This is a genomic window from Thermoactinomyces intermedius, from assembly GCF_013912365.1.
Lineage (GTDB): Bacteria > Bacillota > Bacilli > Thermoactinomycetales > Thermoactinomycetaceae > Thermoactinomyces > Thermoactinomyces intermedius.
The window spans coordinates 1-56,170 of the sequence record NZ_JACETT010000021.1 but is presented as its reverse complement, the minus strand read 5'-3'; the positions used below and the strand labels follow the sequence as shown (position 1 = coordinate 56,170).

The window sequence follows — 56,170 nt, the reverse complement described above, 5'->3', positions numbered from 1 at the left end:
CTTTTTCATCCCACAATACGGAAATGACATCAAAACGAAGCGGCAAATGGTGCAGACGGTGCCGGCTCAAATACAGCACAGCCAAACGTCGCAGTTTTTGTTGTTTTCGGAAATCGACCGATTCAAGCCCGTAACCAAATTTGGCACTCCAGGTCGTCCGGACTTCCACAATCACCAGTTGCCCGTCTTTCATCGCAATGATATCCAGTTCCCCCATCCGGGTTGCCCAATTCCGGTCCCGGATGACATACCCTTTTTGCAACAGAAACCGGGCCGCCAGCTCTTCCCCCAGCCGGCCGACCTGTTTTCTTTTGTCTTTTCTCATCGGGATTCTCCTTGCAACAAAAGACGGGAGGCGTTTTTCAAACGCGAGCGGACCGGTGCAAAGCTTTTCCGGTGAATGGGCGAAGGGCCGAATTCTTCCAGTGCCTTGAGATGTTCCGGCGTTCCGTATCCCATATGATGATCAAAGCCGTAATGCGGATACTTTTCGGCCATTTGCATCATCCACTCGTCACGCACCGTTTTGGCAATGACAGATGCGGCAGCAATTGAATGGCTTTTGGCATCTCCTTTGATGATCGCTTGTTGCGGGATAGCGAGATCCGGAATGGTCACCGCGTCGGCCAACACCATTTCCGGTGTCACCGGCAATTGTTCGATGGCTTTTCGCATCGCATGGTACGTGGCTTGCAAAATATTGTGCCGGTCAATATAAAGCTCATCCGCCATTCCCACACCGACGGCGATTGCTTCGGACTCAATGCGCTCCTTCAGGCGCTGCCGGTTTTGCGGCGTCATTTGTTTGGAATCATTTAACCCCTCCACGGGAAACGATTCCGGCAGGATCACCGCCGCCGCCACCACGGGACCGGCCAGAGGCCCCCGCCCGGCTTCATCCACCCCCGCAATCAGCCGGATTCCTTGTTGGCGGTATTTTTTTTCGTAATACCACATTTTTTCCAAGCGTTCTTCTTCTTTTTTTCTTCGTTCCTGTTTTTTGATATATCGGGCCGCCAACTTTTGCACCCCCGCCCGCGAATCGTTTTGAAGTTCCGCCAATTCCTGCGGGCTCAGCCTCTCTTTCTTCTCCAACCATTTCTTAATTTCCGCGATCGTCCCCTGCATATCCCATCTCCTCTTTTCCGATCCAATCCTCCGGAAATTCAAAAGAAATCCGTCCCAAACGGCCGGCTCTCAACTCATGCAACAACAGCTCGGCCACTTTTTCGTAATCAATCTCTCCGCCCCGCAACAAACAACCCCGTTTTTTCCCGATCTCCTCCATCAACGCGACTCCGTCTTGTTCCGTTTGCTCCAGTTTGTACCGTTTTTTCAACCGATCCGGATACCGCTCTTTTAAATAATTTAATACATACAAAGCCACTTCATCGATCGGCAAAATCGTTTCTTTGATGGCGCCGCTGGCTGCCAGACGCAAGCCGGTGACGGGATCGTCAAATTTGGGCCACAAAATCCCGGGGGTATCCAACAGTTCCATGGTTTTTCCGACCCGGATCCACTGCTGTGCTTTGGTCACCCCGGGCCGGTCACCGGTTTCGGCAACGGAACGTTTGGCCAGGCGGTTGATCAACGATGATTTTCCCACATTGGGAATTCCGGTCACCATCGCTCGAAATTTGCGGGACTGAATCCCTTTTTTCTCTCTTTGTTGGAACAGCGGGGCCAGGATTTTTTCACACGCCGGAATAATCTGTTGGACCCCTTTCCCTGTTTGTGCATCAACCGGAAGCACCGGCATCCGACGGGCTTGAAAATATTTCATCCAAGCCTGATTCGCCCGTTCATCCGCCAAATCGCATTTGGTCAATAAAATGAGACGGGGCTTGTCTTTCAGAATTTCATCCATCATGGGATTTCGACTGGATAACGGCAAACGCGCATCCAACAATTCAAACACGATGTCGACCAACTTCAGTTTCTCTTCAACCTGCCGGCGCGCCTTTGCCATATGTCCCGGGAACCACTGAATGGTCATATGTACGTCACACCTCTTCTATCCTGTTGCCAACAGGGGGATTTTTCCAATCGGTGTCAAATGGAAAAGGAGCTTTCAAAAAGGCTCCTTCAATTGAAAAAATCACAACCATTTCATTTCAAAAACGGGCCAATAAATAAACTCCGCCCTTCCCACCAGCTGAGACATCGAAACCGCTCCGATCACCCGGCTGTCCGTACTGTTCAACCGGTTATCCCCCAGAACAAAAACCTTGCCTTGCGGCACTTGCACCTCATCAAAATCCATGGTGCGCATATCGTCGGAAAGATAAGGTTCATCCACGATCTTCCCGTTTATCAGGATTTTGTTGTTTTTGGCTTCGACCGTCTCCCCCGGCAAAGCGATCACCCGTTTGATGAAATCTTTGTCTTTACTTTCGTGAAAAACAACGATTTCTCCTCGTTCAGGCTCTCTCAATTTGTAAATCAGTTTGTTGACCAAAACCAGATCTCCGGTATACATCGTTTCTTCCATCGACGGACCGGATACGGCAAAAGGTTCAAACACAAAAATACGAATCAACACTGCCAGAAAAATGGCGATCACAAAAGCACGAACCCAATCCAGCACTTTTCCGCCTTTCCCGTTTTCCTGATTGATTTTCTCTGTACGAGGGACGTATGAGGTCATCGGATTTCCCCCAATTGGCTCGTCAATGTGAGAAAAGGGCTTGATCCTCAAGCCCTTTTTCTACTGTCTTATTATTTTTGATGAAGTTCTTTAATACGAGCGGCTTTTCCGCGGCGTTCACGCAAGTAGAACAATTTGGCGCGACGAACTTTACCACGGCGAACCACTTCGATTTTTTCAATGCGCGGTGAATGCAACGGGAAGGTACGTTCCACACCGATCCCGTAAGAAATTTTGCGAACGGTGAACGTTTCGGAAATGCCTCCGCCGCGACGTTGAATCACAACGCCCTCAAACACCTGAATCCGTTCCCGTTGTCCTTCTTTTACGCGCACGTGAACACGGAGGGTGTCCCCTGCACGGAATTGAGGAATATCTTTACGAAGTTGTTCTTCGGTAATTTCACGAATGATTGGACGCATCTCATCCAAACCTCCTTTCATCAGCCTCTCCGTCCAATGCCGTCGAACGACCAGAACGGGGATATTTTACCACAGCCACTAATTGAATACAATTTCACCATCCTAATCCGACAGCTTTTTTAAAAAGCAGCGATCCTCTTCGGTTAATGGCACTTTTTCCAGAAGATCGGGCCTTCTTTGCCAAGTTCGAAGCAATGACTGCTCGCGCCGCCATTTTTCAATCTTGGCATGGTGCCCGGACAGCAGCACCTCAGGCACTTTGAGACCGCGGAATTCCGCCGGCCTCGTGTATTGGGGATACTCCAGCAACCCGGTGGAAAAAGAATCGGTCATTGCGGAAGTTTCATTCCCCAGCACGCCAGGCACCAGACGACTGATGCTGTCCATTAAAATCATCGCCGGTAATTCTCCGCCGGTCAGAACATAATCGCCGATGGAAATTTCCTCGGTGGCCAGATGCTCCCGGATTCGCTCGTCAAATCCTTCATAATGACCGCAAAGGATGATCAACCGGGAGTGCTGCGCCAATTCCTCGGCTTTTTTCTGCGTGTAGGTTTCACCTTGCGGTGACATCAACAGGATGGGGGGACGTGGTGAGCCTTGTGTCAGATCATCGACGGCACGAAACAGCGGTTCCGGCTTTAAGACCATGCCGCCACCGCCACCATACGGCGTGTCATCCACCGTCCGATGCCGGTCTGTTGCATATTCACGAAAATTAACCAGATTCGCTGAGATCAAACCTTTTTCACGAGCCCTTGCAATCATGCTGGTTTGCAAAAAGCCTTCAAACATCTCGGGAAAAAGGGTGAGAACATCGAAATGAATGTGTGCCAAGGTTACGCCAGTCCTTCCATCCACTCAATCGTGATGCGTTTTTCCTCGAGATCGACGTCTTTGACAATCTCGGAAATATAAGGAATCAAAATATCCTTTTTCTGATCGGGCGGCTGAATCACCCAAACATCATTGGCCGGAAGCGGCAAGATTTCTTTGACCCGGCCCAGTTCTTGTCCATCGGTCGTGACAGCCGTCAGGCCGACAATCTGGTGGAAATAATATTCTCCACTTTCTTCATCGACAGGCACCTGATCTTCTTTGCGGACCACCAATCGTCCTCCTTTGAAAGGTTCGGCTTGGTTGATATTGTCCCATTCGCGGAACTTGACCAAATAGACGGATTGATGGATACGGCTTTTTTCCACCGTCAGCACCATCGGCTCCCCTTCTTGCGGAGGAAGGAGGATCAGCCGGCTGCCGGGAGCAAAACGGACTTCCGGAAAATCCGTGTTGGATTGGACACGAACTTCCCCGCGAATGCCATGTGTTCCGACAATCCGGCCCACATTTAAGTATTCATGATTTCCACCCATACCCGTTTCTTCTCCTTCCAAGCAGCAGCTTTGACCATGGAACGGATCGCCTGCACAACCCGCCCCTGTTTGCCGATAACCTTTCCCAAATCCTCTTTGGAGACGGACAATCGGTAGATGATGACATCATCTTTCTCCACTTCATCCACCCGGATTTCTTCCGGATGGTCAACCAGTGGCGCCGCCATGTATTCAATCAGTTCTTTCATCTTGGTCCTCCTGTCGGATCAAGACCGTTTCATTATTTGCCATGTTTTTGTTCGTGAACTTTTTTCAGGATCCCTTCTCTTTTGAACAGGTTGCGAACCGTGTCGGAAGGTTGCGCACCTTTGGCCAACCAAGAGAGGGCTTTTTCTTCGTCGATTTTCACCGTGGCCGGTTCCGTGATCGGATTGTAGTATCCGATTTCGTCGATGGAACGTCCGTCACGGGGAGCGCGGGAATCAGCCACGACCACACGATAAAATGGTGCTTTTTTGGCTCCCATTCTTCTCAAACGAATTTTCACTGCCATCACTTTTCACCTCCTCATCAAAGTCAAGGATCTATATCACATAAAGGGGAAAGGAAAACCTCTGCGTTTTCTCTTTTTCCCGCCTTTTGCCATTTGGGAGAAATGCTTCATCATCTTCTTCATGTCATTAAATTGCTTCAACAGGCGATTCACATCTTGCACCGTGGTGCCGCTGCCTTGTGCAATCCGTTTGCGCCGGCTGGCATTGATGATTTCCGGATGGGATTTTTCCTGCGGAGTCATGGAACGGATGATCGCTTCGACTTTCACCAGCTGTTTTTCGTCCACTTGAACGTTTTTCAAGCCTTTCATCGCCCCCGCTCCCGGCAACATGGAAAGCATGTCCTCAAGCGGGCCCATCTTGCGCACTTGTTGCAATTGATCCAAAAAATCATCAAAAGTAAAAGACAAGGTGCGCATTTTCCGTTCCATCTCTTTGGCTTTTTCCTCATCCAACGCGGACTGGGCTTTTTCAATCAACGTCAGCACGTCGCCCATTCCCAGAATGCGGGATGCCATCCGGTCCGGGAAGAACGGTTCAAGCGAATCCGTTTTTTCTCCCGTTCCGACAAATTTGATCGGGCAATCAGTCACCGCTTTGACGGACAAAGCCGCCCCTCCGCGGGTGTCGCCATCCAGCTTCGTCAAAACCACACCCGTCAGCCCGAGTTGCTGATGAAAGTGTTCCGCCACATTGACCGCATCCTGCCCGGTCATCGCATCCACCACCAGCAGGATTTCATGCGGCGAAATTTTTTCGCGGATCTGCTTCAACTCGTCCATCATCTCATCATCGATGTGCAAGCGTCCCGCCGTATCGATGATGACATAGTCAAAGCCTTCTTCCTTGGCCTTTTGGACGCCTTTCTCCGCGATCACCACGGGGCTTTCCTGATCTCCCATGGAGAAAACGGGCGTGTCCAAACTTTCCCCCAACACTTCCAGTTGTTTGATCGCCGCCGGCCGGTACACATCTCCCGCCACCAGGAGGGCACGGCGATTTTGCTTTTTGAGATAGCGGGCCAATTTGCCGGAAGTGGTCGTTTTACCGGCACCCTGCAATCCAACCATCATGATGATCGTCGGTGACTTCTGGGCTTGATGCAGTTTGCTTTGTTCTCCCCCCATCAGCCGGGTCAACTCTTCATTCACCACTTTGATCACTTGCTGGCCGGGGGTTAAACTTTTCATCACTTCTTGTCCGACCGCCCGCTCTTTCACGCGGTCGATGAACTGTTTCACAACTTTGAAGTTCACATCCGCTTCGAGCAATGCCAAGCGGACTTCCCGCATCGCTTCTTTTACATCCGCTTCAGTCACTTTCCCCTTGCCACGCAACTTCCGCATGACGGATTGCAGTCTTTCCGATAAACCTTCAAACGCCATGATGGCCCCCTCCTCACATGGCTGATTAATCGAGCTTCTCCAACTCCCGGATCAACGGCCCGATCGCTTTTGCTGCTTCTGGCATTTGATCTAACCGGCTCTTGATCGTTTCGATCAATTGTTGCCGTTTCAGGTGACTTTTCACCAATCCCAAACTTTCTTCCAAATCAAGCATGGTGGATTGGGCTCGTTTAATCGCCTCATAGACTGCCTGTCGGGAGACTCCCTGATGCTCGGCGATTTCACCCAATGACCAGTCTTCCACGTAATATAGCTCAAGCAACGAACGTTGTTTTTCCGTCAACAACGTGCCGTAAAAATCATAAAGCAAATTCATTTGGGTAGTTTGATCCAACACGGGAGTTCCCCCCCCAAACGCCGTCAAGGCAATAACCTTTACGGTTGTATAATATATCGGAGACCCAAAGCAATGTCAAGGATTTTTCCTTGAAAGCAAAAATTTTTCAGCTTTCGGAAGTTTCCTCTTCCATCATGTCCTGCAGCAAGGCATGCAAAAATTGTTCCGCGTCAAATTCCTGCAAGTCATCCGCTTGTTCCCCCAGCCCGACCAATTTCACGGGCAATCCCAGCTCATGGTCAATGGCAATCACGATTCCGCCTTTGGCCGTGCCGTCCAGTTTGGTCAGGACGATTCCGGAAACATTGACTGCTTGCCGGAATTGTTTCGCTTGCACCAATGCATTCTGTCCGGTGGTGGCATCCAGCACCAATAAAACCTCATGCGGCGCTCCGGGCACCTCCCGGGTCACCACGCGGTGGACTTTTTTCAACTCTTCCATCAAATTCACTTTGTTTTGCAGCCGGCCGGCCGTGTCACAAAGCAATACATCCGCTTTGCGGGACTTGGCCGCCTGAATGCCGTCATAAATGACCGCCGCCGGATCGGAACCGGCTTGATGTTTGATCACATCCACCCCGGCGCGACGGCCCCAGGTTTCCAACTGTTCAATGGCCCCGGCGCGAAAGGTGTCTCCCGCGGCCAACACCACTTTCTTTCCTTCATTTTTAAGCCGGTGTGCCAGTTTTCCGATCGTGGTGGTTTTTCCGACGCCGTTGACCCCCACGAACAAAAAAACCGTCAGACCGTCTTCATTAAACCGCAATCCCTGTTCCTCTTCATCCTTCGTGAGAATCTCGGCGATCAATTCCGACAACAGCGGTTTTAATTCCACGGGGTCTTTGATTTTCCGCTCTTTCACCTCATCGCGCAGACGCTCCACCAAGTACATCGTGGTTTGGACCCCCACATCGGCGCCAATGAGAATTTCCTCCAATTCTTCATACAAATCCTCGTCAATTTTGCTGCGTCCGCTGAACAGGTTGGAGATGGCTCCGACAAATTGATCCCTGCTCGTGCTCAATCCGGTCACAAACTTCTGGGTGACCGTCTCCGTTTTTTTGGACACGCGATCCTTTAATTTCCGGAAAAAACTCATGTTGTTCCTCCCATCTCTTGCATTATTCCTTTGTGGCGGCAACTTCCACTTTATCATCATACTCTTCCAGCTTCACCGATACCAGTTTGGATACGCCCGATTCCTGCATGGTAATTCCATACAGCACATCGGCACCTTCCATGGTATGCTTGCGATGGGTGATAATGATAAACTGCGTTTCCCCCGAAAATTCCTGCATATATTGCGTGTATCGCGTCAGATTGGCTTCATCCAAAGCCGCGTCCACTTCATCCAGTACGCAAAACGGAACCGGCTTGATCCGGAGCACCGCAAACAAAAGCGCCAACGCCGCAAGGGCTCTTTCCCCGCCGGAGAGCAGATTCAGGTTTTGCAACTTCTTCCCGGGCGGCTGTGCAATAATGTCAATGCCGGTCTCCAAGAGATTGTCCGGCTCGCTGAGTTTCAAATCCGCCCGGCCGCCGCCAAACATTTTCACAAACACATCTTGAAACTCGATGCGGATCAGTTCAAAGCTTTCTTCAAACCGCCGGCCCATTTCTTCGACCAACTGATGGATAATCTCAAAAAGTTTTTCTTTGGCTTCCAGCAAGTCGGTTTCCTGCGATTTCAGAAAGTCGTAACGCTCTTTCAACCGTTCATACTCTTCAATCGCACCCAGGTTGACATCGCCGAGGGCGGCGATTTTTCCTTTCAGCGAACGGACTTCCTTTTCCGCCTGTTTGGGTTCTTCCGGGACGGGATACTGTTGCTTGGCCCGTTCGAAACTGATCTCATATTCTTCCGCCAGCTTGTTCAACAAGTGATTCAATTCCACATCCAGGCGGTTGCCGCGCACTTCCAATTCATGCAGGTCTTGCTCCTGTTTCCGGTGCGATTGTTGCATCTGGCGGACCTCTTTTTCTTGGTTTTCCCGCATGAGCAACATCTGTTCACGCCGCTTGCGGATTTCATTCAATTGCGTCTGGACTTGCTCTTTGTTTGTTTTGAGATGCCGGATTGTTTCTTCCAACCGGTCCATCTGAACCTGGTTATTCTCCTGGTGGTTTTCGAGCGCTTCCAGTTCGCTCGCGGCCGCTTCTTTTTGCCCGGTGACCCGCTTGATTTCTTCCCGCGTGCGGCGCAAGTTTTGCTCCAGATTTGTGATTTCCTGGCTGACTTGTGCCACCTGGATGCGCAATTCCGTGATTTTTTCGCTGACTTCTTCCCGGGTATGGGCCTGCTCTTTCGCTTTTTCCTGCGACTCTTTCAACAGTTGCTCAAGGGCTTCCTGCTCTTTTTGCAGCGTGGCGATTTCCCGCTCGATGTTTTCCAACTGCGCACGGTAAGCTTCTTTTTGTTTTTTCACCTGCCCGATCTCAGCCAGGATTTCTTCTTTTTTCTGCGCCACATTTTGCCGGGCCAACGACCACTCGCGTTCCCTGCCGCGCAATTCCTGTTCTCTCAGTCTCCGCTCTTCTCCTTGTTTGCGGACCTGTTCCCATTTGTCTTCCAATTCCTGTTTGCGGCGGTTGATCTCATCCAAAGTCTGTTGTACCTGGCGCACCTTGGTTTCCGCATCTTTCAACCGGGTCTCCAATTCTTCCAATTGGCGGTTTCGGCCCAAAAGATTGGTTTTGCTTTGTTTGCGGCTTCCTCCCGTCATCGATCCCCCGGGATTGACCACATCTCCGTCCAGGGTCACCACCCGGTAGCGGTAAGACAAAATCCGCGCCAGTTGATTGGCCTGTTCCAGGGTTCGTGTCACAACCACTCTGCCCAACAAATAAGAAAACAATGTTTGGTAACGCGGATCATACTGAATCAGGTCGGACCCGACGCCCACAAAACCGTCCACCCGGCGGCAGCTGTCCAATTCCCATGATTCCATGTTCCGGGGCTTGATGACAGAAAGCGGCAAAAACGTGGCCCGTCCCAATCTTCTTTCTTTTAAATAGCGGATTCCGCCACGTCCGGTGGCTTCATCTTCCACGACGATATGCTGCAAAGCACTTCCCAAAGCAGTCTCCAACGCCGCTTCATATTCCTCCGGCACCTGAAGGAGTTCGGCCACCGCCCCGTGAACCCCCTTCAAGGAAGGAACGCCCCGGTCACGGGCACGCAAAACTTCTTTCACCCCTTGCATAAACCCTTGATGCTCCGCTTCCACTTCCCGCATCCATTCCAACTGGGAGCGGAGGCGGTTAAACACCTGCTCGGCCTGGCGCAATTCCCCGGTCCACTTTTTCTCTTCTTCTTCCAGCCGTTCGCGTTCTTCCGCAAGGGTGCGCACTTCATCCGCCGCCTGTTTCAATGCCTGTTCCACTTCACGGATCGAAGCGGCCAATTGTTCCGATTGCTTTTTGTGTTCTTTTTCCTCTTTCTCCAATTGCTTTTTCGCCTCACCGAGCGACCGGGCCCGTTCTTCCAACTGTTTGAGGTGATCTTTCGTATATTGCTTTTCACTGGAGAGAGCCACTAATTTTTTCTCATGGGCCTGCCACTTCTCATTTAATGATTTCAGCTGCTCGCCCTCATCGCCGGTGACTCCCGTCAGGCGCAATTTAAATACCGCAAGCTCTTTTTCTTTTTCCTTTAATTCTTGTTTTTTCCGCTCCAGTTCACCGGCTGCCTGCTCTTCTTCGCTTTTTAACCGCTTTAATTCTTCCTTCAACAGGGAAATCCGCTCAATTAATTGTTGTCTGTTTTCTTTGCGATTTTTCACCCGCTCCAATTGCACTTCTTTTTGTCCTTCCGCTTTTTCCAGCTCTTCGCTGATGGTAATCAAACGGGTTTGAATCTGCTCCCACAAGGTTTCCACTTCATGCAGCGATTGTTTTAATTCTTCCAAAGCAGTTTCTTTTTTTGTGACTTCGGCCGCCAGGGAAACCTGTGTATTTTTCAATTCTTTCGCTCGCGTCGTCACATTTTCCCATTCATCGTGCAACGATTCAATTTTATGTACATATAAGCCGATCTCCACATTTTTCAAGGTTTCTTTCAATTCTTTAAATCTTTGGGCTTTATCGGCCTGTTCTTTTAAAGGCTCCACCTGGCTTTCAATTTCATGGATCAAATCATGGATGCGCGCCAGGTTTTGTTCGGTATCCTCCAGTTTTTTTTCGGCTTCTTTTTTCCTCGTTTTGTATTTGACAATCCCGGCCGCCTCTTCAAAAATAATGCGGCGGTCTTCGGATTTTGAGCTTAAAATTTCATCGATCTTGCCTTGCCCGATCATGGAGTAGGCATCTTTTCCGATCCCGGTGTCCATGAACAACTCATGGATGTCTTTCAACCGGCAAGGTTGTTTATTCAAGAGATACTCGCTTTCCCCTGAACGGTATACCCTCCGGGTGATGGTCACTTCGGAATAATCCAGGGGCAGGCGGTGATCCGAATTATCAAACGTCATCGAGACTTCACAAAAACCGGCCGGTTTGCGGGTGTCGCTGCCGGCGAAAATCACATCCTGCATTTTATTGCCGCGCAGGGATTTGGCGCTTTGCTCCCCCAAAACCCAGCGGATGCTGTCGGTCACATTGCTTTTTCCGCTGCCGTTCGGCCCGACCACGGCGGTGATCCCGGGAACAAACTCCAAATCCGTCCGGTCGGCAAAAGATTTAAAACCATTCATCTCCAGTCGTTTTAAATACACAAACAGCCCTCCTCTCCCCAAAAAATAATGCTCTTCTCATGTCCGTGAAGAAAGAGCATAATCCTTACAAAGCGGATGAACTGATATATTTTAGCACAAAAAAGCGGGAGGGATTGATTTTTTTCATATTGATCACAGATTCATCAACATCCGTCCGTCAATAAACCCGGCTTCCCAAAGGAGCATCGTGATCGATGCCGAGGAGTGTGACTCCGCCTTGGACCGAATCGACTCCGAGCACCAACACTTCCGATTGAAAATCGGCGATCTGCTTGGGCGGCAAATTGGTGACCGCGACCACTTTCCGGCCCTCCAGTTCCTTCGGCTGATAATGTTTTGTCACTTGGGCACTGCTTTTTTTCACTCCGAGCTTATCGCCAAAATCGATCCATAATTGATAAGCGGGCTTTTTGGCTTTTGGAAAAGGAGCAACCCTGACAATTTGCCCGATCCTTATTTCCACTTTTTGAAAGTCCTGATACGAACAAAAATCCATGATCCTGCCTCTCCTTTCAGACTTATTACTTGATTATCCGGTATAACCTTTATTTCCTCCAAACAAAAAAGCCACCTCCCGGTCCATGGCGAAGCGGCTTTTTTCCCGAAATATCGAATTGGGCTCATCCACCGGCCGGGCCGCGTTGTTGCAAGCGCGGACAATTTTGGCAACAAACCTGATCTTCACTGGCCAGATAATACAAACAACAAGTTTTTCGGACTCCTGCCTGAGCCCCGGCATAGTAACGGCCAATGGGTTGAACTTTTTCGCGAAACAGTCCGGCCTCCGCCCCGGAAAGCAAATAATGAAAATCATCTTGGGCCAGGGACGGATTCACCCGGTCATCTTCTTTTAATTTGGCTTCATACAACCAATAAATATATCCGGCAAGGTTTTCCCACAAAATCGACAAAGGAATGCCGGTCAAACGGTGCAATTGTTGCCAAAGAGGAGCAATATGATGAGTAAATAATGATGTCAATAATTGCTCACGCAAAAACTTCCGGTTTTTCTCCCCCATCGGCTGTGCTTTCCAATCGCGCAATTGCAATTGCATGTTCAATTGCTGATGTTGCCAGGTGGTTTGAATCCGCACATTATCCGGCGAAAAATCCAATCGTTCATTTAACGCGCTCATCGCATACAAGGCAGGAACCACAACCGTGAAACTGTAATGTTTGGCAAATTGAGAAGCCACAACGGTCAAGGAATTCACCTTCATCCGTTCCGAACACTCTTGCAACAAACGAAGGCAAACTTCTTGTTTCAACAGTTCCCGCCCGGAAAGCAACATGAAAGAGGCATCATTTTCTTCCTGAAAGACAATATGAAATTGCGTCGGTAAGATATCCACTGCATAACTGACAGGGGGCATGTTGAAAACCCCTTTCCATTTGCTGAAAATGATATTTATTATCAATTATAATGGATGGCAACGGAAAGGTCTATCCCCTTTTCAGTTCAGTTCATCCCGGGGCTCCTCTTTTTTCGTTTTTTGGTCACCGGCTGACTTTTCCAAGGCTTCCCGGATCCCTTCCAGTGCTTTCACCCCTCTGTACAACAAAAACAAAGCAAAAATCCCCCCGGACACAGGGAGAATGATGGCCATGATTGAAAAAATTTGAAAAAAAACGGGCGCAATCACTTCCATGTTTCTCCCCCCTCGCTTTCAAAACAAAAACCACCGTAATGTATATTTGCGGTGGTTCATACACTTAAGTTCTCCATCTTGCCAGCGCCTCTGAAGCCGCGCGTTGTTCCGCTTCTTTTTTGGACCGGCCCGTTCCTTTCCCGATGGGTTTTTGGTCCAAACACACCTCGACGACAAAATGGCGGTCATGCGCCGGACCTCTTGTCTCCACAATGCGGTATTCCAAAGTTCCCAGCCGTCCTTGCTGAACGACTTCCTGCAATTGACTTTTGGCATCCAGCATGTTTTTCAGCCAATCACTATTCACTTTTGGAAACACAACGCGCTCCAAAAATTTTTTCACCTGCTCCAGCCCGCTGTCCAGGAAAAGCGCTCCGATAAACGCTTCGAAGACGTCGGCCAGAAGAGATGGCCGTGAACGTCCTCCGGTCATCTCTTCTCCTTTTCCCAAGCGGACATGTTCGCCAAATCCCAACTCTTTGGCAAAGGAAGCCAGGGAAGCTTCACACACGACACGGGCCCTCGTGCGTGTCAAGTCTCCTTCACTCATTTTGGGATACCGTTGAAACAAATACTCCGAAACCGCCAATTCCAAAACGGCATCCCCCAAAAATTCCAACCGCTCATTATCCGGATGCACGCCGGTCGCCTTTTTCTCATGTGCAAATGAAGTGTGGGTGAACGCTTGCTGGAATAGTTTTCGGTTATGAAACTTTAATCCGGTGACTTGCTCCAATCGTGCCAGATCCATTCCGTTTCACCCCTTTTCCTTATGCCTCCTGATATTCTTTCAAGGCAATGGTCGCATTATGCCCCCCGAATCCGAGCGAATTGGACAGGGCCACACGCACCCGCATTTTCCGCGCTTCATTCGGAACATAATCCAAATCACAATCCGGATCCGGATTTTCCAGGTTGATGGTCGGCGGAACAATGCCTTCTTTGATGGCGAGTGCCGTTGCAATGGTTTCAATGCCGCCGGCTGCCCCCAGCAAATGGCCGGTCATGGATTTGGTTGAGCTGATGGCCAAACGTTTGGCATGTTCGCCAAAAGCGCCTTTGATGGCGATGGTTTCAAATTTGTCATTGTAATCGGTGGATGTGCCGTGTGCATTGATGTAGTCCACATCTTCCGGCTTCAGTCCGGCGTCTTTGACAGCCATCAGCATGCTGCGTTTTGCCCCGTCCCCGTCCGGATCGGGACTTGTCAAGTGATAAGCATCCGCAGTCATACCATATCCGGCGACTTCCGCAATGATGTTGGCCCCGCGTTTTTGCGCATGTTCCAAGGTTTCCAGAACCAACACCCCGGCGCCTTCCCCCATGACAAATCCGTCACGGTCCCTGTCAAACGGGCGGCTGGCTTTCTCCGGAGCTTCATTGTTGGTGGACAATGCCCCCATCGCTGAGAAACCGGCAACGGCCATCGGCAAAATGGTGGCTTCGGTTCCACCCGCGATCATGACGTCTGCATCACCACGTTGCAAAATTTTAAACGCATCGCCGACACAGTGCGTTCCGGTGGCACATGCCGAAATGGCCGCACTGTTGGGTCCCTTGGCCCCGATCTGAATGGAAACGATGCCGGATGCCATATTGGCAATCATCATGGGAACGAAGAAAGGACTGACCCGTCGCGGTCCCCGTTTCATCATGACTTTGTGCTGTTCCTCCAACGTTTCCAATCCGCCGATTCCCGAGCCGATGTAAGTGCCGACCCGTTCTTTTTCCACTTTGTCCATGTCCAGCCCGGCATGCTCAAGCGCCATTTTTGATGCGGCCACGGCAAATTGGACAAAGCGGTCCATTCTTTTGGCATCTTTTTTATTCATAAAATCCAATGGATTAAAATCTTTCACTTCCGCAGCAATCTTGACTGCAAAATCCGAAGTGTCAAACCGCGTGATCGTACTTACTCCGGATTTTCCCTGAATTAAATGATTCCAAAAGGTATCAATATCATTGCCCAGAGGAGAAATGACTCCAAGACCAGTGATGACAACCCGGTTCATCTGGTCCACCGCCTTTCCTCATTCATACGATTAGGTGTGTAAAGTCCCGCATGATACGGGACTTTAAAATAAGTACAAAAAATGCTTATTGTTGGTTTTTTTCGATGTATTCCACCACATCTCCGACAGTGGCGATTTTTTCAGCCTCTTCATCGGAGATCTCCATGTCAAACTCATCTTCGAGTTCCATGATGAGATCCACCACATCGAGAGAGTCTGCACCGAGATCTTCTTTGATGTTTGCTTCCAACGTTACTTCACTCGGTTCAACGCTCAAGTTTTCCACAATGATTTTTTTCACTCGTTCCAACGTTGTTTCTGCCATTTCTTTCACCTCCCTTTCGTATTATACGCATTTGGTTGTGGACAAGCAATCAACGGATTACATGGCCATGCCGCCATCGACCTGAATGGTTTGGCCGGTGATGTAAGCGGCAGCATCGGAAGCCAAAAACTTGACGACTTCCGCCACATCTTCCGGTTTGCCAAACCGGCCCAGCGGAATGGCGGATAACATCTGTTCCTTGATCGTGTCATCCAACTTGCTGGTCATGTCGGTATCGATGTAACCCGGTGCCACGGCATTCACGGTGATCCCGCGGCCGGCCAGTTCTTTTGCAATCGTTTTGGTCATTCCGATCACTCCGGATTTAGCCGCGACGTAATTGGCTTGTCCCGGATTGCCGACAATGCCGACAATGGAACTGATGTTGATGATCCGGCCGCTCCGCTTCTTCATCATGGTGCGGGCAACGGCTTTGGTGCACAGGAAGACCCCTTTCAGGTTGGTGTCAATCACCTGTTCCCAGTCTTCTTCTTTCATGCGCATCAATAAGTTGTCCCGCGTGATGCCGGCATTGTTCACCAAAATATCCACTTTCCCCAAAGTGGATTCCGCTTCTTTAAAAGCGCGTTCCACTTGGTCCGCTTTGGAAACATCGACTTGAACCGCCACGGCATTGCGCCCTTTTTCTTTGATGGCCGCCACCGTTTCTTCCGCAGCCTGATGGTTTCCCGCGTAAAAGACGGCCACGTCGCAACCGGCATCGGCCAGAGACAGCGCAACGGCTCGTCCGATCCCGCGCGAACCGCCCGTCACAAATGCAATTTTCCCTGTCAACATCCGCAGTCTCTCCTTCCCTATTTGAGAGATTGTAAGGTTTCCACCGCTTGTTTTAACGATTCCGGATCCTGAACGGAGAGGGTCTTGACTTTCCGGTCCACTTTTTTGATCAGCCCGGACAATACGTTTCCGGCCCCGATCTCGACAAAGACGGTGACCCCTTCTTCCAGCATGTATCGCACACTGTCTTCCCACAAAACCGGGGAAGCCACTTGTTGCACCAACAGTTGCTGAATCGCTTCGGAATCCGCCACTCCTTGTGCCGTGGCATTGGCCACGACCGGCACGTCTGCCTCACGGATCGGAACTGATGCCAGATGGTCCGCCAAACGGTCTGCGGCCGGTTGCATCAACGAAGAGTGGAACGGCCCGCTGACCGAAAGCGGAATCACACGGCGCGCCCCGGCTTCCAACGCTTTTTCCCCCGCCTCTTTGACCGCCGCTTGGTGACCGGAAATCACGATCTGATTCGGCGAGTTGAAATTGGCCGGTTCCACCACGTGTCCTTGGTGCGACACCTCTTTGCAGATTTCCACCAGTTTGTCGCGATCCAGGTTCATTACGGCAGACATTGCCCCCTCACCGGCCGGAACCGCTTCTTCCATGTAGGTTCCGCGTTTATGTACAGTGAGAACAGCATCCGCAAAAGAAAGGGAGCCTGCAGCCACCAATGCGGAATATTCCCCCAAGCTATGCCCGGCTACAAAATCCGGTTTTCGATCTAACTGCTCATCCAGCACTTTCCACAAGGCGATGCTTGTCGTCAGGATGGCAGGTTGTGTGTTTTTCGTCAAGCGAAGCTGTTCTTCCGGCCCTTCAAAGCAAAGTTGCGACAAGGCATACCCTAAGGTTTTGTCCGCATCGGCAAACACTTGTTTTGCGGTCTCCGTGGCCTTGTAAATTTCTAATCCCATGCCGGTTTTTTGCGAACCTTGGCCCGGAAAAACAAAGGCGATTTTGCTCACTCGGATTCCTCCCTCTTCTTTAATCCAACGCCCATTTCAAAACGGTTGCCCCCCAGGTCAGGCCGCCGCCAAAACCGCAGAGAACCATCGTATCCCCTTTTTTAATCTGTCCGCGTTCCACCGCTTCATCAAGAGCAACCGGAATCGAAGCGGACGACATGTTCCCGTAGCGGTCCAGGTTCACAACCACTTTGTCTTCAGTGAGGCCCAGCCGTTTCACCGCGGAATCGATAATGCGGATATTCGCCTGGTGAGGAACAAGAAAATCGATGTCTTCTTTTGACAAACCTGCTTTGGCCAGTGCTTCTTCGGTGGCATTTCCCATCACGCGCACCGCAAATTTAAACACTTCCCGCCCGGACATGTGCACATAATGAAGGCGCTCCTGGATGGTTTTCTCAGAAGCCGGAAGACGAGATCCTCCCGCCGGCAAATTCAACAAGTTGCCGCCCGAACCGTCTCCTCCTAATTCGAAAGACAAGAAGCCATATCCTTCTTCCACCGGACCGAGCACAGCGGCTCCGGCACCATCGCCGAACAACACACAAGTGTTCCGGTCGGTCCAGTCGACGATGCGCGACAGGCATTCCACCCCGATCACCAGCACATATTTGTATACGCCGGTTGCAATGAACTGTGCGCCTGTGGATATTCCGTAAATAAAACCGGTGCATGCGGCCGACAAATCAAACGTGGCTGCTTTTTTGGCACCGAGCCGGTCTTGGACCAGGCAAGCCGTCGCCGGAAAATTCATATCCGGTGTCACGGTCGTGACAATGATCATGTCAAGCTCCTCGGCACGGATCCCGGCTTTTTTCAATGCTTTTTCCGCCGCTTTGACGGATAAATCGGAAGAAGCTTCATCCAGAGCCGCAATCCTGCGCTCACGAATGCCTGTCCGGCTTACGATCCATTCATCATTCGTATCCACCATTTTCTCCAAATCGGCATTGGTTAACACTTTTTCCGGCAAATAGGATCCCGTTCCCAATATACCCACTGACCTCATTTTCCAGCTCCTCTCTTCTAAGACAATTCCTCTTCCATCCTCGAAATCACATCGTGTTGCAGAAACCGGCGTGTTTGCCGGATGGCATTATAAAAGGCTCTGGCATCGGAAGAACCGTGCGCTTTGATCACGGGCCCCTTAAGCCCCAAAAGCGGAGCTCCTCCATGCTCCTTGTAATCCATCGCTTGGGCAAACTTTTTCAAGCGCGGTTTCAACAAGGCGGCCATGGACTTTGTCATCCAATTGGCCGTGAGTTCCTGTTTCAAACGGCCAAAAACCGCTTTGGCCACCCCTTCGGTGTTTTTCAGAAGCACATTTCCGGTAAAACCGTCGCAGACGAGCACTTCACAAGGCCCTTCCAAAATGTCGCGGGCTTCCACATTTCCCACAAACCGGGCTGCCAAATCTTTTTCGATCAACGCATAGGCTTCCCGGGTAAGTTCTGTTCCTTTCCCCTCTTCGGTCCCGATATTGAGCAACCCGACACGCGGAGACTCAAAACCCAACACCTTTTCGGCATAAATGCTTCCCATCGTCGCATACTGCCTCAAATGCTCCGGTTTGGCCTCCGGGTTTGCGCCGACATCCAACACGAGAATCCCTTTCCCGTTGAGGGTCGGAAAAACGGGAGCCAGTGCGGGGCGGTCGACTCCTTTCAGCCGGCCGACGTGAAAAAAACCCGCCGCCATCAGCGCACCGGTGTTTCCTCCGCTGATAAACGCATCGGCCTCTTTCTTTCTGACCATCTGGCAACCCACAACGATGGAAGAATCTTTTTTCCGCCGAACGGCTTGGGTCGGTTTGTCTTCCGGTTCGATTTTTTCCGTCACCGGCCGGAACTCAACGCCGTCCAAGGCCAATTGATCTTCCATGTCCTTCAGGCCGATTAAAATGATCTTTAAATCCGGCCATTTTTCTTTCGCCTGTCTGATCCCTTCCACCACTGCGTCCGGAGCATGATCTCCTCCATGTGCATCAATTGCTATCCGCATCAAAGCTCCTCCTTAACAAGCTCCTTATCTTCCAGGCAATACACATCAAATGTGCCTTGAAAAACGGTTTCGCCGTTTACTTTTGTCAGCACGTCCACCTGCAACCGGGAAGATAATTTTTTGACGACCTTGGCTTTGGCAATGCATTTTTCCCCCAGATAAACCGGTCTGACAAAACGGATTCCCGCCGCCCCGGTCAGGGCGACTTCCGCGTTGGCAACGGCGATGGCCAGCGAATTGGCTTGAGCAAACAGAATATGCCCCCGCGCAATGTGATTGCGTGCAAAAACATACTCCTTTTTTATTTCAAGGATGGAAACTCCGCTATGGTCGAGCTGCAAATCCACCACGTCACCGATCACTTCATCCAGCGACAAGGACCGGACATGATCCAAATGGTCCTCAGCCATGTGCTTGATACGTTCGCGCAATTCCGGGATCCCCAGCTCCCACCGGTCCAAACGGATGGTTTGGATACTCACGCCAAACCGTTTGGCACATTCTTCATCCGTCAGGAACGGTTCGTCTTCAAAAGCCCGTATCACTTGCTGTTGCCGTTCTTTTTTGGATAATCGCATAACGGAGTCACCACCTTTCCCGTTTTTATGATCAGTTATTAATACCTGGTACTAAATCAGTATATAAAAAAAAGCTTCATTTGACAACAAAAAAACAAGAGACTGGCGAAAAAAGCGCCAGTCCTGTTCTCCGGAGCCCGTGAATCAGTCGTTCACAACTCCTTCCACTTCAGAGCCTTTATAATATCCACACTCTTTGCATACGCGGTGGGATAATTTGGGTGCTCCGCATTGCGGGCAATTTACCATACCCGGTACAGAAAGTTTGTAATGAGTACGACGTTTGCGTTTACGAGTTTTGGATGTACGCCGAAAAGGTACTGCCATTTGTTTCACCCCCTCTAAGAATGTAACACAAGCCCGGGAAGTTTCCTATACTGTTACGCATCATTTTGAAACCAGTCTCCCAGAACCGCCAGCCGGGGGTCGATTTTCTCAACCCGGCACCGGCACGATTCGGTGTTCCGGTTTTTTCCGCATTCCGGACACAGCCCTTTGCAATCTTCCCGGCACACAGGAATATAAGGAAATTGGAGCAACAAGGCTTCCCGAATAAACGGAGTCAAATCCAGTTTATTTTCATCGGCCAAATGAATTTCCTGCTCCTCGGATTCCACGGCCCGGTGCGGATCATCTGTAAAGTGTTCTTCAAAGGTCGCTTTGATTTCCTGCTTGAATTCACTCAAACATTTGGCGCAAGAAAACACAGCGGTGGTTGACAATTCCCCTTTTGCGACGAAGAAATGAGGATCAACCATTTCCACACGGGCTTTCACGTCAACCGGCGCTAATTGTTCAAGTCCGGATACTTCTTCATCCAATGTCAAGTGGATCGTATCCTCTACAAACAACAGCCCATCTTTTGCCTGGTTTAATTGGTGCAGAGAAATCTGCATAATTCCACTCCTTGTGTAAAAACAGGGTTATTATAAGATATCGAACCAATCTCTGTCAATGTTTTTGACTTGGCAACCGTTTCAAATACGCCACGGCCTCGTTTAAAGAACGGACCGGGATCACTTTCATCGAATATCTCTTTGCTTTCACCGTCGCTTTGGCCAACTTTTCATTTTGGTCTGCAGGGGTTTTGTCTGCGGGGCAAAAAAAGAATTCCGCCCCTTTTTCAGCCGCCGCCGCGATTTTATACTCAATGCCCCCGATTTGGCCGACTTGCCCGTCGGGTGAAATGGTTCCGGTGCCCGCGATCCGGTAACCACGGGTCAAATCATCCGGCATCAACCGGTTTAACACCTCCAGGGAAAACATCAACCCCGCTGAAGGGCCTCCGATTTTTGCACTGTCAATCCGGACAGCAGGGTCGGTTTCAATTTCGGTTTTTAAAACGGGAACAATGCCGAGGCCGGCTTTTTCTTTTCCATTTGTTTCCGGCAGGGAAGTCAATCGGACCATGAGATCCCGGGGGGTTTGTTGGCGGATAACACGAACACGGACCGTCTCCCCGGCTTTTTTCCGGCTGAGATAACCGGTCAACTGTTCCACCGACCGGACGGGTTGATGATCGATTTGCGTAATCAGGTCCCCTTCCTCAAGCCCGACGGACCCGTTGATCAAACGCAAAACTTCGATTCCCCGCACCCGGACCGTGACCGGTTTCCCGGCATACCGGTAAGCGGCGATCACGGCATGATTTTGTGACATTTGCATGCTTTCCGCTTGCCTGCGTTCATAATCTTCGTCCGACTCGTCTTCGGCCAGCACTTTCTCTTCGGGAATCAAATCCACATTCCCGGACAGGAAACTGTACAGATAATCAACCAGGACCCCTTCCTTCATCGAGACCGTCGTCAGATAAAATTCCCCCTGCTCATCAGGCGGATGCCCCTTTATGTTCACCAACGGGCTCACATCTTCGGCCGATCCCGGCGAAATCGTGTAATACGGGATGGGAATCAGAAACAGGGCACCGATAACCGCCACCAGTCCGATGAAGGCAATGACACGGATCCGGTCCCGTTTAGTCCATGGATTCATTCAATGCTTTCTCTCCTTGCCAGCAATGGATTTGTTCTTTTAGTTTGTCGATTTGGGCTCTGGCTTCTTCTTCCCCCCGCCGGATGCATTCTTCCACTCTGGAAAACGATGTCACTTGGATGTCCCCCACATCCGGATGGATCAAAAAGTCGGCGGTTGACCGTTTTTGGCCAGTGATTTGTTTTTCCATGATAATTAAAGTTTGTGTAATTACATCGAAAATATTTCGGATCTCAGCTTGCGGCGCCCTCGGAATGACATCCACGGCAATCACGAAATCGGCCCCCAGTTTTCTCACCACCGAAACGGGCAGGCGGTCCGCCACCCCACCGTCGACCAGCACCTGATCTCCCCGGATCACCGGCTCAAAAATGCCCGGAATGGATATGCTGGCCCGAACCGCTTGGTCGACAGGCCCTTCGGTGAATACAACCGGTTCCCCTGTAACGAGATCGGTGGCCACAATCGCCGTCGGAATCTGCAATTCTTCCAATGTTTTATGATGTGCGAGCAGACGGATCAACGCTTTCACCTTTTCCCCCGGGACAAACCCCTTTCGCGGAACCGTAAAATCAAGCCAATATTTTCTTTTTAAGGAACAAGCAAGCTTTTCGCACAGGTTGAGGTCCAGACCGTTGGCCAACAAAACGGCCATGATGCTTCCCATGCTGCTCCCGGCCACACAGTCGACGGGAATACCCTCTTCTTTCAGGACTTTCAAAACGCCCAAATGGGCAAACCCCCTGGCCCCTCCCGAACTCAAAGCCAATCCGATTTTGGGTCTGGTCATCCCTTTCCCACCTTTCTTTCTCATCTGCATTTCCGAAACATTTGGACAAAGCGGTCTAATCCGCCACCCCGTTGCGTAGACATAGTATTGATGCAGCTACTGTGAGGAGAGAATGCATATGAATCCAGCCCTTCTCCGAAGTCAATTCAAAACCGTTTTGCTGGCATCCGTCGCTTTATTCATCGCGGTGATCCTGGTGATGTACCCGGAGCAAGCCGTTAAATCATCATTAAGAGGATTACATATTTGGTGGGATGTTGTTTTTCCTGCATTGTTGCCGTTTTTTATCACGGCGGAGATGATGATGGGCTTCGGAGTGGTCCATTTTCTCGGAGTATTGTTGGAACCTTTGATGCGCCCCATCTTCCGTGTTCCGGGCGCCGGTGCATTTGTCATGGCCGTGGGCTTGATTTCCGGGAACCCCATGGGCGCCAAACTGACCGCCCGTTTAAGGGAACAAAATCTGGTTTCCAAAGAAGAAGGGGAGCGTTTGATATCCTTTACCAGCACCGCCGGACCTTTGTTTATTTTCGGAGCGGTGGCTGTCGGTTTTTTTGAAAATAAATCCGTCGGCTTGATCCTGGCCGTTGCCCACTATATCAGCGCATTTATCGTCGGATTTTCCATGCGCTTTTATGAAAAACAAGCCACGCCGACCCCACCCCCCGGCATCAAAAAAGGGTTTATTTTGACCCGTGCCATGGCGGCCATGCACCGCGCCCGGATTCAAGACGGCCGGACACTGGGGCAACTCATCGGACAATCCGTCACATCTGCCATTCAAACCTTGCTTTTAATCGGCGGGTTTATCATGATGTTTTCCGTGTTGACCCATCTGATCAACTATGTGGGAGTCACGGCACCGCTACTAAAAGGCATCTCCAATCTGTTGACCTTTTTTTCATTTCCGCCGGAACTGTCCGAATCCATTTTAGCCGGATTGTTTGAAATTACCGTCGGTTCGCAAGTTGCCAGTTCCGTCGACCCGTCCGTCCCGATGCTTTATAAATTGGCCATTGTCAGCTTGATCATCGGGTGGAACGGCCTTTCCATCCATGCCCAAATCGCCAGCATGATCAGTCGGACAGACATCCGGTATTATCCTTATTTTGCCGCCAAAATCCTGCACGGGTTTCTGGCGGCGCTCATTACCATACTCATTTTTCCGTTTTTCAAGCATTCTCTGCAAAATGACACAACCATTCTATCCGTCTTTCACCCGGTCACTTCCCCGGGCGCGTTTTCCGTCTGGGGAATCTTGCAAGGTTTTGCGGCCACCGTCACCCTGATTTGGTTTTTGGCGCTGGTTTATCAGGAAACAAAAGCCGTCACCGAATCCTTCCGTTACAACAAAACCCGCTGATCCTGATTTCAGCGGGCAAAATTTTCACTGAATTTTTTTCGGAGCGCTTTTTCCACGGTCCCGGGAACCAAATCTTTGACATCCGCCCCGTATCGGGCCACTTCTTTGACCATCGACGAGCTGATAAAGGAATGTTCATTGCTTGTCATCAAAAAAAAGGTTTCAACCTTATCATTCAATTTTCGGTTGATGGAAGCAATCTGCAACTCATACTCAAAATCGGAAATCGCCCGAAGGCCGCGTAAGATGGCATGGGGATTTCTTTTTTTCAAGTAATCGACCAACAAGCCGTTAAAACTGTCCACTTCGACATTGGAAAGATGCCGGGTGGCCTCCCGGATCATTTCCGTTCTTTCTTCTACTGAAAATAATGGATCTTTCGAAGAATTAACCAAGACAGCCACGATAATTTTGTCAAACACTTTTTTTCCGCGCTCAATGATATCCAAATGGCCATACGTAATCGGGTCAAAACTCCCCGGATAGACTGCCACTTTCACTCGGCTCACCCCATTCGTATAAAGAAATCGATGTATCCCGGTAATTTAGCAAGCGATAACGTCGAAAAGCCCCAATTTCTTCCGGGGGAACACATTCCGCCTCGTGTTCGGCAACAATCAAGCCTTCCTCTTTTAACAACCCGTGCTTGGAAATCTTTTCAATCGTGGGAGCCAGTAAATTTTTTTTATAAGGAGGATCCAAGAAAATATAATCAAATTGCAAACGGCGCTTTTTTAAAAGCGGCAACGCCCGTTGGACGTCATTCCGGTAGACCTCCACGAAATCGCTTAATTTGGAAGCACCGGCATTCATCCGGATTACATCACAGCTTGTCCGTGAAGAATCGATGAAAACGGCTTTGTCCAATCCCCTGCTCAACGCTTCCAGCCCCAATGCGCCGGTACCCGCAAACAAATCCAGAGCCATGCCGCCGTCAAAAAAAGGACCGATCACTTGAAACAAGGATTCTTTGACACGATCTGCCGTCGGGCGAACATGCTTGCCGGGAACCATTTTCAAGCGGGTTCCTTTGGCTTTTCCAGCAATGATTCGCATCGTTTTTTACACCTGACTTTATGAATAGATTATGAATGCATTACGTTTCTTATCCTACCATAAAGAACCGGCAAAAGAAAATCTGTAAAAAACATTCAAAGAAGAGGTATGAACGCCGGAAAAATGGAAATCATAAAGGATGACAGCATCTGCTGCGATGCTGTCAACCGCGGAGAAGACTTACGTTTCCCCAATAAGCTCTTCCTCCGGTTTCTCCTCTCCCATTGAAGACTTACGCATGAGTGCGTAAGAAACATGGGGCTCGCTATTGAGGCGAGCCATTTTTTTTGCATGAAAACCATTCTATCTTTCTTCTTCAAAGTCTTTGCGTTCTGCCGGCTCATCGGCTTCCGGTTGCAGGAACAAATCCCCGAACAACCAGTCCTCTTCCCATTCATTGACGGCCACCGGAGCTTCTTCCGGCTTGGCATCATCCCAATTTTCCTCGACCTTCAGATTTTCAATCTTGTCAGAAGGGGCTTGCACCTTGCGAATCGCTTTTTTCTTTGCCCGGTTTCTTTTGGCCATCCTTCTCCTCCTTTCCACTCGGATTTCTCTATACGATATGACAACACCCCAACGTCCGTCTGATTGAATGGCCCATGCTTTTTTACAAATAACGGCGGATCATGTTGGCTTCAAACGGAGTGATGACCCCTTCCATCACCATCGCATCCACAAAACGGTTGGATAATTCATGCCAACGCGGCGAACGTTGCAAACGGTCGATTTCCCGGGGGGTGAAGATCTGCCAGGGCAATTCCCGGGCAAAAGCCCAAAGTCCCATCCTGCCGTAAGTTCTGCGAATTTGCTTGGACTGATTGATCAAGGATTTAATTTTTTTGGGAGAAACGGCATTTCTGCCGACTGTCCGGTTAATCTCCTCCGCCAGCTCCACATAAAAAGCGTCACGCTGATTCATAAAACACTCCTCCTGCCGTAATATCCACCACCTTTGCCCGTCGGCGGATCGGTTTCGAACAATATATCTTATGTCTTTCACAAGAAAAAGTTTGTGATAAAAAAACAAACCGGCCATCCATGACCGGTTTCAGACCCGTTTCAGTCAAAATTGACTTCTGTCAGGTTTTGTGCACACAGATATTCATATAAAGGTTTGGTTTCTTCCGAGGTCGCAAAATCATCGCGGCTGACATATTCCGCCGCATCGGCGCGGGCATATTCCAAAACGGTGAAATCCTGGTTTAAATCCGCCACTTTAAAATCTGGAAGCCCGCTTTGCTTCACTCCCAAAAAGTCGCCGGGCCCCCTCAGCATCAAATCGCGGCGGGAAATCTCAAATCCATCCGTGGTTTCGGTCATGATCCGCATCCGCTCATTGCCGGTTTCCGATTTGGGGTTGGCCACCAGAATACAGGTGGAAGCCCCGCCGCCCCGGCCCACACGGCCGCGCAACTGATGCAACTGAGCCAGTCCGAACCGGTCGGCATCATAAATCACCATGACGGTGGCATTGGGGACATTGACCCCGACTTCCACCACGGTGGTGGATACAAGAACCTGCACATCATTTTCGGCAAACAAACGCATCACTTCTTCTTTTTCCGCCGGCGGCATGCGCCCGTGCAACAATCCGACCCGAAGGGGTGCCAGCTCGGTCACAAGCTGTTCAAACACTTCTTGCGCATTTTCCAGGTCCAGTTTTTCTGATTCTTCGATCAGCGGGCAAATCACATAAGCTTGCCGTCCGCTTTGGCATTCTTTCCGGATAAAATTCACGATGCGCGGCCACAATTCTTTTTTCACCCAATATGTGTCGACCGGTTGCCGTCCTTTCGGCATTTCATCGATCGTGGACACATCCATTTCGCCAAACACCGTGATCGACAGCGTCCGTGGGATGGGCGTCGCCGTCATGTGCAACACATCCGGCACTTCCCCTTTTTCCCTGAACATCGCCCGCTGTTTCACCCCGAAACGGTGTTGCTCGTCGGTAATGACCAAGCCCAATTTCCGAAATTCCACCACTTCCTGAATCAAAGCGTGGGTTCCCACAACCACATCCGCCAGCCCCATCTTGATTTGACCCTGCGCCTCTCTTTTTTCCCGTGCCGTCATGCTTCCCGTCAGCGTGATTACATTTAACCCCCAAGGAGACAATAACCCCTGCAATGAAGAAGCATGTTGCTCTGCCAAAATTTCGGTGGGCACCATGATCGCCCCCTGATACCCGCTCAAATAATTGGCATACAACGCGATGGCGGCCACAACCGTTTTTCCGGAACCGACGTCCCCCTGCAGCAGGCGGTTCATCTGTACCGGTTCCCGGAGATCATTGAGAATTTCGCGCGTCACCCTTTGTTGGGCTCCGGTTAAGGGAAAGGACAATCCGTTGATGAATTGCTCCACTTTTTCATCCGGAAACGCATGCGCCAGCCCTTTCCCCTTCGTCCGGTGGATCCGTCGCAACCACATGATTTTTAATTCGTACAGGAACAGCTCTTCATAAACCATGCGCCGCCGTGCCTGTCTCCCTTCTTCTTTTCCTTTGGGAAAATGCAGATAATACATAGCGGTGGCCCGCGGAATCAACCGGTACTTGTTTCTTAATGCTTGCGGCAAAATTTCCCCGATCTCCCGGCCGTACGCTTGAAAGGCTGAATGAATCAGCTTGCGGAGCCAGTTTACCTTGATTTTTCCGCTGACGGAGTAAACCGGTTCAAACCGGCCGGCATATTTTTCGATTTCCGACGGACTGATCAAGGTGCGATCCGCCGTCAGTTGCATCCGGTTCCGGTCCCATTTTCCGGAGACGACAATCGTTTTGCCGGTTTGCAGTTTATTTTTTAAAAACGCCTGGTTAAACCAAACCACCTGGACGGGAATACCGTGAACCAGGAGTTTTAACGTCATTCTTGATTTTTTCTTTCCGTACCAACGGACACTGGGTTGCCCGTAGACTTGCCCTTCCACCGTGACCCGCTCTTCATGCCGGGCTTCAGACAAGTCACTCAAACGATAGTCTTCATATCGGTATGGGAAATAGGATAATAAATCAGCGATCGAATGGATCCCCAACTCGGCAAGGGCTTCTTTTTTCTGTTTCCCCACTCCGGGAAGAACTTCCACGGAAATCTCCTGCAGGTTCTTCATTTTCCGGAATTCCCGAAAACCCGCTGTTCCAATGCCCTTCCCGTCGGAGTGTCAGCAAGCCCTCCCAGAGCCGTTTCCTTCAAGGCGACCGGCATGGATTGGCCAATTTTGTACATGGCATCAATCACTTCGTCGGCAGGAATCACACTCTTCACCCCGGCCATCGCCATATCTGCCGCAACCAGCGCAATGGACGCCCCCATGGCATTCCGCTTCACACAAGGCGCTTCCACCAAACCGGCAACCGGATCGCAAACCAGCCCCAACATGTTTTTCAACGCAATGGCAACCGCTTCGGCCGACATCGAAGGGGTTCCCCCGGCCATCTCCACCACAGCGGCGGCGGCCATGGCGGTCGCTGAACCCACTTCCGCCTGACAACCCCCGGCGGCGCCCGAAATGCATGCATTATTGGCGATGCAAAATCCGATGGCCCCGGCTGTGAATAAAGCGCGAACCATCGTTTCCCGGTCCGATTGCAATTTGTCAGCCGCGGCATGAATGGCTCCGGGTAAAATTCCGCAAGCTCCGGCAGTCGGCGTTGCGACAATTGTTCCCATGGCGGCATTCACTTCGGACACGGCCGTGGCTTTTGAAACCGCATCCAAAACAGTGGTGCCGGATAAAAAAACACCTTTATCCCGGTATGCCCGGATTTTTTTCGCATCGCCGCCGGTAATGCCGCTGTGAGACCGGATTTCTTCCGTCAATCCCCGTTCGATCGCTTCTGTCATCACATCCAGATTTTTACCCATTTCCTCCATAATCTCCGCCCGCGGACGATTCATCACTTCTTCCTCATGCCGGATCATCACTTCAGAGATCGGGATTTTCATGGTTTGAGCCACTTCTGTCAATTCTCTCACGGTACGAAAACGCATCAACAAAACCCCCTTTTCACAGAAAACCGCCGTCATCTGTGAAGAAACGGCGGTGGTGAAACTATAAAACCGTTACAGCGTGGATATCCTCCAAGTCGCGAATTTTTGCTTGCACCTTTTCGTCCACCGGTTGATCCGTCTCGATGGACATCAGTGCCTGTAAACCTTTTTCCTTACGCGACACCTGCATAAAGGCAATGTTAATTTTATGCTCGGCAAGGACACCGGCAACACGCGCGACCGCTCCGTATTTGTCTTGATGCAATACGAACAAGACCGGCCCGTTCCCTGACAAACGCAGTTCAAAGCCATTTAACTCCACAATTTCCATTTTTCCTCCACCGATGGACACCCCGACGATTTCCAGACTTCCCGCTTCGTCCTCCAGCCGGATCCGGGCCGTGTTGGGATGGTCCGTGATTTCATCGGATTCATGAAAGCGGATCTCGATGCCTTCTTGTTCGGCGATTTCCAGCGCATGCACCATCCGCTTGTCAAAAGTGTCAAAATCGAGCAATCCGCCGGCCAAGGCGACATCTGTCCCGTGGCCGCGGTAAGTTTTGGCAAAGGAGCCGTACAATGTAATCTCTGCACGGCTCGGTTTCCGTCCGAAAATGGTCCGTGCCGCTCTGCCGATACGGGCTGCACCTGCCGTATGGGAACTGGACGGCCCGATCATCACCGGGCCGATAATATCAAAAACCGTCCGATATTTCATAAGCTCCACCTCTTCAGACTGCTTTTCCGGCTCACAGCCGGTCCAAGGGCACAATGATGCAGCCGATGGTTCCGGGCCCGGCATGCGTTCCCACGGCAGGCCCGATATCCACCACATGTTGTTCCCGGATGTCAAACAGTTCCTGAGCCCGTGCCATCCATTGTTCTGCTTGTTCTCTTTTGGCTGCATGGATCACCGCCAAGGCAACGGGACGGCCCGACGCTTCCTTTTTCAAGCCGTCAAACACTTTTTGGACGGCCTTTTTATTTCCCCGCGCCTTATCAACGGCTTCCACTTCTCCGTCATCATTGATGGAAATGATCGGCTTGATGTTTAACAGGGTGCCGACCAAGGCAGCCGCTTTTCCGATCCGGCCGCCTTTTTGCAAATATTCCAGGGTATCGACCAAAGCAAGCAACCTTTGTTCCTGCCGGATCTTCATCGCCATGGACAACAGTTCCGAAAGCGGCTTGCCTTCTTTGGCGGCACGTGCCACCAGAACGACGATCACTCCCAAACAAAAGGTGACCGTTTTGGTGTCAACCACTTCAATTTTGACATCGGGATATTCTTCTTCCACCATGGATTTTGCCAGCAAAGCAGATTGATAAGTCCCGCTCATTCTCGATGAAATATGAAAAGATATGATTTCTTTGGCCCCGTTAAAAACGGCTCGTTTAAACGCGCTGACAATATCCAGCGGAGAAGGTTGTGAAGTGGTCGGCAATTGATCCGTCCGGCTCATTTTCAGATAAAACTCATCCGGAGTGATGTTGATTCCGTCCTGATAAGATTCCCCATCCAAATGCACATTGATCGGGATGACCGTGATGCCCAGTTCTTTTGCAAGCGACTTGGGAATATCTGCCGTACTGTCTGTAATGATTTTAACGTTCCCCATTTGATCCTCCCCTTACTCAACCGCAAACAAGTAGTAATAGACCGGCTGACCACCGTCATACAGTTCGATTTCCACATCGGGATATTGTTCTTCCAAGTCTTGCACCAGGTCTTGTGCCTCAGCTTCTTCCAATGCTTCCCCGTAGAAGACCGTCACAATGTCCGTGTCCTCATCAATCATGTCGGCCAATAAAGCCAGGGACGCTTGCTTTAAGTCCTCGTCGACGACTTCGATTTTGCCTTCCAGGATGCCAAGGTAATTTCCTTGCTCAATCTGATGCCCATCCACTTGGGAATCGCGTACAGCCACGGTGATTTCGCCTGATTTCACTTCTTGGAAAGCTTCCGTCATGTTCTCCTTGTTTTCTTCAGGCGAAACGGTTGCATCAAAAGACAACAACGCTGCCATTCCTTGCGGAATCGTGCGTGTCGGCAAAACATGCACCGGCTGGTCCACCACTTCTCCCACTTGTTCTGCGGTTAAAATAATATTTTTATTATTCGGGAGGATAATTACATGCTCTGCATGGAGTTGTTCCACGGCACGAACCAGATCCTCCGTGCTCGGATTCATTGTTTGACCGCCTTCAATCACCACATCCGCGCCCATCGAACGGAAAATGTCCGCAATTCCTTTCCCGGACGCGACGGCCACAATGCCGTATGGGTTCTTTTCAGCCGGCTTTTCTTCCGTTTTGGTCTTGGGTGCCGGTGTTTTGTTGACCACATCGTCATATTGCTCGCGCATATTTTCAATTTTGATTTTTTTCAGGTCGCCGAATTTCATTGCAAAGTTCAGCACGTCTCCGGGATATTCGGCGTGAATGTGGACTTTCACCAGCTCATCATCGGAGACGACCAGGATGGAATCCCCGAATTGCCCCAATGCCCGGCGGAATTCCGCCTCTTCAAAGGATTCGGTTTCCCGGCGGTCCGTCATCAGGTTAATCATAAATTCGGTGCAATATCCGAACTGAATGTCCGCCGGATCCAATTTGGACTGCGCAGACTCATGAGCCAGATCCGAAATGGACGACAAATCATCCGGGAGGGCTTCGGAAGCATCGTCCTCTTCCCCTCTCAGGGCGGCAAGCATTCCTTCATAAATATAAACCAGGCCTTGTCCGCCGGCATCCACCACCCCGGCTTGCTTTAACACGGGTAAGAACTCCGGGGTCTTTGATAACGCTTTTTTTGCTTCGGTTAAAACGGTATTCATCACAACGGCCGGATCATCGGTGGCAAGTGCCTGTTTCTTTCCGGCCTCTGCCGCTTCGCGTGCCACGGTCAGAATGGTTCCTTCCACCGGCTTGATCACTGCTTTGTAAGCCGTATCGACCCCTTGCTGAAAGGCATCGGCCAGCTGGTGAGACGAAATAAACACCTTATCCGCCACTGCTTTGGAAAAACCACGAAATAACTGGGAAAGAATGACGCCGGAGTTTCCTCGTGCTCCCATTAACAAACCTTTTGCGAGCGCTTGCGCCAATTCCCCCACGGTCCCGGCGGTTGCAGAAGCTTTTTCCATCTCTTTGACACCGGAACTGATGGTTAAGCTCATGTTGGTTCCCGTATCACCGTCCGGCACGGGGAAAACGTTTAAAGCATTCACTTTTTCCGCGTTTTTGTTGAGTGTCTTGGCACCCGCCCGCATCATCTGTAAAAACTGTGATGTATGGATTTGTTGCTTTGTCACAATGCTCCTCCTTACTCTTCATTCACCAGTCGAACACCTTGCACAAAGATGTTCACTTTATTAACTTTGACTCCAATAATTTCACTGAGCGTGTATTTCACTTTTGACTGCACATTACTCGCCACTTCCGAAATTTTGGTGCCGTAGCCGACAATGATGTACAGATCGATCACAATTTCGCCGTTTTCTTCTCGGACTTCAATTCCCTTGCTCAAGTTCTCTTTTCGCAATAATTCCGTAATCCCGTCTTTCAATTGACTGCGTGATGCCATGCCGACCAATCCGTAACAATCCATTGCCGCGATCCCGGCAACCGTGGCAATCACATCATTGGTCACTTCAATCTGTCCAAGTTGTGTGGCTATTTCAACGCTCATTTTGATTCCTCCCAAGTGAGGTTCTTATTCCAGCTAGGTCAATTGTACAATATTAACATAACGAATAAAAGAGCAATAATATTCATCATACTGAACCTGTCAACTCCTTGCAAGCAGCGGGGAGGTATGCTAAAATGACCAGGTGTTTAGTCCATAAAGTTACCGGATGGTAACGTTTCATCGGTTGGAACGAGTGAGAAACAGGAGGTGTCAACATGGCTCGTCGTTGTTTTGTAACGGGAAAACAAGGGCATGCTGGAAATAAAGTAAGCCATTCGAACCGCAAAACGCGGAGAAAATGGGGCGCCAATGTCCAAAAAGTCCGCATTCTTGTCGACGGAAAACCAAAGCGCGTGTATGTAAGCACCCGCGCACTGAAATCCGGCAAGGTTACCCGTGTATAATGCCAGGAAAAAAGCACCGTGAAGAGGTGCTTTTTTTGTGGTTTCTTTTTTATTGCGGATCCTTTTTAAAAGCAGCCAGGATCGCTTTCACCACCCCGCCCAAAAACTTCGGCAATTTAAACGTGTAAAATTTCACCAGGATCACCCCTTATTTCAACAATTCACCAGGATCGACAAAAGGAAGAAGACCCTATTTTTCAACTTATTTATATTCTATAAATGAGAATGTGTACCTAGAACACCCGGAAAAATCCTGAAAGACGAGCCCGAATTTTTCTTCCCGAAACAAGAAAAACCTGCGGAACACCGCAGGTTTTGTTATTCCCGGCTTTCGATCACCAAACAAATTCCTTCTTCAACCGAAACAAAAGCCGGCACTTTCACCAACTCATTGCTGATTCCCCGGGTTCCTCCCCGGTACAACGTTTCCTTTTTGAGCGGATATTTCAATCCGTCCGTCTCGATCCCGGTCACTTTCCGCGAAACCGGAAGCAACGAAACATATTGAAACTCTTTGGAGTCAAACTTCATTTTTCCCGGTCCTGAAAGCAAGCGCAACCGGTTTGCAGGATGAAGCATGGTCGCATTTTTGCCCTCTTCCTTTAACCATTCCAACAAGCCGATGTTGGCCAGCATATGGTCCGCCCGGTCTCCGCCCAGCGCTCCCAGGATCAAAATTTCATCCGGTTTTTGCCGCGTGGCACAGAGGAGGGCAAAATGCAAGTCGGTCACTTCTTTTTCGGCAGGAAGCGGGATGACCCGCACTCCCTTTTGTTTTAACGTTTCAATATAGTCAATGCCTGTGGTGTCAAAATCCCCCACGGCAATATCCGGAACCAATCCGTGCGCTTCCAGGCTCACCGCCCCGGCATCCGCCGTAATAATCAAATCCGTTTCCGGTCGAATGAGTTCCGCCTCAAAACGGGAGAAATCACCGCCGGCAATCACAACCACCCTGTTTTTGTCCAATCTTCTCACCATCTATCCCTGTCTTCTGATCAGTTGCGGCGCCGACCGGCAAATTCCCGCCATGATGAGGAAGGTCAGGATCACTTCCGGCAAAATGTAGGACAAGTTATACACCAGCGAATACAGATAGACGGATTGGCCGGCGGGAGTGAATGCTTTGAAAAAAATAACCCCGGACAGGAAATGGGCCGTCAGCCGCAATCCGCCGGACAAGAGAAGCCCCAAAGACAGGAAGAGCAATGGCTTTTTCGTATCTTCACCAATCCGGATCCATCCGGCAACCCCCAAGGCCCCGAAAGCAAGCGGATAGTCCAGAACAGCCTGAGCCGGATGAATCACCGTGCCTCCCAATATCCACAGCAACAGCCCGGTGATTCCGCCGCAAAGGACCCCTGCTTTGGCCCCGCGACGCAAAGCCACTGCCGCAATCGGAACCATGGAAAAGGTCACCGAACCGCCGTTGGGCCATAAATGAAACGGAATCATCAGCTTATGAAGTACCACGGCGATTGCAGCCATCATTGCGATTTCTATCATAGTGACCAGTTTTTTGCCCGCCATTTTCTCCACCTTTTTGTTTATTTTTCAGCCGCCTGCCGGATGGCTTTGATCGCTTCCGCCCGCTTCTTCTGGCCGAAGATCGCCGAACCGGCCACCAACACATTGGCTCCGTACTCCACCGCCAAGCGGGCCGTTTCCGGCTGAATGCCGCCATCCACTTCGATATCCACATGCATCCGTCCCTGCTCGTCCAACATTTGCCGGACCTCCCGGATTTTCGGCAACACATTTTGAATAAACCGTTGTCCGCCGAACCCCGGATTTACCGTCATCAACAAAACGAGATCCACTTCCGGCAAAATCGGTTCCAGCATTTGCACGGGCGTTGCCGGATTAATCACCACGCCGGCCTTCACGCCCCGTTCTTTCACATAAGAAACCGTCCGGTGCAAATGCGGACAGGTCTCTTGATGAACGGAGATCAAATCGGCCCCGGCTTTGACAAAATCGTCAATATACCGGTCAGGCTCTTCAATCATTAAATGAACATCCAAGGGTAATCCGGTATGGGGACGGATTGCTTCGACAACCAGCGGCCCCATCGTGATATTCGGTACAAAATGCCCATCCATCACATCCACATGGATCCAGTCGGCTCCGCCTTTTTCCACTTCCTGAATCTCCTTTTTCAAATTGGCAAAGTCCGCGGACAATATCGAGGGAGCAATCTTAATCATCAGGTATATCTCCTTTCCAACGCCTCTTTAATCTCTGTCAAAAACTGTGTGTAGTGCTGATACCGCTTTTCGTCCATCTCTCCCTGACGGAGCGCCTCTTTGACCGCACAATCCGGTTCATTGATGTGCAGGCAACCACGAAACCGGCATTCCGGAGCGCGCCGGCGGATCTCCGGAAAACAATCCCCCAGCTCAACCGGTTCCATGCCTTTGAAATGGAGTTGGCTAAAACCGGGCGTATCCGCCACTTGTCCTCCTTCCGGCAAAATAAGCAGCTCCACTTGCCGGGTGGTATGGCGCCCACGCCCGATTTTGTCACTCACCTTCCCGGTTTCAAGCTTTTGCCCGGGCAGCAATTCATTTAACAGAGAACTCTTTCCGACACCGGATTGACCGGCGAAAACGGAGACTTTTCCTTTGAGATGTCGTTTCAGTTCATCGATTCCTTCTCCGGTTTTGATGCTCGTCTCAATAACGGGATAACCTGCCGGTTCATAGACCGACCGGATTTTTTCAATTTCCTGTTCATTTTTGACCAAGTCTTTTTTGGTCAAAACAATAACCATCTCCAAACCCTCGCGTTCCCCGTGAACCAGGAAACGGTCCAGCGGCATGGGCTGAAAACGGGGACGTTTGAGGGAACCCACCACAATCGCTTGATCCACGTTGGCAATCGGCGGACGGATTAATTCAGAAGAACGGGGTTGAACGGAGGTCACCACGCCTTCGTCCAACCCCGTTTGTTCGATTTCCACCAAATCGCCAACCAGCGGAGTCAGCTTTTTCTTTTCAAATTTAAAAACACCACGCGCCCGGCATTGAATCACTTTCCCTTCATCCGTGCGCACGTAGTAAAACCCGCTGATTGCTTTTACGATTTGACCAAAGGGCATCGGAGACCTCCTTTAGTTGATTAGTGTTTCGGGAAACAACCAGACCCTTTAACTTTCGGTGTATTGAGATATACCTCGACGGTTTCGCCTTCCTTAATGGTAGTACCTGGTGCAGGTTTTTGTTTAAAAACTGTGTTTTCCGGACCAGTACCATTTGAACACCAAAAGGCTTGAATTTTATATCCATTATCATGGGTCGGCAGATTGGATTCAAACTCGCCCCTGTAATCTTTTACCATGACCCCGTCAATTCCGACTTTGAGTTTAATTTTTGTATCCGATGAAAATTCTGTTCCCGGTTTCGGGGATTGTTCCACCACTTTTCCCGGATCTCCCTCGACATAGCTGATTTCCGGTTTTCCCAAACCGTGGCTCTCTGCAAACTTCACGGCATCTTCTTCCGTTGCAAAGGTTGGAATCACATTTTCCTGCGCTTGTTGCTGTTCAGAATCACTTCCATCCCCGGTAAACAGTCCCCAAACGGTGGTAAAGCCCCAGATGCTCAACATGACGATGACTGCAATGGTAAAGAGGCCAAACAACAGCTTTTGCCACCAAGGCAATTTGGCTTGCACATTTTCAAGCCAGACAACCGTTCGTTGCAGGACCGTTTTTTCTTTGTCACCGGAAACATTTTTCAGCCGCTCCAGATTGGTCAGCGTGCGCTCCCCGAGCCCTTGCGTTTGTCCCTTTTGCGGGGACGGTTCTTTTTTGCCGGAGCGAATCTCCGGACGCTGTACCGGCGACTCATATTGTTCGTCATTGTTCGACGATTCTTCATTCAACGGAATCGTCTGGAACATTTCCTGTCCTTGATTCCGTTGGTGATTCACCCAATTGGCTTCCATATGAGGCGTCAATTGGACCGCATACTGGATGCTTTTCATCATGTCCCGGGCCGATTCGAACCGGTCTTCCGGATTTTTGCTCAAGGCCTTCATGACGATTTCCGCAACATTATCCGGAATATTCGAGTTATATTTCCGGGGATCTTCAGGTGTTTCCTGTAAATGTTTCAATGCAATGCTGATGGCTGAATCCCCGTCAAACGGAATTCTTCCGGTTAACATCTCATACAATACAATTCCCAACGAATATAAATCCGATTTCTCGCCAATCACTCCGCCCCGGGCTTGTTCCGGTGAAAAGTAATGAACCGACCCCATCACTGATCCTTGTTGGGTAATCGTGGATGAGCTGGCGGCACGGGCAATTCCGAAGTCTGTCACTTTGGCGCGCCCGTTGGGACCGAGCAAAATATTGTGGGGCTTGATGTCCCGGTGCACAATCTGATTCTCGTGGGCATGGGCCAATCCGTCACAAATCTGAACGGCAATCGTCGCCGCTTCCTGAACGGGCAGGGGACCGCGCTCCTGAATGTACTGCTTCAAGGTCGGACCTTCCACCAATTCCATCACAATGTAATGCGTAAAGTGATCGCGCCCCACATCATAAACATTGACAATATTGGGGTGAGACAAACTTGCAGCAGCCTGGGCTTCCCGGCTGAATCGACGTATAAATTCCGAATCATTACTGAGGGATTCACTCAGGACCTTGATGGCGACATATCTGTTTAAAAGCACATCTTTTGCTTTATATACAACGGCCATCCCTCCGCCGCCGACGCGGCTGACGATTTCGTAACGTCCCCCCAGCTTCTTCCCTTCCATCTGCATGGTCACCTCGTTCCTCCTTGCACCCGATTAAGATGTCGCTGACCTTCCTGTATGCCTTAGTAAGATAAGGGAAATATTATCTGTTCCGCCGGCGTCCAACGCCATTTTTATCAGCTGATCCGCTTTCTCATCCAAGGACATGGTTTTGGAAGATAAAACAAGCCCGATTTCCCTCTCGCTAACCATTGTAGTCAGTCCGTCTGAGCATAGGAGCAACGTGTCTCCCTGACTCCATGGTGTATTGATCAAATCCACTTCCACTTCTTCACTTGTTCCGACTGCCCGGACGATCATATTGCGTTGCGGATGATTTGCCGCTTCTTCTTCAGTGATTTGCCCATGTTTTTTCAAAAGATTGACATAGGAATGATCTTCGGTCAATTGATAGAGTCCGCCATTATGCAGCATATATGCCCGGCTGTCTCCCACATGGGCCAAGACAACTTCTTTGGTGTCTACAATGGATGCGATCACCGTTGTACCCATCCCTTTATATTGGTTATTCTCAGCTGCCATATTATATACGGTTTCATTCGCTTTCCCTACTGCATGAAGAAGTAAGTCACTTTTTTCATCCGTAGATATATCCAAGGGTTGGGCTGAGACCACCTGTTCAATGGTTTCCACGGTCTTGCTGCTGGCTACGTCTCCAGCCTGATGCCCGCCCATTCCATCCGCAACAATGGCAATCACAGCCCCGGATTTGGTCACAATCAGACCTGTGCTGTCTTCGTTCAGATCACGCACACGTCCGATGTCTGTGCGCCGAGCTAGCTCCATTCCGGTTACCCCTTTCCCTTTCAGTTTCCCTTGGTTGAAATGCAATATAGAGGAAATGACGTTTCTCAACCTTCGCGTTTTCCTCGGGAATCGATTGCATGCCGCCCGAAAAATTCTCATTTTGACTGGTTGTGTTTGGCCCGCAATTGTCCGCATGCCGCATCAATGTCATGTCCTTGTTCTCTGCGGATGGTTGTATTGATATGATATGAGTCCAAAATCCGTTTAAACTCAAAAATTTGTTCCCGCGGCGTCCGGGTGTAATTGCGTTCCGGAACGTAGTTGACCGGAATCAAATTGACCAGACAATTTTTTCCTTGCAGCAGTTGCCCCAGTTCGTGGGCATGTTCATCCTGGTCGTTTTTCCCGCCGATCAAGGCATATTCAAAAGTGAGCCGGCGTCCGGTCTCATTGATGTAGTACCAACACGCTTCCAAAAGTTCAGCGAGCGGGTACTTCCGGCTGATGGGCATCAATTTCTTGCGCAATTCCTGATTGGGCGCATGCAGAGAAATGGCCAAACCCACTTGCCAATTTTCATCAGCAAACCGATAAATATTCGGCACCACTCCACTGGTGGAAACGGTAATATGTCTTTGCCCGATATTTAAACCATGCGAATCATTGATCGTGCGAACAAAACGCATGGTGGCATCGTAGTTTTCAAAAGGCTCACCGGAACCCATGACAACAACCGATTTCACTCTTTCATTCGTTTGGTCCAAATATTTTTGAGCCATCATCACTTGCGCGACAATTTCTCCACTGGAAAGGTTCCGTTTCAATCCGCCCAGTGTGGATGCACAAAATGTACATCCCAACCGGCATCCCACTTGGGTGGTCACACAAACGCTGATTCCGTAATTGTGCCGCATGACCACGGTCTCAATGGCATGTTGGTCATGCAAACCAAACAAGAATTTCACCGTACCGTCTTTGGAAACCTGGCGGGTGATGATTTGAAGCGGTGCCAGTTGAAAATGCTCCTCCAAGGTTTCCCTCAACGTTTTGGGAAGATTCGTCATCTCCCGGAATGAATCAACGCGTTTCACATAAAGCCAATCCATCACCTGTTTGGCCCGGAATGCCGGTTGATTCCTTTCTTTCATCCATTCCATCCACATTTCATAAGTCAAATCGTATGCAAAAGGTTTCATAAATGATCTCACCAATTCCTAACTAGCCATCCATCTTGAACAGGGAACGCCTGTTCAAAACTTTTCTTATTATATCATAGTCCCAATGAAAGAAAAGGGACAGCTCGTGAAGATTTTTGTGTCCTTTCTGACAGATATTGCGGCTTCTCCTCCCCCCTGTGTCACTTCGACTCCAAACCGGCTCTTCGCACATCCACGTCATAATGAATGCGGATCGGTATTTGGGAAAAGTCTTTTTCCCAGTTCAACCGGTGATACAGTTTCGGGTAATAAGCCTTTACAAATTTGCCAAGGGCAAAGATATCTGTATTGTACTCTTTTTGGGCCAGATCAATCAGCTTTTTCGCAGATTTATCATATTCATGTTGGACCATATTACTGAGCATCTGGTATTTTTGCGGTTGATCCAGCTTATACGAAGTACATTCTTTGACCGTGATTTCCCCTTCCATGCTCACGTTCACGTCGATCGCCGGTTCCTTTTCCGAAATGTGAATGTTGCTGGAGGATGATTTTGGAAAAAACACGATTTGCCCTTTCTGTTGTTGGGGGCAATCGATCATCACCGGCCATCCGGGTTTGTGTTCCCGGACATGCAGCAATGCATTGACCAAAGGCGGTTTCAAAACCCCGAGCAGGCGGTCATTTTTAAAAATGCCGATTCCGTTCCAAACATAGCGGTTGTCAGAGACGCGGAAAACATTCAAAATCGGGGCCCGTTTGGCCGGGTTGGACAATTCCTCAAAATACTCCCCCAAAACCATCGACGGAAAACGCCCATTTTTGATTCCGGTATCGATCGTTTCCCGCAAATAATCGATGGGAATTTCTTCGAGACGAACCTGAACGTCCAAGGCATCCTTCGCCTCGCCTTGAATGATCACCGGCCACAAATGGCGCCGGATTTGTTGATTTCGCCTCAATCCTTCCATCAAATCTCTGGTCCCGTTTTTCGCCAACTCCTCACCGATCAACAAAATTTGAGTGTGTCCCGTAAACAAAGGATAATTGGTTTCATTCTCGATTTGCATGAATGCTTCCTGGAGGGTGCGTCCTTCCTCCGAAAATAATTCGACAGCTCCGGCACCTCCGCCTCCTCCCCCACCTTCTTCACCGCCGCCGACGGTTTTGCGGGGGTTCGGGACTTGGATTGACACTTTATGCCCCAACGGGCTTTGGTCCACCGCCAATGCCACGACAACCGCCCGTTTTTCAATTTCGATCGCATCCCAACATCCACTGGTCAACATCAGGGACAACACCGAAAGTATGATGACCCATCTTTTTCTTTGGAGAAGATTAAATTTCATCGCGAACTTCTCCTTTCTTCTTGCGAATCACGGCAACCAGCAACAGAACCACGGGAATGATGACAGAAATGACGCCATCATAAAGCCCGATCCGATCGGCATAAATCCCCACTTCCTGTGTATTCTCCGGGATCAATGCCAAGTACAAAAAAACCGGGACGGCGAGAAAAGCAATCAAGCGGCGGTACCTTTCGGAAAGGCGAAAATACTCGATGATGATTTGAACCAAAGCCGAAAACAAATTGACCACCGATGTATAACCCGCAACCAGCCAAATTGATAAAATGGCCGATTCGATCCGCTCAAACAAAATGTCTTCCATCTTGACCACTTTGGCCACTTCCAAAACAGGAAACATCAAATTTTTCACTTCGTCGATCCCAAAAACACTCAAGGAAATGGCACACAAGTACCAATACGAAATGGTGATGGCGAGGATGGAAATCATATTTGCTTTTTTCATTTTCTCCGGTTGTTGATAAAACCCGGAAAAAATCATCACCACTTGAAATCCGGCAAAAGCAAAAGCGCCTCCCATCAACGCTTTCGGCAAGACCATCGGATCCAGTTGAAAGAGCGGCAGAATGTTGGTGATTTCCCCGCTTTGAAACAAAGCATATATCATGGACAAGAAAGGGATCAACGTGATCGGGAACAAAAACTCGTTCAATTTGGCAATCACTCCGAGATCACTTCCCGCACCAAAAGCCGCCGCCAAAAGAAAAATAAGCATCACGGCTTCCACAGGGGTGCGCGGCAACATGGTCGTCACCACGGTTTCCCCAAAAATGCGCACGACTGATGCCGTCCCCATGACAAAAAAAAGCGCCACCATCAACAAAAAGGGAAAACTAATGACATATCCGACCCACTTTCTTTTTCTGGAACCCAAAATGTAAGGGGCAAACTGCACCAGTGTCATCCCGGGAAACCGCTGACAAAGCCGGGTCATCAAATACACCAGGATCGCCACGACCACCCCGGACAAAAGAATCACCCAAATCATATCGTTTCCGGCCGATTCCCCGACCGACCTCGGCAAACTCAGGACACCGGCTCCAAAAATGGTGGAATAAAGAAGCGTGAAAGCCTGATAGGAAGTGATGACTTGTTTGGATGCGGTTTTACGATCCATCTTTGGTTCCTCCCTTTTTCAAGCGGATTTTATTATGTGTCTGATAGATGGTCGGTCGTTTTTTCATCCACGGCCACGGGATGCGGATCAGGGAGTCTCTGAGATCCCGCAAATTCAAGGGGGCAAACGGAGCCATGTACGGCACGCCAAAAGACCGGAGCTGAACCAGATGCAAAAGCAAAAGCATCAATCCGATCATGATGCCAAACAACCCGAACATCGCTGCGACGATCATGAACGGAAAGCGCAGCAGACGGACCGAAATGGCTGCATTGTAATTGGGATTGGCGTACGAGCTGATCGTCGTCAAACCGACAACAATCACAAAGGCGGGGGAAACCAGTCCGGCGGTCACCGCCGCGTTCCCAATGACCAGCGCCCCGACAATCCCGATGGTCGGCCCGATCGGTCCCGGAAGGCGAATGCTGGCTTCCCGCAAAATTTCCACACTGATCTCCATGATCAATGCCTCCACAATTGCCGAAAACGGCACGGTGGCCCGTCCCGCAGCCATCGCAAGCATCAAGTCGGAAGGGATCATTTCAGGATGAAACGAAATGAAAGCGATGTAAAGTGCCGGCAACAATAAGGCGATAAACAAACTGAGCAAACGGATAAACCTCAGGAACGTCGAAATCAAATAACGCTCGTAATAATCCTCCGGACTGTTGTAAAACTGGCTGAACACCGCCGGGGCAATCAACGCTTGGGGAGCCCCGTCCACCATCACGGCCACTTTCCCCTCCAACAAATGCGAGACCACCGTGTCCGGCCGTTCCGTGTTTTGTAACAGCGGAAACGGCGTCCACATTTGATCCTGGATCATCTCTTCAATATAACCGGCTTCCAGAATCCCGTCGATTTTGATCCGTTTGATCCGCTCTTCCACTTCTTGCACGATTTGTTTTTCGCTGATCTCTTCAATATACAAGACGGCAACCGTCGTCTTGGTCCTTTTTCCCACCGCGATATACTTCACACGCAGGGATGGATCCCGCAGACGATGGCGGATCATGGACAAACTGAAATTTAAGGTTTCACTCAATCCTTCACGGGGCCCTCGCACCACTTGTTCTGCCCGTGGTTCATCAACACCCCGGGTAGCCCAACCTTTCGAGCCGACAATCAACCCTTTTTCGGAACCATCCACCAATAAAACGGTGTCCCCTCCCAACACGCCTTCCAAGACTTTTCTCATCTGATCGACTTCTTCCGTCTCTCCGGCCTCCACTTCGTTGACAATCGTTTCCCACGGATCCGACAGCTCTTCTCCTGTTTTTTCCAGCTTGATCAGCGGCCGGATTAAAAAATTATGGGCCAACTCTTTATTGATCAACTCATCAAAATAAATCACGGCCGCTTTTTTCCGGGGTTGGTCAATCGTGAACTCACGTATCACCAGATCCGAGGAATCACCGAGAACATTTTTGATAAACTCCAGATTCTGATCCAAATCCGGATAGACGGGTGTTTCCTCTTTCACCGCTTTATTTAATTGTTGTTCATTATGTTCTTCCAATTTCTTTTTCTTTTTGCGTTCCCTGTTTAAAACACGATTGGGTCTTCTCATTAAACATCACCATCCATAACTTCCCACCAAGCCCGGGAAATCATGCATCGGGGGATGGAATAAAAAAATCAGCGGGATGTTGTTCCCGCTGATTTCCGGCACATGGGCGCATCGCCCTGAACCTTTCAATGTTTGATCATCCGTGAAATAAAAAAACCGTCACTCAGAAAATCGTGCGGCAGGATTTGAATCCAACCGTCCCCTGAACGAACCCGGCTTTTCACCGGATCCGGCAATTCTTCCTTCCAAGTGTTGTCACCGGAAAAATCCGGATGCCTTTTTAAAAAGGACTCCACCTGCTCCCGGTTTTCACGCGGTTCCCAAGTACAGGTGCTGTACACAAGAACCCCGCCCGGTTTCAGCAGCGGGGCAGCCGCATCCAGCAACTCTTTTTGCAACTGTGCCAATGCCTCAATATTCTCCGCTTCTTTGCCCCATTTTAAATCCGGTTTGCGCCGGATCACCCCCAATCCGGAACAGGGGGCATCCAGCAAAACGGCATCAAACGAATGCGGTTGAAATGATCCGGGCAGGTTCCGCCCATCCAATTGGCGGACGGAAATGATATCTATTCCCAGTCGCGAAGCATTGGACCGGATCAGGGAAAGTTTGTGGTCATGGACATCACAGGCCACAATGTGTCCCTGATTCTTCATCAATTCCGCCAGATGCGTCGTTTTCCCCCCGGGAGCCGCGCAGACATCCAACACTTTCATGCCGGGGGCCGGTGCCAAAACACGCGCCACCAGCATCGAACTTTCATCTTGAATGGTGCAATACCCTTCCCGGAACCACGGGGTGAACGCCGGGTTTCCACCGCCTGAAATCGCCACGCCTTCCGGTGCGATCCCGGATGCCTCCGCCCGGCCGTTTCCGGTTGCATTCCACTCTTTGATGAAAACATCCCGATCCATCTTCAGCCGGTTCACCCGGACACTCACCCGGGGAGGATGATGATTGGAAAGCAATGCCGCTTTTGTCTCTTCCTCCCCGTATGCCTGTTCCATCCGTTCGATCATCCACCCGGGATGAGAATACGAAACCGCTTTTTCCGCCAGGGTTTGCGGATTTTTTTTCGGTGTCAGGCGGCGCCGGTTCCTTAAAAAAGAACGCAACACCCCGTTGACCAGTCCGCTGATGCCCCGGTGCCCCCTCTTTTTGCTGATTTGCACCGTTTCGTAAATCGCCGCCCGCTCCGGAATCTTATCCAGATAAAGCAATTGATAAATACCGAGCCTGAGCAGTTGGCGGACCCAGAGCTCCAAAGAGCCGACGCCTTTTTTCACCAACTGGTTCAATATCCAATCCAGTGTGTTTTTTCGTTGGATCGTTCCGTAAACCAGTTCGGTCACCAGGCGCTTGTCCTTTTCATTCAACGGGGACGCTTGCAGCACCTGATTCAAAAGCAAATTGCTGTATGCTTGTCTTTCTTCCCATTTCTCCAAAATGGAAAGAGCGGTTTCCCGGGCATTGCCCTCCCTTTGTTTAGTCACCGAACCGATCTCCTGCCTTCATCTGCCGGCCGTTGATAAATTGCTTGGCCGACATCGGTTTTTTTCCGGAAGGCTGTACTTCCGTCAATCGCAACATTCCGTTGCCGGTGGCCACCACAATGCCGTCGGCATCCAACCGGATCACCGTGCCGGGCTCGTCTTGCGTTTCTTCATTCACCACCGAAGCCTTCCAAATTTTAAACGGTTTTCCCTTCCACATGGTATAGGCAACCGGCCACGGGCACAAGCCGCGGATTTGACAATCCAGTTCCCGGGCGGAACGTTTCCAGTCGATTTTTTCATCTTCGCGGGTGATATTGGGGGCAAACGTCGCCTGCTCATCATCTTGCGGAACGGCCTGCACCGTGCCGTCGAGAATGGAAGGAAGAACTTCTTTTAATAATTCTGCGCCAAGATTTGCCAATTTATCATGCATGGTCCCCACATTATCCTCAGAAGTGATCGGAATCGCCCGTTGCAAGAGCATGTCTCCGGCATCCAACGCTTTGACCATGTACATGATCGTCACTCCGGTTTCCTTTTCCCCGTTGATGATGGCATGGTGGATCGGAGCGCCTCCCCGGTATTTGGGCAACAACGAGGCATGAACATTGATACATCCGTATTTGGGGGCTTCTAAAACAGGTTCCGGCAAAATTTGACCGTATGCCGCGGTCACAATCAAATCCGGCTGCAGTTCCAAAACCCGACGGATGCCTTCCTCCGATCTCAATTTTTGCGGCTGGAACACCGGCAGATCATGATTTAAGGCTTCCACCTTGACCGGGGGCGGCGTCAATACTTTTTTTCTTCCTTTGGGGCGATCCGGCTGGGTCACCACCCCGATCACTTCCACCTGCTCTTTCTCTTCCAGCAACACACGCAAAGAGGGCACGGCAAAATCCGGCGTGCCCATAAATAACACTCTGGCTTTGCTCAATCCAATTCCTCCTCCGGACGGAATACGCGGTCAGCAATATCGATAAACAATACACCGTTTAAATGATCCACTTCATGTTGCAAGGCCCGGGCCAAATAGCCTTCCGCTTCGAGTTCGAGCGGATTTCCGTCCCGGTCCTGCCCGGTGACTTTCACCCATTGTGCCCGCCGCACTTCCCCCAACAGGTTTGGAATGCTCAAGCACCCTTCCGGCGGGGCGAGTTGTTCCCCTTTCTTTTCGACGATTTCGGGATTGACGATTTCAATCAACCCTTCCCCGACATCAACCACAATCACTCTTTTTAATATCCCGACTTGCGGGGCCGCCAATCCGACACCTTTTGCATCATACATGGTTTCTGCCATGTCATCGAGCAGTTTGTGAAGCCGTGCGTTGAATTTCTGAACCGGACGGGCTTTTTTCTTCAAGACCGGATCCGGGTATTGAACAATGTTGCGAATCGCCATCATCAAGCTCCTTTCCTGTCTTTTCTTTATAAAGCAGTGACCGGAATCAATGATTCCATTCCATCCCGGTCCAAACTGATTTTCAGTTGGGGATCCTCCATCGAATAAAGCATTTCCCGTACCCGGTGTTTCAACCACCGGATGGATGGGCTGCCGGGCGGATATTTAATCAACATTTGCATGCGGTAACGGTCTTTGATCCGCGGAATAGGAGCCGGTACCGGTCCCAAAAGCTCACAGTCGGACGGAAAATCCTTTTTGAGGTGAAAAGCCAGCTCTTGCCCCGCACGCATCACTTTCACCCGGTCCGGATGACTGATCAAAAAAGAAAACAATCCGCAATAAGGAGGATAAAAATGTTTTTTGCGGACTTCCGCTTCCTGCCGGTAAAAACGTTCCGTCTCCCGGTTGACCGCCATCCGGATGCTGTAGTGATCGGCACTGTAGGTTTGGATCACCACTTTTCCCGGCTTCTCATGCCTTCCGGCCCGGCCGCTGACCTGGGTCAATAATTGAAAGGTGCGTTCCGCCGAGCGGAAATCGGGCAAATGAAGCATCGAATCTGCCGCAATGACTCCCACCAAGGTCACATCCGGAAAATCCAGCCCTTTGGCAATCATCTGGGTTCCAAGCAAAACATCCGCCTGCTTTCTCCCGAATTGACTCAAGAGCTGTTCGTGCGCCCCTTTGCGACTGGTGGTGTCCACATCCATCCGGATCACGCGGATGCCGGGAAAATGGCGGACCAATTCCTGCTCCACTTTTTGCGTTCCGACACCGAAATGACGGATATATTTGCTGCCGCATGACGGACAGACTTCCGGCACACGCTCCGCATATCCGCAATAATGGCAACGCACCGTCCGGTTGGTCTGGTGATAAGTCAACGAAATGTCACAATGGGGACACATCACCGATTCACCGCATTCCCGGCACATGACAAAGGTGGAAAAGCCGCGCCGGTTTAAAAACAACACCGCCTGCTCATTTTGCTCCAGGCACCGGGTCAGTTCCTGACGCAAACATGCACTGAACATCGACCGGTTGCCGTCGGCCAGCTCCTTTCGCATATCCACCACTTTCATCTCCGGAAACGGGCGTCCGTGAACCCGTTCTTTTAACTCCACCCGGTGAAAACGCCCTTCACAAGCTTGTTTGTAACTCTCCAACGACGGCGTGGCCGAACCCAACACCAAAGTCGCCCCATGTTTTTGAATCCGCCACTCTGCAACATGCCGCGCGTGATATTTGGGATTTTCCTCTTGTTTATAGGAAGACTCATGTTCTTCATCAATAATGATCAATCCCAGCTGTTGAAACGGTGCGAAAATGGCGGACCGGGCACCGATGGCCACTTTCACTTCCCCGCGGCGGATTTTTCGCCATTCATCATACCGTTCGCCGCCGGACAGACGGCTGTGCAAAACCGCCACCTGATCTCCGAAGCGGCCTTTGAACCGTTCCACCATCTGCGGGGTGAGGGAAATCTCCGGAACCAGCACAATCGCTTCCCGCCCCCGCCGCAAAACTTCCGCAATCACCTGAAGATAAACTTCGGTTTTTCCACTTCCGGTCACCCCTTGCAACAAGATGGTACGGGGCTTTTGGTCATGGATGGATTCCATCATGGTATTATAAGCCTTCTGCTGCTCACCGGTTAAAGGAAGCGGCTGGGTTTTTTGAAATTGTTGATGCCGGTAAGGATCCCGGAATTCTTCCCGCTCCTCTTCCACTAATATTCCTTTTTGGACAAGGCTTTGCACCGTCGAACGGGATACTTGAAGCTCACTGAGCAACCGGGGAAGCGGAATCCCGCTTTCTTGATTCAGAAAATACCGGAGCACTTCCCGCTGGCGTGTTGCCCTTTTGCTCAATCCCTCCAAAGCTTGGTGCAGCACTCCCCTGCTTTTGGGAAACACCCAGGTCACCTTGTTCCGGGTCACCCGGTCCCCCACTCTTTCTTCCAGAATGATCCGCCCGCCGGCGGCAAGTTTCCGCAGACGGGAGGCACTCATGCCAAGTGATAACGCCTCATCCCAAGTGCACTCGCCTTTCTCTTTCAACCGGGTCAAAAAGGGTTCGCAATCAATCAGAGACAGATCGCCGGCCGGCTCGTCCGCAGGATCCGCATAGCGAACCACTTTTTGGTACTTCCCCTTCAAAACCGCCGGCACCATGGATTGCAAAGCGGTAATCGTGTGACACATATATTCTTCCGCCATCATGGCGGCCAGTTCAACCAGTTCGGGCGTAAGAGGCGGAATGAAATCCATCACCTCAATAATTGGTTTCACCCGCTTGGCTTCCGCCTTCTCTTTGATTTTCACAACATATCCGATCAGTTTGCGGTTCCCGAAAGGAACATGGACCCGGCTGCCCACACGGATGTCCGGTTCCAGCTCTTCCGGAATCAAATAATCAAACGGGCGGTCCAAGGCCTGAGCCGGCACATCCACGATCACTTCAGCAATCATTTGCAAACCAGTCCCCAACCAAGGTCATCAACTTCCGTGCCACCTCCAATTTACTCATCCGGGGCAGGGAAAAAACTTTTCCGTGCCGGTCATACACCGTGACAATATTGGTGTCGCTGCCAAATCCGGCTCCGGGCATGGTTACATTATTGGCCACAATGTAATCCATCCCTTTTCGTTTTAATTTGTCACTTGCATAAGCTTCCAGATTTTCGGTTTCGGCGGCAAATCCCACAAACAGTTGATGCGGTTTTTTGTGCGCTCCGACCCATTTGGCGATGTCTTCCGTTTTGACCAGGTTTAACGTCATCTCATCTTTGGTTTTTTTCATTTTTTGTTCCATGAATTCTTTGGGGCGGTAATCCGAAACGGCGGCCGCCTTGAAAATCACATCCACCTCCGGCAAGTGCTTCCGGACAGCTTCTTTCATTTCGCTCGTTCGCCGGACATCCACCCGTTGGACCCCGGGAGGCGTTTTCAAGGAGACAGGGCCGGTGACCAAAATCACTTCCGCTCCTGCCTCACGGGCCGCTTCCGCCAAGGCGAATCCCATTTTTCCCGAAGAATGGTTGGAGATATAGCGGACCGGATCAATCGGTTCCAATGTGGGGCCGGCCGTAATCAAAACCTTTTTTCCCGCCAAAAGTCGGCGGTTGGAGAAAAAGTGCTCCACCCACTCCACAATTTGTTCCGGTTCCGCCATGCGCCCTTTACCGACGTAACCGCATGCCAGTTGTCCTTCACCCGGTTCAATGAACGAAAAGCCCCTTTTTCTCAGGATCGCGATATTTTCTTGCACTGCTTGGTTTTCATACATATTGACGTTCATCGCCGGTGCCAAAACAACGGGCGCCCGGGTCGCAAGTAATGTGGTGGACAACATGTCATCGGCCAACCCGTGAGCCAGCTTGGCAATGATATTGGCCGTGGCCGGGGCAATCACAAACAAATCGGCATGATCCGCCAGATCAATATGATTCACCACTTCCGGCCGGTGCTCGTCAAACATGTCCACCGTTACATGGTTCCGCGATAACACCTGCAGGGTGAGAGGAGTGATAAACTTTGTCGCTGACCCGGTCATGATGACACGGACATCCGCTCCGCGCTGGGTCAACTGACTTGCCACTGTCGCCGCTTTGTAAGCTGCAATGCCTCCGGTGATGCCCAATCCAATTCGTTTTCCCTTCACGATGATGTTTCCTCCCCTCTTCGATCCGTTCGCAATCGGGGCCAAACGCCGGGCACCGCGTGACACGGTGCACCGGATCCAAACGCACTGTTTTGCCCTCTGTCACCACCACAGGCTCCCGTCCACAACCGCTGTAAATGAATCCGAACTGAAGGATGAGTGCCACATAGAAAAATAACAACCTGTACAGGTTGTTATTTTTCATTCGCGTGATGTCGGGACGAGAATATCCGCTGCAATCTCTTCCAAAGCCATTCCCACATATTTTTGGGATTTGGGCTCCAGTTGCGTGCTTTCACCTTCCAACAGGCTCCGGGCACGTTTGGCCGCCAACACCACCAAAGAATATTTGCTGTCCGCTTTTTGCATCAATAAATCGATTGATGGATATAACATGATCAAACCCTCCATCCACTACGCGTCTTCACTGATTTTCAACCGGTCCGTCCGGCAATGTTCCGCCATCACAATGGCGCGGATTCGTTCGCAAGCTTTGTCCACTTCATCGTTGATGACGACATAATCGTATTGATCGATTTGTTTCAATTCATCGCTTGCCGCTTCAAGCCGGAGGTTCAACACCGATTCGCTTTCGGTTCCCCGGTGGATGATCCGTTGGCGCAACTCTTCAAACGAAGGGGGAACCAAAAAGATAAAAATGCCTTGCGGATATTTTTCCTTCACCTGCATGGCGCCTTGCACTTCAATTTCCAAAACGACATCCTGACCTTTTGCCAGCATCTCCTCCACGAAACGCCGGGGCGTGCCATAATAGTTTCCCACATATTGCGCCCATTCAATCAGCTCATCTTCTTCGATCATTTTTTCAAACTCTTGGACGGACTTGAAAAAATAGTTGACTCCATCCACTTCGCCTTCACGGGGGGAACGGGTGGTTGCGGAAATCGAATACGTCAGTTCGGGCATCATTTCGCGCAATGCTTTGCAAACCGTTCCTTTCCCGACACCGGAAGGTCCGGAAATCACAACCAAAAGCCCTTCATTGACATAATTTGCTTTCATCTCAAAGCCCTTCCTACTCCACAATTTCTTCATGTTGCTCTTTGTTTGCCAAACGGTGAGCCACCGTTTCCGGCTGAACCGCGGATAAAATGACATGGTCGCTGTCCGTGATGATGACCGCCCGGGTCCGGCGTCCGTATGTTGCATCAATCAGGACTCCGCGTTCCCTCGCTTCCTGAATGATCCGTTTGATCGGTGCCGAATCCGGACTGACAATCGAGACAATACGGTTGGCAGATACAATATTTCCAAATCCAATGTTGATTAATTTAATACCCAAATCAAAGTGCCTCCTCACCCATGGTCAATATTCGTTGGGAAAGAGCCTGAATTTCTGAAACCATTGATTACCTACTACGCTATTTTAGACCGTTTCCCCTTAATAATCAATGTATTACTCAATATTTTGCACCTGTTCTTTCATTTTTTCCAGTTCACTTTTGCATTCAACGACATACTTGCTGATCGCCTTTAAGTTGGCTTTGGAGCCGACGGTGTTGACTTCCCGGTTCATTTCCTGGATCAAAAAATCCAGTTTCCTCCCGATCGGCTCTTCGATTTCCAGCGTGTGCCGGAATTGGTCAAGATGGCTTTTCAAGCGGGTCAACTCTTCGGTGATATCCGCTTTTTCCGCCCAAATTGCCGCTTCTGTCAAGATCCGGTCGGGATCGATGTCAGAATGTCCCAGCCATTCCTCAAGCCGCTTCCGCAATTTGGTTCCGACATGCCGGCTCACCTCCGGAGCGAGTTTTTCCATTTCCCCCACATATTCATCCAGGCGGTCCACTCTCTTCATCAGATCCCGGCTCAAATGGATGCCTTCTTGTCTCCGCATTTTTTTCAAAGACGTCAAAGCCATCTCCACCGAAGCCAATACGGACTCTTCATACTCCTCCACCGACGGCTTCACTTCCTCAATCAGCCACAGCTCCGGCTTGTTGATCAAATCCGCCATGGTCAATCCGGGAGCGATCCCCCATTTTTCTTTTAAAGTTTTGCCGGCAGAAATAAAACTCTCCAACAGGTTCCAATCCACTTCCGCTTTTCGTTCGGGGGGCTTCATCCCTTCGATGGTGACAAAAATATCCGCTCTGCCTCTGCGGATCGCTTGCTGGACTTTTTTCCGGATCAGATCTTCCAGCACCATCCACCCGTTTGGCATGCGGATCACCATATCGAGGAAACGATGGTTCATCGTGCGAATCTCGGTGACAATCCGGACTCCGTCCCTTTCGATTTCGCCGCGTCCATATCCCGTCATACTGACTGCATTCGTTATCGTACCCATCTATCCAGCCCTCTCCATCTCATTGTTCATCTTAATGATAATGAACTTGCCACGGTGAAATCAAACGGAGGATGGGCGCAGAATTTCATTTTATTTTACGATTCTTGCCCAATCAATTGTATGCTTCCGGACGGATTCCTGATAGAATAAATCCATATAAATTTTAAAATTAAAGGAAGAAGGAAAATGGCAAATAAACTCGTCAAAGGAACCGTCATATTAAGCATTGCAACGTTGTTCACCAAAATTATCGGTGCTTTGTTCTGGGCCCCGTTTCAAAACATTGCCGGGGACGAAACCGTTGGTCTTTATCGCATATCCTTCCCATTTTACACGATCTTGCTCATGATCGCCTCCGCCGGAATCCCGATCACCGTTTCCAAATTTGTCGCGGAACGGCTGGCCAAAGGGGATCATCCGGGTGCCCGGCGGGTTCTTAAAGCGGCTTCCATCATTTTGAGCCTGACCGGATTGGTCGCCTTTTGCATTTTATTCTTCGGAGCCCGATTCATATCCCATGTGCTGCTTGACAACCCGCCGACCGAATCTTCCTTGAAAGTTTTGGCCCTGGCCATTTTGATTGTTCCGGTGATGGCGGTTTACCGCGGATATTTCCAAGGACACCAACAAATGATGCCGACCGGCATTTCACAGGTTGTGGAACAAATCATTCGCGTGGGTGTGGTAATCGGCCTTACATACTGGATGGTGGAAGCGCAATTTTCGCAGGAACTGGTCGCCGCCGGAGCCACTTCCGGAGCTTTTGCCGGGGCGCTGGGCGGACTGGCCGTCGTGCTCTGGTATAACTTCCGGGATGTAAAAAAACTCAAAAAGGAACCCGTCACCACGGTGTCAGACACCCAACCGAAAGAGCCCTTGGGCCGGTTGGCCAAACAAATCGTGCTTTATGCTTTGCCGATCTCACTCGGCTCGCTGGTCCTGCCGTTGATCGGTTTGATTGATTCCTTCACGGTCCCGAGGTTACTGATGAATATGGGATATTCGGAAAGCATGTCCAACACCCTGTTCGGGATTTACGGACGCGGGGAACCTTTTGTCAATGTGATTTCGACCTTTTCCTCTTCATTGACGTTGGCGCTCATTCCCACCATCTCCGCTCATATTGCCAAACAGGAGATGAAAGCGGTTGAGCACAAAGTCAAACAAGCCTGGTTGATGACCTTGATTGTCAGCTTGCCGTCCGTCATCAGCCTCGTCATTTTAGCCCGGCCGTTAAATATCATGATGTATCAAAACGACAGTGGAACCTTGACCTTGTCCGTTCTGGCTTTCTCCTCCATTTTCAGCACCCTGGCGGTCACCAGTTCCGGCATCCTTCAGGGAATGGGATACAACAAATTGCCGGTTCGCCATCTGATGATCGGAGCGGTTTGCAAAATGGCCGGAAATTTCGTCTTCGTGCCGTGGTTTGGCATTACCGGCTCCGCCGTCTCCATGGTTTTGGCCTATATCGTCGTCTGCTTTTTAAACACTTGGATGGTGGTCAAAAAAACCGGCATTCAAGTCGATGTCACGCGTCAGTTTGTCAAACCGGCCCTGTGCAGCGGATTGATGGGGATCTTTTTAATCGGCTTGTATACCTTGACAACCGAATGGATTGATCCATTGCACATTTCGCGCATATCCAACGCCTTGCTGAGCGTTGTTTTGGGGATTTTGGGCATTCTCATCTACGGCATTTTCTTATTGATGACGCGAACCATCGGCGAAAATGAAATCCGCCTTCTCCCCAAAGGCCATCTGATTTTGTCCTTCCTGAAAAAAACCGGGCTGTTGAGACCGGAAAAACCGGGGATCACTGCATAAAAAATACAAAAAGGCATCTTCGCAAACCGAAGATGCCTTTTTTATTTTGGTTTATTGTTGATTTAGCAAAGAATGCTTCCGGGAATAGGTGAAGTAAATGATAAGTCCGATGACAAACCAGACGGCAAAGGCAATCCAGGTAAAGACCGCCAGATTGGAAATCAAGAACAAACAGGCAAAAATGGCAATGGCCGGAATCACCGGAACTCCCGGGCAACGGAACGGGCGCGGAAAATCGGGCTGGGTATAGCGCAGGATAATCACGCCGAGCGAAACGACCGTAAATGCAAAGAGCGTTCCGATGTTCACCAGTTCCGCCAATTTATCCAGAGGCAGAAGCGCTCCGACAAAAGCCGCAATGGTTCCGATAATCCAAGTGCTGGTGTACGGTGTTTTATATTTGGGATGAACCCAGGAAAACGCTTTTGGCAACAAACCGTCCCGGGACATGGAGAAGAAAATCCGGGTTTGCCCGTAAAGCATCACCAAAATCACGGTGGTCATCCCCATGATGGCCCCCAGATCGATCACACCGGCAAACCAATCTTGCTCCGCTTTCTGCAAGGCCAGCGAAATCGGGTGGGAAAGGTCTTTGGCAAACTCCTGATACGGAACGATCCCCGTCATCACCAGCGTGACAATCACATACAGCAAGGCGCAAATCCCAAGCGAGGTCAACAAACCGATCGGCAAATCCCGTTTGGGATTCCGTGTTTCTTCTGCAGCTGCAGCCACCGCATCAAACCCGATAAAAGCAAAGAAGACCAGAGCGGCTGCGGAAAAAATCCCATCAAATCCAAACGGGGCAAACGGCTCCCAGTTGGACGGCTTCACATAAAATGCCCCCACGATGATAAAGAGCAAAACCACGGCCACTTTAATGATCACCATGATATTATTGGCCCTTTTAGACTCCGTGATTCCGCGCGAGAGCAAAAACGTAATGATCATGACAATCAAAAATGCCGGCAAATTAAAATAGGTCGTGACTCCTTCCACCGCTCCGGGTGCCGCGGTCAGTGCATCCGGAAAATGAATGCCAAAACCACCCAGCAAGGATTGAAAATAACCAGACCAACCCACCGAAACCGAACTGACTGCAAACAAATATTCCAAGACCAAATCCCAACCGATAATCCATGCGATAATTTCTCCCAAGGTTGCATAGCTGTACGTATAAGCAGATCCTGAAACCGGAGCCATCGATGCGAATTCAGCATAAGCCAGTGCCGAAAACGCACAGGCGATGGCGGCAATGACAAAAGAAACGGCAAGGGCCGGACCCGCTTTGAGTGCACCGGCCCCCGTCAGCACGAAGATGCCTGTGCCGATGACTGCCCCGATTCCAAGCATGGTTAAATCAAAGGCCCCTAAATCCCGCTTTAATTTTCCTCCTTTTTGTGACTCTGCAAGTGCATTGGAAATATCTTTTTTTCGGAATAAATTCACCTGTCTCTCCTCCTGTATATAGGGCATCCATTTCGATCAAATCAATCAGTCGTCACAGCTTTTCTCATTTTGTCCCGAAATCCGTCAACCATCACAAAAACGTCATTGTTTTTTTATTTGAATATTTCAAAATACACTGGTGAAATAAAAATAAGCCACCCCTTTCGTTGCTCGACTTTATCCATTTTTCCAACAATTCATCCTTTTTGGAACAAAAACCTTAATATGATTTCAAATAAAACTATTTATATA

62 protein-coding genes (1 of these 62 cut by a window edge) are annotated in these 56,170 nt (G+C 50.2%); 3 read left to right on the top strand and 59 right to left on the bottom strand.

All coding sequences use genetic code 11. The features are described 5' to 3' along the window. The 28 genes from H1R82_RS05605 to H1R82_RS05470 all read right to left on the bottom strand — a co-directional run. Positions 1–325 carry the 5' portion of a YraN family protein gene (locus H1R82_RS05605; RefSeq protein ID WP_181730750.1) on the bottom strand. Its footprint begins 35 nt before the window's first position, so 325 of the gene's 360 nt are visible here — the first part of the coding sequence; the start codon lies at positions 323–325; its stop codon lies beyond the left edge, outside the window. Beyond that, entirely contained in the window at positions 322–1,128 is an 807-nt protein-coding gene (gene rnhB, locus H1R82_RS05600; protein ID WP_181730751.1) for a ribonuclease HII, read from the bottom strand. The genes H1R82_RS05605 and rnhB overlap by 4 nt, the downstream gene beginning before the upstream one ends. Further along, a complete protein-coding gene (gene ylqF / locus H1R82_RS05595) occupies positions 1,103–1,999 on the bottom strand; it encodes a ribosome biogenesis GTPase YlqF (protein ID WP_181730752.1) in 897 nt (298 codons plus the stop codon). The genes rnhB and ylqF overlap by 26 nt, the downstream gene beginning before the upstream one ends. A gap of 102 nt (positions 2,000–2,101) precedes the next feature. Continuing rightward, positions 2,102–2,650 carry a signal peptidase I gene (gene lepB, locus H1R82_RS05590; protein WP_181730753.1) on the bottom strand — a complete coding sequence of 183 codons (549 nt, stop codon included), beginning with the start codon at positions 2,648–2,650 and terminating at the stop codon, positions 2,102–2,104. Positions 2,651–2,721: 71 nt separating this feature from the next. Next, positions 2,722–3,072: a 50S ribosomal protein L19 gene (gene rplS, locus H1R82_RS05585; RefSeq protein ID WP_037997320.1), complete on the bottom strand. Its 351-nt coding sequence runs from the start codon at positions 3,070–3,072 to the stop codon at positions 2,722–2,724. 102 nt (positions 3,073–3,174) lie between these two features. Further along, on the bottom strand, positions 3,175–3,900 hold the full coding sequence (gene trmD / locus H1R82_RS05580) for a tRNA (guanosine(37)-N1)-methyltransferase TrmD (RefSeq protein ID WP_181731200.1): 726 nt from the start codon (positions 3,898–3,900) through the stop codon (positions 3,175–3,177). Between the two features lie 11 nt (positions 3,901–3,911). Beyond that, a complete protein-coding gene (rimM, locus tag H1R82_RS05575) occupies positions 3,912–4,445 on the bottom strand; it encodes a ribosome maturation factor RimM (RefSeq protein ID WP_181730754.1) in 534 nt (177 codons plus the stop codon). Further along, positions 4,421–4,654 (bottom strand): KH domain-containing protein, encoded by a 234-nt coding sequence (locus tag H1R82_RS05570; RefSeq protein ID WP_181730755.1) that lies wholly within the window; start codon positions 4,652–4,654, stop codon positions 4,421–4,423. Before H1R82_RS05570 ends, rimM begins: the two co-directional genes overlap by 25 nt. A gap of 32 nt (positions 4,655–4,686) precedes the next feature. Next, entirely contained in the window at positions 4,687–4,959 is a 273-nt protein-coding gene (gene rpsP / locus H1R82_RS05565; protein ID WP_037997307.1) for a 30S ribosomal protein S16, read from the bottom strand. Between the two features lie 36 nt (positions 4,960–4,995). Then, positions 4,996–6,345, bottom strand: a complete 1,350-nt coding sequence (gene ffh, locus H1R82_RS05560; RefSeq protein ID WP_181730756.1) for a signal recognition particle protein — start codon at positions 6,343–6,345, stop codon at positions 4,996–4,998. A 25-nt stretch (positions 6,346–6,370) separates the two neighbouring features. Next, the gene (locus tag H1R82_RS05555; protein ID WP_181730757.1) at positions 6,371–6,703 is read right to left on the bottom strand and encodes a putative DNA-binding protein; all 333 of its coding nucleotides are present in this window, start codon (positions 6,701–6,703) and stop codon (positions 6,371–6,373) included. Positions 6,704–6,809: 106 nt separating this feature from the next. Further along, a complete protein-coding gene (gene ftsY, locus H1R82_RS05550) occupies positions 6,810–7,802 on the bottom strand; it encodes a signal recognition particle-docking protein FtsY (protein ID WP_181730758.1) in 993 nt (330 codons plus the stop codon). A gap of 22 nt (positions 7,803–7,824) precedes the next feature. Beyond that, positions 7,825–11,415 (bottom strand): chromosome segregation protein SMC, encoded by a 3,591-nt coding sequence (smc, locus tag H1R82_RS05545; RefSeq protein ID WP_181730759.1) that lies wholly within the window; start codon positions 11,413–11,415, stop codon positions 7,825–7,827. Positions 11,416–11,572: 157 nt separating this feature from the next. Further along, on the bottom strand, positions 11,573–11,911 hold the full coding sequence (locus H1R82_RS05540) for a tRNA-binding protein (protein WP_181730760.1): 339 nt from the start codon (positions 11,909–11,911) through the stop codon (positions 11,573–11,575). 124 nt (positions 11,912–12,035) lie between these two features. Then, a complete protein-coding gene (locus tag H1R82_RS05535) occupies positions 12,036–12,788 on the bottom strand; it encodes an IucA/IucC family C-terminal-domain containing protein (protein ID WP_181730761.1) in 753 nt (250 codons plus the stop codon). Between the two features lie 81 nt (positions 12,789–12,869). Then, a complete protein-coding gene (locus H1R82_RS05530) occupies positions 12,870–13,064 on the bottom strand; it encodes a DUF8066 domain-containing protein (protein WP_181730762.1) in 195 nt (64 codons plus the stop codon). Between the two features lie 64 nt (positions 13,065–13,128). Then, positions 13,129–13,815, bottom strand: coding sequence for a ribonuclease III (gene rnc, locus H1R82_RS05525; protein ID WP_181730763.1), 687 nt, complete (start codon positions 13,813–13,815; stop codon positions 13,129–13,131). A 19-nt stretch (positions 13,816–13,834) separates the two neighbouring features. After that, the gene (gene fabF, locus H1R82_RS05520; RefSeq protein ID WP_181731201.1) at positions 13,835–15,076 is read right to left on the bottom strand and encodes a beta-ketoacyl-ACP synthase II; all 1,242 of its coding nucleotides are present in this window, start codon (positions 15,074–15,076) and stop codon (positions 13,835–13,837) included. Between the two features lie 85 nt (positions 15,077–15,161). After that, the gene (acpP, locus tag H1R82_RS05515) at positions 15,162–15,401 is read right to left on the bottom strand and encodes an acyl carrier protein (RefSeq protein ID WP_037994838.1); all 240 of its coding nucleotides are present in this window, start codon (positions 15,399–15,401) and stop codon (positions 15,162–15,164) included. A gap of 57 nt (positions 15,402–15,458) precedes the next feature. Next, entirely contained in the window at positions 15,459–16,199 is a 741-nt protein-coding gene (gene fabG, locus H1R82_RS05510) for a 3-oxoacyl-[acyl-carrier-protein] reductase (RefSeq protein WP_181730764.1), read from the bottom strand. 17 nt (positions 16,200–16,216) lie between these two features. After that, complete coding sequence (fabD, locus tag H1R82_RS05505) at positions 16,217–17,164, bottom strand: ACP S-malonyltransferase (RefSeq protein WP_181730765.1); 948 nt, start codon at positions 17,162–17,164, stop codon at positions 16,217–16,219. Positions 17,165–17,183: 19 nt separating this feature from the next. Next, positions 17,184–18,173, bottom strand: a complete 990-nt coding sequence (locus H1R82_RS05500; protein ID WP_181730766.1) for a beta-ketoacyl-ACP synthase III — start codon at positions 18,171–18,173, stop codon at positions 17,184–17,186. 17 nt (positions 18,174–18,190) lie between these two features. Beyond that, on the bottom strand, positions 18,191–19,165 hold the full coding sequence (gene plsX / locus H1R82_RS05495; RefSeq protein WP_181730767.1) for a phosphate acyltransferase PlsX: 975 nt from the start codon (positions 19,163–19,165) through the stop codon (positions 18,191–18,193). After that, positions 19,165–19,743, bottom strand: a complete 579-nt coding sequence (gene fapR, locus H1R82_RS05490) for a transcription factor FapR (protein ID WP_181730768.1) — start codon at positions 19,741–19,743, stop codon at positions 19,165–19,167. Before fapR ends, plsX begins: the two co-directional genes overlap by 1 nt. A gap of 144 nt (positions 19,744–19,887) precedes the next feature. Continuing rightward, a complete protein-coding gene (rpmF, locus tag H1R82_RS05485; RefSeq protein WP_082240639.1) occupies positions 19,888–20,070 on the bottom strand; it encodes a 50S ribosomal protein L32 in 183 nt (60 codons plus the stop codon). A gap of 53 nt (positions 20,071–20,123) precedes the next feature. Continuing rightward, positions 20,124–20,639, bottom strand: coding sequence for a YceD family protein (locus H1R82_RS05480; RefSeq protein ID WP_181730769.1), 516 nt, complete (start codon positions 20,637–20,639; stop codon positions 20,124–20,126). A 55-nt stretch (positions 20,640–20,694) separates the two neighbouring features. After that, entirely contained in the window at positions 20,695–21,735 is a 1,041-nt protein-coding gene (locus H1R82_RS05475; protein WP_181730770.1) for a SepM family pheromone-processing serine protease, read from the bottom strand. Further along, complete coding sequence (locus H1R82_RS05470) at positions 21,719–22,525, bottom strand: patatin-like phospholipase family protein (protein ID WP_181730771.1); 807 nt, start codon at positions 22,523–22,525, stop codon at positions 21,719–21,721. Before H1R82_RS05470 ends, H1R82_RS05475 begins: the two co-directional genes overlap by 17 nt. Positions 22,526–22,643: 118 nt before the next feature. On the opposite strand from H1R82_RS05470, the gene spoVV reads away from it, so the two are divergent. Then, on the top strand, positions 22,644–23,888 hold the full coding sequence (gene spoVV / locus H1R82_RS05465) for a dipicolinic acid transporter SpoVV (RefSeq protein ID WP_181730772.1): 1,245 nt from the start codon (positions 22,644–22,646) through the stop codon (positions 23,886–23,888). 8 nt (positions 23,889–23,896) lie between these two features. Here the strand turns inward: spoVV and coaD are convergent, their stop codons facing one another. From coaD to H1R82_RS05415, 10 genes are all read right to left on the bottom strand, one after another. Further along, positions 23,897–24,388, bottom strand: a complete 492-nt coding sequence (coaD, locus tag H1R82_RS05460; RefSeq protein ID WP_181730773.1) for a pantetheine-phosphate adenylyltransferase — start codon at positions 24,386–24,388, stop codon at positions 23,897–23,899. Then, complete coding sequence (gene rsmD, locus H1R82_RS05455; RefSeq protein ID WP_181730774.1) at positions 24,357–24,944, bottom strand: 16S rRNA (guanine(966)-N(2))-methyltransferase RsmD; 588 nt, start codon at positions 24,942–24,944, stop codon at positions 24,357–24,359. Before rsmD ends, coaD begins: the two co-directional genes overlap by 32 nt. 303 nt (positions 24,945–25,247) lie before the next feature. Further along, positions 25,248–25,472, bottom strand: a complete 225-nt coding sequence (locus tag H1R82_RS05450; RefSeq protein WP_181730775.1) for a hypothetical protein — start codon at positions 25,470–25,472, stop codon at positions 25,248–25,250. An 82-nt stretch (positions 25,473–25,554) separates the two neighbouring features. Then, a complete protein-coding gene (locus H1R82_RS05445) occupies positions 25,555–25,866 on the bottom strand; it encodes a hypothetical protein (protein ID WP_181730776.1) in 312 nt (103 codons plus the stop codon). A 140-nt stretch (positions 25,867–26,006) separates the two neighbouring features. After that, entirely contained in the window at positions 26,007–28,058 is a 2,052-nt protein-coding gene (recG, locus tag H1R82_RS05440) for an ATP-dependent DNA helicase RecG (RefSeq protein ID WP_181730777.1), read from the bottom strand. Then, complete coding sequence (sdaAA, locus tag H1R82_RS05435) at positions 28,055–28,939, bottom strand: L-serine ammonia-lyase, iron-sulfur-dependent, subunit alpha (protein WP_181730778.1); 885 nt, start codon at positions 28,937–28,939, stop codon at positions 28,055–28,057. The genes recG and sdaAA overlap by 4 nt, the downstream gene beginning before the upstream one ends. A 61-nt stretch (positions 28,940–29,000) precedes the next feature. Further along, a complete protein-coding gene (sdaAB, locus tag H1R82_RS05430; protein WP_181730779.1) occupies positions 29,001–29,657 on the bottom strand; it encodes an L-serine ammonia-lyase, iron-sulfur-dependent subunit beta in 657 nt (218 codons plus the stop codon). A 31-nt stretch (positions 29,658–29,688) separates the two neighbouring features. Beyond that, positions 29,689–30,558 carry a DegV family protein gene (gene fakB / locus H1R82_RS05425; RefSeq protein ID WP_181730780.1) on the bottom strand — a complete coding sequence of 290 codons (870 nt, stop codon included), beginning with the start codon at positions 30,556–30,558 and terminating at the stop codon, positions 29,689–29,691. 12 nt (positions 30,559–30,570) lie between these two features. Beyond that, positions 30,571–32,253, bottom strand: a complete 1,683-nt coding sequence (fakA, locus tag H1R82_RS05420) for a DAK2 domain-containing protein (protein ID WP_181730781.1) — start codon at positions 32,251–32,253, stop codon at positions 30,571–30,573. Between the two features lie 11 nt (positions 32,254–32,264). Next, positions 32,265–32,630 carry an Asp23/Gls24 family envelope stress response protein gene (locus tag H1R82_RS05415; RefSeq protein ID WP_181730782.1) on the bottom strand — a complete coding sequence of 122 codons (366 nt, stop codon included), beginning with the start codon at positions 32,628–32,630 and terminating at the stop codon, positions 32,265–32,267. Positions 32,631–32,845: 215 nt separating this feature from the next. On the opposite strand from H1R82_RS05415, the gene rpmB reads away from it, so the two are divergent. Further along, complete coding sequence (gene rpmB, locus H1R82_RS05410; protein ID WP_181730783.1) at positions 32,846–33,034, top strand: 50S ribosomal protein L28; 189 nt, start codon at positions 32,846–32,848, stop codon at positions 33,032–33,034. Between the two features lie 49 nt (positions 33,035–33,083). Here rpmB and spoVM read toward each other — a convergent pair whose 3' ends face one another. From spoVM to H1R82_RS05310, 20 genes are all read right to left on the bottom strand, one after another. Beyond that, positions 33,084–33,170, bottom strand: a complete 87-nt coding sequence (gene spoVM, locus H1R82_RS05405; RefSeq protein ID WP_181731202.1) for a stage V sporulation protein SpoVM — start codon at positions 33,168–33,170, stop codon at positions 33,084–33,086. Between the two features lie 182 nt (positions 33,171–33,352). After that, on the bottom strand, positions 33,353–34,015 hold the full coding sequence (locus H1R82_RS05400) for a thiamine diphosphokinase (RefSeq protein WP_181730784.1): 663 nt from the start codon (positions 34,013–34,015) through the stop codon (positions 33,353–33,355). Further along, positions 34,016–34,564, bottom strand: a complete 549-nt coding sequence (gene thiT, locus H1R82_RS05395; RefSeq protein WP_181730785.1) for an energy-coupled thiamine transporter ThiT — start codon at positions 34,562–34,564, stop codon at positions 34,016–34,018. A gap of 17 nt (positions 34,565–34,581) precedes the next feature. Beyond that, entirely contained in the window at positions 34,582–35,241 is a 660-nt protein-coding gene (gene rpe, locus H1R82_RS05390; RefSeq protein WP_181730786.1) for a ribulose-phosphate 3-epimerase, read from the bottom strand. Continuing rightward, a complete protein-coding gene (rsgA, locus tag H1R82_RS05385) occupies positions 35,241–36,134 on the bottom strand; it encodes a ribosome small subunit-dependent GTPase A (protein ID WP_181730787.1) in 894 nt (297 codons plus the stop codon). The genes rpe and rsgA overlap by 1 nt, the downstream gene beginning before the upstream one ends. A 20-nt stretch (positions 36,135–36,154) precedes the next feature. Further along, positions 36,155–37,807: a Stk1 family PASTA domain-containing Ser/Thr kinase gene (pknB, locus tag H1R82_RS05380; RefSeq protein ID WP_232333862.1), complete on the bottom strand. Its 1,653-nt coding sequence runs from the start codon at positions 37,805–37,807 to the stop codon at positions 36,155–36,157. A gap of 33 nt (positions 37,808–37,840) precedes the next feature. Further along, positions 37,841–38,593: a Stp1/IreP family PP2C-type Ser/Thr phosphatase gene (locus H1R82_RS05375; protein ID WP_121874256.1), complete on the bottom strand. Its 753-nt coding sequence runs from the start codon at positions 38,591–38,593 to the stop codon at positions 37,841–37,843. Positions 38,594–38,709: 116 nt separating this feature from the next. Then, positions 38,710–39,750, bottom strand: a complete 1,041-nt coding sequence (gene rlmN / locus H1R82_RS05370) for a dual-specificity RNA methyltransferase RlmN (RefSeq protein ID WP_121874228.1) — start codon at positions 39,748–39,750, stop codon at positions 38,710–38,712. A gap of 161 nt (positions 39,751–39,911) precedes the next feature. Beyond that, positions 39,912–41,060: a Ger(x)C family spore germination protein gene (locus tag H1R82_RS05365; protein WP_181730789.1), complete on the bottom strand. Its 1,149-nt coding sequence runs from the start codon at positions 41,058–41,060 to the stop codon at positions 39,912–39,914. Next, a complete protein-coding gene (locus H1R82_RS05360) occupies positions 41,050–42,195 on the bottom strand; it encodes a GerAB/ArcD/ProY family transporter (protein WP_181730790.1) in 1,146 nt (381 codons plus the stop codon). The genes H1R82_RS05365 and H1R82_RS05360 overlap by 11 nt, the downstream gene beginning before the upstream one ends. Then, positions 42,185–43,765, bottom strand: a complete 1,581-nt coding sequence (locus H1R82_RS05355; protein WP_121874225.1) for a spore germination protein — start codon at positions 43,763–43,765, stop codon at positions 42,185–42,187. The genes H1R82_RS05360 and H1R82_RS05355 overlap by 11 nt, the downstream gene beginning before the upstream one ends. A gap of 125 nt (positions 43,766–43,890) precedes the next feature. Further along, positions 43,891–45,258, bottom strand: coding sequence for a 16S rRNA (cytosine(967)-C(5))-methyltransferase RsmB (rsmB, locus tag H1R82_RS05350; RefSeq protein WP_181730791.1), 1,368 nt, complete (start codon positions 45,256–45,258; stop codon positions 43,891–43,893). Then, positions 45,251–46,174, bottom strand: coding sequence for a methionyl-tRNA formyltransferase (gene fmt, locus H1R82_RS05345; protein WP_181731203.1), 924 nt, complete (start codon positions 46,172–46,174; stop codon positions 45,251–45,253). Before fmt ends, rsmB begins: the two co-directional genes overlap by 8 nt. Before the next feature lie 20 nt (positions 46,175–46,194). Further along, complete coding sequence (gene def / locus H1R82_RS05340; protein WP_181730792.1) at positions 46,195–46,665, bottom strand: peptide deformylase; 471 nt, start codon at positions 46,663–46,665, stop codon at positions 46,195–46,197. Positions 46,666–46,691: 26 nt separating this feature from the next. Beyond that, on the bottom strand, positions 46,692–49,139 hold the full coding sequence (gene priA, locus H1R82_RS05335; protein ID WP_181730793.1) for a primosomal protein N': 2,448 nt from the start codon (positions 49,137–49,139) through the stop codon (positions 46,692–46,694). After that, positions 49,129–50,334: a bifunctional phosphopantothenoylcysteine decarboxylase/phosphopantothenate--cysteine ligase CoaBC gene (gene coaBC, locus H1R82_RS05330; RefSeq protein WP_181731204.1), complete on the bottom strand. Its 1,206-nt coding sequence runs from the start codon at positions 50,332–50,334 to the stop codon at positions 49,129–49,131. Before coaBC ends, priA begins: the two co-directional genes overlap by 11 nt. A gap of 198 nt (positions 50,335–50,532) precedes the next feature. Continuing rightward, positions 50,533–50,727 (bottom strand): DNA-directed RNA polymerase subunit omega, encoded by a 195-nt coding sequence (gene rpoZ, locus H1R82_RS05325; RefSeq protein WP_037994899.1) that lies wholly within the window; start codon positions 50,725–50,727, stop codon positions 50,533–50,535. An 18-nt stretch (positions 50,728–50,745) separates the two neighbouring features. Next, entirely contained in the window at positions 50,746–51,354 is a 609-nt protein-coding gene (gene gmk / locus H1R82_RS05320) for a guanylate kinase (RefSeq protein WP_181730794.1), read from the bottom strand. A gap of 13 nt (positions 51,355–51,367) precedes the next feature. Next, positions 51,368–51,634 (bottom strand): extracellular matrix/biofilm regulator RemA, encoded by a 267-nt coding sequence (gene remA / locus H1R82_RS05315; RefSeq protein ID WP_037994904.1) that lies wholly within the window; start codon positions 51,632–51,634, stop codon positions 51,368–51,370. Positions 51,635–51,748: 114 nt separating this feature from the next. Further along, positions 51,749–52,642 (bottom strand): YicC/YloC family endoribonuclease, encoded by an 894-nt coding sequence (locus H1R82_RS05310; RefSeq protein ID WP_181730795.1) that lies wholly within the window; start codon positions 52,640–52,642, stop codon positions 51,749–51,751. 186 nt (positions 52,643–52,828) lie between these two features. Between H1R82_RS05310 and H1R82_RS05305 the strand changes: the two genes are divergently transcribed. Then, positions 52,829–54,469: a putative polysaccharide biosynthesis protein gene (locus H1R82_RS05305; RefSeq protein ID WP_181730796.1), complete on the top strand. Its 1,641-nt coding sequence runs from the start codon at positions 52,829–52,831 to the stop codon at positions 54,467–54,469. A gap of 51 nt (positions 54,470–54,520) precedes the next feature. Here H1R82_RS05305 and bcaP read toward each other — a convergent pair whose 3' ends face one another. Further along, positions 54,521–55,918, bottom strand: a complete 1,398-nt coding sequence (bcaP, locus tag H1R82_RS05300; RefSeq protein WP_374189110.1) for a branched-chain amino acid transporter BcaP — start codon at positions 55,916–55,918, stop codon at positions 54,521–54,523. Positions 55,919–56,170 lie beyond the last annotated feature (252 nt).

What these genes read in the sequence shown, in the direction of transcription:
- def (WP_181730792.1), bottom strand. Translation starts at nt 46,665, where the DNA reads ATGGCGATTCGCAACATTGTTCAATACCCGGATCCGGTCTTGAAGAAA.
- fakB (WP_181730780.1), bottom strand. Translation starts at nt 30,558, where the DNA reads ATGGGGAACGTTAAAATCATTACAGACAGTACGGCAGATATTCCCAAG.
- spoVV (WP_181730772.1), top strand. Translation starts at nt 22,644, where the DNA reads ATGAATCCAGCCCTTCTCCGAAGTCAATTCAAAACCGTTTTGCTGGCA.
- H1R82_RS05355 (WP_121874225.1), bottom strand. Translation starts at nt 43,765, where the DNA reads ATGAGAAGACCCAATCGTGTTTTAAACAGGGAACGCAAAAAGAAAAAG.
- fapR (WP_181730768.1), bottom strand. Translation starts at nt 19,743, where the DNA reads ATGCGATTATCCAAAAAAGAACGGCAACAGCAAGTGATACGGGCTTTT.
- fabF (WP_181731201.1), bottom strand. Translation starts at nt 15,076, where the DNA reads ATGAACCGGGTTGTCATCACTGGTCTTGGAGTCATTTCTCCTCTGGGC.
- rpe (WP_181730786.1), bottom strand. Translation starts at nt 35,241, where the DNA reads ATGATTAAGATTGCTCCCTCGATATTGTCCGCGGACTTTGCCAATTTG.
- ftsY (WP_181730758.1), bottom strand. Translation starts at nt 7,802, where the DNA reads ATGAGTTTTTTCCGGAAATTAAAGGATCGCGTGTCCAAAAAAACGGAG.
- fabG (WP_181730764.1), bottom strand. Translation starts at nt 16,199, where the DNA reads ATGTTGACAGGGAAAATTGCATTTGTGACGGGCGGTTCGCGCGGGATC.
- lepB (WP_181730753.1), bottom strand. Translation starts at nt 2,650, where the DNA reads ATGACCTCATACGTCCCTCGTACAGAGAAAATCAATCAGGAAAACGGG.
- rlmN (WP_121874228.1), bottom strand. Translation starts at nt 39,750, where the DNA reads ATGAAACCTTTTGCATACGATTTGACTTATGAAATGTGGATGGAATGG.
- H1R82_RS05540 (WP_181730760.1), bottom strand. Translation starts at nt 11,911, where the DNA reads ATGGATTTTTGTTCGTATCAGGACTTTCAAAAAGTGGAAATAAGGATC.
- rplS (WP_037997320.1), bottom strand. Translation starts at nt 3,072, where the DNA reads ATGCGTCCAATCATTCGTGAAATTACCGAAGAACAACTTCGTAAAGAT.
- sdaAB (WP_181730779.1), bottom strand. Translation starts at nt 29,657, where the DNA reads ATGAAATATCGGACGGTTTTTGATATTATCGGCCCGGTGATGATCGGG.
- rimM (WP_181730754.1), bottom strand. Translation starts at nt 4,445, where the DNA reads ATGGGTGGAAATCATGAATACTTAAATGTGGGCCGGATTGTCGGAACA.
- H1R82_RS05475 (WP_181730770.1), bottom strand. Translation starts at nt 21,735, where the DNA reads ATGAATCCATGGACTAAACGGGACCGGATCCGTGTCATTGCCTTCATC.
- H1R82_RS05470 (WP_181730771.1), bottom strand. Translation starts at nt 22,525, where the DNA reads ATGACCAGACCCAAAATCGGATTGGCTTTGAGTTCGGGAGGGGCCAGG.
- rpoZ (WP_037994899.1), bottom strand. Translation starts at nt 50,727, where the DNA reads ATGTTATATCCATCAATCGATTTATTGATGCAAAAAGCGGACAGCAAA.
- H1R82_RS05415 (WP_181730782.1), bottom strand. Translation starts at nt 32,630, where the DNA reads ATGAGCGTTGAAATAGCCACACAACTTGGACAGATTGAAGTGACCAAT.
- thiT (WP_181730785.1), bottom strand. Translation starts at nt 34,564, where the DNA reads ATGGCGGGCAAAAAACTGGTCACTATGATAGAAATCGCAATGATGGCT.
- H1R82_RS05375 (WP_121874256.1), bottom strand. Translation starts at nt 38,593, where the DNA reads ATGGAGCTAGCTCGGCGCACAGACATCGGACGTGTGCGTGATCTGAAC.
- H1R82_RS05450 (WP_181730775.1), bottom strand. Translation starts at nt 25,472, where the DNA reads ATGGCCAAAAGAAACCGGGCAAAGAAAAAAGCGATTCGCAAGGTGCAA.
- rpsP (WP_037997307.1), bottom strand. Translation starts at nt 4,959, where the DNA reads ATGGCAGTGAAAATTCGTTTGAGAAGAATGGGAGCCAAAAAAGCACCA.
- ffh (WP_181730756.1), bottom strand. Translation starts at nt 6,345, where the DNA reads ATGGCGTTTGAAGGTTTATCGGAAAGACTGCAATCCGTCATGCGGAAG.
- H1R82_RS05305 (WP_181730796.1), top strand. Translation starts at nt 52,829, where the DNA reads ATGGCAAATAAACTCGTCAAAGGAACCGTCATATTAAGCATTGCAACG.
- H1R82_RS05480 (WP_181730769.1), bottom strand. Translation starts at nt 20,639, where the DNA reads ATGCAGATTTCTCTGCACCAATTAAACCAGGCAAAAGATGGGCTGTTG.
- rsgA (WP_181730787.1), bottom strand. Translation starts at nt 36,134, where the DNA reads ATGCCCTTTGGTCAAATCGTAAAAGCAATCAGCGGGTTTTACTACGTG.
- H1R82_RS05535 (WP_181730761.1), bottom strand. Translation starts at nt 12,788, where the DNA reads ATGCCCCCTGTCAGTTATGCAGTGGATATCTTACCGACGCAATTTCAT.
- rnhB (WP_181730751.1), bottom strand. Translation starts at nt 1,128, where the DNA reads ATGCAGGGGACGATCGCGGAAATTAAGAAATGGTTGGAGAAGAAAGAG.
- rnc (WP_181730763.1), bottom strand. Translation starts at nt 13,815, where the DNA reads ATGGATCTGGCACGATTGGAGCAAGTCACCGGATTAAAGTTTCATAAC.
- fmt (WP_181731203.1), bottom strand. Translation starts at nt 46,174, where the DNA reads ATGGGCACGCCGGATTTTGCCGTGCCCTCTTTGCGTGTGTTGCTGGAA.
- rpmF (WP_082240639.1), bottom strand. Translation starts at nt 20,070, where the DNA reads ATGGCAGTACCTTTTCGGCGTACATCCAAAACTCGTAAACGCAAACGT.
- plsX (WP_181730767.1), bottom strand. Translation starts at nt 19,165, where the DNA reads ATGCGGATAGCAATTGATGCACATGGAGGAGATCATGCTCCGGACGCA.
- rpmB (WP_181730783.1), top strand. Translation starts at nt 32,846, where the DNA reads ATGGCTCGTCGTTGTTTTGTAACGGGAAAACAAGGGCATGCTGGAAAT.
- H1R82_RS05365 (WP_181730789.1), bottom strand. Translation starts at nt 41,060, where the DNA reads ATGAAATTTAATCTTCTCCAAAGAAAAAGATGGGTCATCATACTTTCG.
- H1R82_RS05360 (WP_181730790.1), bottom strand. Translation starts at nt 42,195, where the DNA reads ATGGATCGTAAAACCGCATCCAAACAAGTCATCACTTCCTATCAGGCT.
- H1R82_RS05500 (WP_181730766.1), bottom strand. Translation starts at nt 18,173, where the DNA reads ATGAGGTCAGTGGGTATATTGGGAACGGGATCCTATTTGCCGGAAAAA.
- ylqF (WP_181730752.1), bottom strand. Translation starts at nt 1,999, where the DNA reads ATGACCATTCAGTGGTTCCCGGGACATATGGCAAAGGCGCGCCGGCAG.
- pknB (WP_232333862.1), bottom strand. Translation starts at nt 37,807, where the DNA reads ATGGAAGGGAAGAAGCTGGGGGGACGTTACGAAATCGTCAGCCGCGTC.
- recG (WP_181730777.1), bottom strand. Translation starts at nt 28,058, where the DNA reads ATGAAGAACCTGCAGGAGATTTCCGTGGAAGTTCTTCCCGGAGTGGGG.
- H1R82_RS05310 (WP_181730795.1), bottom strand. Translation starts at nt 52,642, where the DNA reads ATGGGTACGATAACGAATGCAGTCAGTATGACGGGATATGGACGCGGC.
- priA (WP_181730793.1), bottom strand. Translation starts at nt 49,139, where the DNA reads ATGATTGCTGAAGTGATCGTGGATGTGCCGGCTCAGGCCTTGGACCGC.
- H1R82_RS05570 (WP_181730755.1), bottom strand. Translation starts at nt 4,654, where the DNA reads ATGAAAGAACTGATTGAATACATGGCGGCGCCACTGGTTGACCATCCG.
- H1R82_RS05400 (WP_181730784.1), bottom strand. Translation starts at nt 34,015, where the DNA reads ATGGTGAGAAGATTGGACAAAAACAGGGTGGTTGTGATTGCCGGCGGT.
- acpP (WP_037994838.1), bottom strand. Translation starts at nt 15,401, where the DNA reads ATGGCAGAAACAACGTTGGAACGAGTGAAAAAAATCATTGTGGAAAAC.
- gmk (WP_181730794.1), bottom strand. Translation starts at nt 51,354, where the DNA reads ATGAAAGCAAATTATGTCAATGAAGGGCTTTTGGTTGTGATTTCCGGA.
- rsmD (WP_181730774.1), bottom strand. Translation starts at nt 24,944, where the DNA reads ATGCGAATCATTGCTGGAAAAGCCAAAGGAACCCGCTTGAAAATGGTT.
- H1R82_RS05530 (WP_181730762.1), bottom strand. Translation starts at nt 13,064, where the DNA reads ATGGAAGTGATTGCGCCCGTTTTTTTTCAAATTTTTTCAATCATGGCC.
- H1R82_RS05445 (WP_181730776.1), bottom strand. Translation starts at nt 25,866, where the DNA reads ATGAATCAGCGTGACGCTTTTTATGTGGAGCTGGCGGAGGAGATTAAC.
- sdaAA (WP_181730778.1), bottom strand. Translation starts at nt 28,939, where the DNA reads ATGCGTTTTCGTACCGTGAGAGAATTGACAGAAGTGGCTCAAACCATG.